Origin of the sequence: Pseudomonas sp. GZD-222 (assembly GCF_049310525.1) — a bacterium.
In the GTDB taxonomy this organism is placed as follows: domain Bacteria; phylum Pseudomonadota; class Gammaproteobacteria; order Pseudomonadales; family Pseudomonadaceae; genus Aquipseudomonas.
The window spans coordinates 1-55,775 of the sequence record NZ_JBMOWO010000043.1 but is presented as its reverse complement, the minus strand read 5'-3'; the positions used below and the strand labels follow the sequence as shown (position 1 = coordinate 55,775).

Sequence of the window (55,775 nt, the reverse complement as noted above, 5' to 3'; positions counted from 1 at the left end):
TTGGGTGGACGCCCCCCCCCCCCTGGGTTGGCCGGGGGGAGTGGTCCTTCCCCCGCGATGAATTACTGCGCTACGGCATTCTTGGCCAGGATCGCCTGAGCCAATTCCATATCGCTGACCTCAAGCCCCGGGTTGTCGGCCCGGACTTTCTGAATGGCCGATTCCAGGTACGGCCCGCGAATGGCGCCTTCGCTGGCGACAAAGCTGCCGGCATCATCCTGCGCTGCTACCACCAGCTTGTGATCCTTGGACGTCAAATAAGAGGAAGCAGTGGTCGCGCCGGAGGAAATGACATTGCGCCAGAACGTATCGGCCATGGCCGAACCGATTGGCAGGGAGAGCAGGGCAAGGGTCGCGACTGCAATTTTGAGACGCATCGAGGGGTGACTCCAACTGAGGTGAACTGCCAGCTTGGAGTGGTTCCCCCGCATCTAGTTCCCTGGCGCCACCCGGAGTATTTCAGCCGCCGTAGTCAGGCCCGATGCCACTTTTTGTGCACCGCTTTGTTGCAGGGTGAGCAGGCCTTCGTCGAGGGCTTGTCGACGCAGTATTGCCAGGTCGGTATCGCTGCGAATCTGCTTGATCAGTTTTTCGCTCATGCCTAGCAGTTCGTAAATGCCGGTGCGGCCGTGATAACCCGTTTGTCGGCATTCATGGCATCCCTTGGCCTGATAGCCACCTTCGCCTTCAGCCAACGGGACCTTGCAGGCAGTGCAGAGCGTGCGTACCAGGCGCTGGGCCATCACCCCGATCAGGCCGGCCTTGATCAAGTGCGGTGCAATACCCAGCTCCAGCAGGCGGCTGATGGCGCTGCAGGCGTCGTTGGTGTGCAGGGTGGAAAGCACCAGGTGACCGGTCAGCGCGGCCTGGAAGGCCACCTGGGCGGTCTCAAGGTTGCGGATCTCGCCGATCATGATGATGTCCGGATCCTGGCGCAGCAGAGCGCGCGCACCTTCGGCAAAACCCAGGTCTATCGCTGGATGGACCTGTAACTGGTTGAACCCGGGTTCGACCATTTCGATCGGGTCTTCGACCGTACACAGGTTGACCTGAGGTGTGGCCAGGTACTTGAGCGTGGCATACAGGGTGCTGGTCTTGCCCGAGCCGGTGGGACCTGTCACGAGGATCAGGCCGTGGCGTTGTCCGATCAACGCTTGCCAGCGCTGCAGGTCGTCGCCCTCCAGGCCAAGCTGGGGGAAATCCTGTTGCAGCAAAAGCGGGTCGAAGATGCGCAGCACCAGCTTTTCACCGAAGGTGGTGGGCAGGGTCGACAGGCGCAACTCGACTTCGTTGCCAGCGGGCAGGCGGGTTTTGATCCGACCGTCCTGGGGGCGCCGCTTTTCCGCGACATTCATGCCGGCAAGGGTTTTCAGGCGACTGATGACGGCCAGGGTGACCTCGGCCGGGAACTGATAGACCGGGTGCAGCAAGCCGTCGATGCGAAAGCGCAAATGACCCTGGTCGCGCCGCGGCTCCAGATGGATGTCGCTGGCGCGCTGATCGAACGCGTACTGCAGCAGCCAGTCGGCGATGGTGACGATATGAGCATCTTCGTCTTCGCGTTGCTGACCGCGCGCGCCCAATTCGAGCAGTTGTTCGAGATTGCCGGGTGCGAGCGGCGACAGGGGTTGGCGGCCGGCGCCATTGACCGAACGGGCCAGTTGAAAGAACGCCTGGCTGAACTGGCGAATCTGCACGGGGCTCGCCAGCACGTGCTTGATCGGGCGTCGCAGTACCTGGGCCAGATCCGTTTCCCAGGACCTGACATAGGGCTCGGCACTGGCCACGGTAATGCCCTGGGCGTCGGTCGCAACGGCCAGTATGCCGTGACGCTGGGCGAAGGCTGCAGACATCAGGCCGCTGGTTGCGGCGAGGTCGAGTTGCAGCGGATCAATATACAGGTATGGCACGGCGGCCCGTTGGGCCAGCCACTGACACAGGGTTTCAAGATCCAGACGCTGACCGGGTCGGCGTGGGTCAGGCAGGGCCTGGCGGGCGATGTATTCGAGAGGGTGTATATCGCTGGTCACGCGTTGGGTTCGCAGCGCCTGAACCGTGTCGGGATCGATGAGTTGCGCTTCGAACAGGTCGCTCAGCAGGCCGTCCAGGCTCAGCCTGCGATCCTCGCTGTCAGTCATTTGGCGTCCTTGCCTTTGTGCCTGAAGGGGTGGCAATCACAAGCGTAGTTGACTGGGAGAAATAGCAAGGCCGAGATGCGTTTCCAGGCATTGCCACATTCAGTCCGGACGCTGGGTACATTGCAGGCGGACCTCGTCGACACAGATCAGATTGCGCATTTTTTGCGCAATGAGCTCGGCTCGGTGCCAGCTCAAGCCAGCAATCTCGATGTCGACGTTGAGCAGATCGCCTTGTTGGCACATCTGCACCTTGTGCGGGGTGAGGAACTGCAGGGCGAACAGATTCAAGATACGGCACAGGCTGTCCGGTTCGGCTTCGACCTGTAATTGGTAGTGCACGCAGCTGTGCGCGCTGCCGCTGGCCCAGACATCGTCGCGCATCGGGGTGAGAGGGCTGTCGAAGCGTTCGAGTGCGCTCATGGGATTCTCCGGTTAAGTGCGAGAAATTTTCACATGCGCGGCGGGGTATTTTTTCTCTATGATTTGAGGAAATGGCGAATGTTCGACTTGTTCAATTCGCACAAATGCTCAATCTGGGGAAGTTTATGCACAGCGAATTGGACGCCTATGATCGCCGCATCCTGGCCCTGTTACAGGAGGACGCTTCGCTTTCCAGTGCGCAGATTGCCGAGCGCGTGGGGCTTTCTCAGTCACCCTGCTGGCGACGGATTCAGCGTTTGAAGGAGGAGGGGGTGATTCGCGGTCAGGTGACCTTGCTCGACCGCAAGAAAATCGGCCTGAACACGCAGATTTTCGCCGAGGTCAAACTCAACGCCCACGGACGCTCCAACTTCACCGAATTCACCGAGGCAATCCGCGGCTTCCCGGAAGTGCTGGAGTGTTATGTGCTGATGGGCGCAGTGGATTTTCTGCTGCGTATTGTCACCCCGGACATCGAAGCCTACGAACGGTTCTTCTTCGAGAAGCTGTCGATGGTGCCGGGGATCCAGGAGGTCAACTCGATCGTGGCCTTGTCTGAAATCAAGTCCACGACGAGTCTACCGGTGTTGCGCTGAACCTTACTTGCGCAGCAGGTGCTTCCAGCCACGGCTCTGGAACACGGCCATGGCCTGGTCGGCACGGGCTTCCAGGACCTGGGTGCGGACGTCGGCTTCCACTTCGTCGCTGATCGACTGGTTGGCCAGCTCGTGCAGCTTGTTCAGTTCACCGAACAGGCGGTCCAGGTCCGGGCTCTCCAGCACCTGACGGGCATGGTGCAGCCAGGCCAGCAGACGCTCGATACGCGGCAGCTGTTCGGCCAGGTCTTCCGGTTGGCGATGGTACAGCGGCAGGTTCAGGGCCTTGGCTTCGTCAGCCAGCAACACGTTCAGCCAGTTGGCCAGTTGTGCGGCACCCTGACGGTCGCCGCGCTTGTTGCGCTCGACGGTCCAGCCACGGGCCAGCAGCCAGCGCGAGGTTTCCAGGGAGAACTGACCCCAGCGGGTGTCCAGCAGCTCTTCGGCGAACTGCTCGGGTGCGGCACGGCGCACGTCTTCGTCGTCGTTGCCGGCCAGTACCAGCGGGCGCCAGTCTTCCAGCAGGGCATCGAGGCTGCTGCGCAGGGCGGCAGTGGTGGTACGCGGTGCGGCCTGACCCAGGCTGCTGGCCAGGGCGCGCAGTTCGGCCAGGGCCTGAACCCAGTCCTGCAGCAGGCGCCAGTGGCCATTGAAGCGGTACTGTTCGGCCAGGCGCTGGCTGGCGCCAAGCAGTTGCCAGGCGAGGGCGGCGAAGGCGTCGTCCAGCGGCATCTCGGCGCTCAGTTCGGCAGCCGGCAGGCTCAGCGCGTAGCTGGCCGGGTCGAGCAGGCGGTAGCCGCGTTCAGCCTTGCTGATGTCGCATGGGAACAGCGGCAGGGCGGCGGACAGCTCGGCAGCCAGTTCCAACAAAGCTTCTGGCTCACCTTCGCGCAGTTCCAGCTCCAGCTCGCAGATTTCTTCTTTCTGCTTGCCCGCAACCACGGTGCCCAGGTCCAGAGCGGCTTCGATGACCACTTTGGCCTTGCCACGGCCCCAGGCGATTTCCGCGTATTCACGGGTGAAATCGGTGGTGAACAGCGCTTTGATGGACTTTTTGTCGACTTCGGCGAGTTCTGCCGGCCAGCATTCGTCGTCGAGCTTCTTCAGGTCCAGCTTGGCCTTGGGCAGTTGCCACTCGTGTTCATTGCGCTGCGACAGACCGGCGACGCTCTGGCCACGGGTCTTGAGGGTCTGGATGACCACGTCGCCGTCGCGGCGCAGGCGCAGCGCGACCTTGGCGGCGGCCAGGTCACGCTCAGGGGTGTCGAAGTACTGATTCAGCAGCTCGCGCTGCTGCCAGCCAGACTTGTTACGCTTCTTCAGCAATGGGTGTTCGCGCAGGGCGGCGAGGGTCTCGCGGCTGACCCGCAGTTTGATTTCGGTTTCTTTGTGCATTGCTGAGTAATCCAGGCTCGGATGACAGGGAGCGTCTTGGCCGTGCAGTGTACAGGACTCGGCCGCTGACGGTTTATTCCAGGTGCCCGAAGGCCCTATGATGGGATTCGCCTCAAGGAGAACGCGCATGCCACTGCCATCGCTCAAAGACCAGTTCGCCGCACTGATTGCCACGCCTTCGGTCAGTTGCACCCAACCTGCGCTGGACCAGTCCAACCGCGCGGTGATCGACCTGCTGGCCGGCTGGTTGGGCGACCTGGGCTTTGCCTGCGACATCCAGCAGGTGATGCCGGGCAAGTTCAACCTGCTCGCCAGTTATGGCAGCGGCCCGGGCGGGCTGGTGTTGGCCGGGCACAGTGACACGGTGCCCTATGATCCTGAGTTGTGGCAGACCGATCCGTTAAAGCTGACTGAAGTCGACGGCCGTTGGGTCGGTCTTGGCAGCTGCGACATGAAAGGCTTCTTCGCCCTGATTATCGAGGCCGTGCAGCCATTGCTGACCAATGATTTCAAGCAGCCGCTGCTGATTCTCGCCACCTGCGATGAAGAAAGCTCCATGTCGGGTGCTCGCGCCCTGGCCGCAGCCGGTCGTCCTCTGGGCCGCGCGGCAGTGATTGGCGAGCCGACCGGGCTCAAGCCGATTCGCCTACACAAAGGGGTGATGATGGAGCGCATCGATATCCTCGGGCGCAGCGGCCATTCGTCGGATCCGCGCCTGGGCCACAGTGCATTGGAGGCCATGCATCAGGTCATGGGTGAGTTGATGAACTTGCGCCAGCAGTGGCAGAAAGAGTTCAACAACGCCCAGTTCAGCGTGCCGCAGCCAACCCTGAACTTCGGTTGCATTCATGGCGGTGACAATCCCAACCGGATCTGTGGCCAGTGTGCCCTGGAGTTCGACTTGCGGCCTTTGCCGGGCATGGACCCAGAGGCGTTGCGTGCGGCCATCCGGCAGAAACTGGCACCGTTGGCCGAGCAGCACCAGGTGAAAATCGACTATGCCCCGTTGTTCCCCGAAGTGCCGCCCTTTGAGCAGGCCGCCGATGCGGAGCTGGTACGGGTAGCCGAACGTCTTACCGGGCATCGCGCCGAAGCGGTAGCCTTTGGCACCGAAGCGCCTTATCTTCAGCGCCTGGGCTGTGAAACTCTGGTGCTGGGCCCGGGTGACATCGCCTGCGCCCACCAGCCGGGTGAGTACCTTGAAATGTCACGCTTACAGCCTACCGTGCGTCTATTGCGTGAGTTGATCGAACATTATTGCCTGAGCCCGGTAATTGCCCGCTGAGTTCAGCCGTATTCCCAAAGGAGATTGCGCGTGACGCCTAGCCTGTTCCGACGATAACCCTTCGAGCGCTGTGTGCTTTCCCGTTCTTGTCCCTTTTTCTACAGGCTCTGTGGTTATGCCCGATTACGTCAACTGGCTGCGTCATGCTTCGCCTTACATCAATGCCCACCGGGACTGCACCTTTGTGGTCATGCTGCCCGGTGACGGTGTCGAACACCCCAACTTCGGCAATATTGTCCACGACCTGGTCCTGCTGCACAGCCTCGGGGTTCGCCTGGTGCTGGTGCACGGTTCGCGTCCGCAAATCGAAACCCGCCTGGCCGATCGTGGCCTGACGCCGCACTACCATCGCGGCATGCGGATTACCGATGCGGCCACCCTGGATTGCGTGATCGACGCGGTCGGCCACCTGCGCATTGCCATCGAGGCGCGTCTGTCGATGGACATGGCGGCTTCACCGATGCAGGGTTCGCGCTTGCGCATCGCCGCGGGCAACCTAGTAACTGCGCGGCCGATTGGCGTGCTTGAAGGCGTGGATTATCACCACACCGGTGAAGTACGCCGGGTCGATTGCAAAGGTATCAACCGCCTGCTCGATGAGCGCTCCATCGTGCTGCTGTCGCCACTGGGCTACTCGCCGACCGGGGAAATCTTCAACCTGGCCTGCGAAGACGTGGCTACCCGTGCCGCCATTGAGCTGGGCGCCGACAAATTGCTGTTGTTCGGCGCCGAGCGCGGACTGCTCGACGAACAAGGGCGGCTGGTACGCGAACTGCGTCCGCAGCAGGTTCCGGCGCATTTGCAGCGCCTGGGCAGTGATTATCAGGGTGAGTTGCTCGATGCCGCCGCTGAGGCCTGCCGTGGTGGCGTGGCACGCAGTCATATCGTCAGCTATGCCGAAGACGGCGCTTTGCTCACTGAGCTGTTTACCCGTGATGGCGGCGGTACCCTGGTGGCCCAGGAGCAGTTCGAGAAGGTGCGCGAGGCGGCGATCGAAGATGTCGGCGGCTTGCTTGATCTGATCAGCCCGCTGGAAGAGCAGGGCATCCTCGTGCGTCGTTCGCGTGAAGTGCTGGAACGCGAGATCGAGCAGTTCAGTGTGGTCGAGCGCGAAGGCATGATCATCGCCTGTGCGGCGCTTTATCCGATTGCAGATTCCGAGGCCGGGGAGCTGGCGTGTCTGGCCGTGAATCCGGAGTATCGCCATGGCGGTCGTGGTGACGAGCTGCTGGAACGTATCGAGACGCGGGCGCGGGAGATGGGGCTCAATACCCTGTTTGTGCTGACGACGCGGACTGCGCACTGGTTCAGGGAGCGGGGCTTTGTGCCGAGCGGGGTCGAGCGGCTACCGGCGGCGCGGGCTTCGCTGTACAACTACCAGCGCAATTCGAAGATTTTCGAGAAGGCTTTGTAAAGCATCGCGGGGCAAGCCCGCTCCCACAGGTGGGAGCGGGCTTACCCCGCGATAAGGCCATCAAACGGTATGCAGATACCAGTTGTACTCGAGGTCGGAGATGGAGTGTTCGAACTCCTCCAGCTCACTCTCTTTACAGGCCACGAAGATATCGATGTATTTCGGATCGATGTACTTGGCCAGGATCTCGCTGTCGTCCAGCTCGCGCAGGGCATCACGCAGGTTGTTCGGCAGGCTCTGCTCGTTCTGCTCGTAGGAGTTGCCTTCGGTCGGTGCGCCCGGTTCGACCTTGTTGGTCAAGCCATGGTGAACACCGGCCAGTACGGCAGCCATCAGCAGGTACGGGTTGGCATCGGCACCGGCTACGCGGTGTTCGATGCGCACGGCGTCTGGTGAACCGGTCGGTACACGCAGGGCCACGGTACGGTTGTCCAGGCCCCAGCTTGGCGAGTTTGGCACGTAGAACTGGGCACCAAAGCGGCGGTACGAGTTGACGTTCGGGCAGAGGAACGCCATCGACGCCGGTAGGGTCTCGAGCACACCGCCGATCGCGTGACGCAGTGCGGCGTTCTGCTCGGGATCCTCGCTGGTGAAGATGTTCTTGCCATCTTTGTCCAGCACCGAGATATGGACATGCAGACCATTACCCGCCTGACCTGGATAGGGCTTGGCCATGAAGGTGGTGTCCATCTCATGGTCGTAGGCGATGTTCTTGATCAGGCGCTTGAGCAGTACCGCGTAGTCGCAGGCCTTCATCGGGTCGGCAACGTGGTGCAGGTTGACTTCGAACTGCGCCGGGGCGCTTTCCTTGACGATGGCGTCGGCAGGGATGCCCTGCTCCTTGGCGCCTTCGAGGATGTCCTGCAGGCAGTCGACGTATTCGTCGAGGTCATCGATCAGGTAGACCTGGGTCGACATCGGACGTTTGCCGGAAATCGGCGAGCGCGGCGGTTGTGGACGGCCGTTCACGTTCTCCTGGTCGATCAGGTAGAACTCAAGTTCAAACGCGGCGCAGATGGTCAGGCCCATCTCATCGAACTTGCTGACCACCTGGCGCAGGACTTCTCGCGGGTCGGCAAAGAACGGCTCGCCTTCGAGCTCGTGCATGGTCATCAGCAGTTGCGCGGTAGGGCGCTTCTGCCAAGGCTCGTTGGAAAGTGTGTCGGGGATTGGATAGCAGATGCGGTCGGCATCGCCGATGTCCAGGCCCAGACCGGTGCTTTCGACCGTCGAACCGTTGATATCCAATGCGAAGAGGGAGGCCGGCAGGTTGATGCCTTTCTCGTAAACCTTGTGGAGGCTGGTGCGCTCGATGCGCTTGCCACGCACCACACCATTCATATCTGCAATCAGAAGGTCAACGTAGAGAACCTCAGGATGTTCCTTAAGGAACGCGTTCGCTTCGTTAAGCTGAACGGCACGCGGGGGTACCGACATGATGCAACACCTTTGTTGTTAAAAATATCAATCAATGGGGGCTTGCAGCTCCAGTCAATCGGAAAGCCCTACTGAAGTCAAGCCAACCCCATGATGCCCTAAAATGGCCCTCGAGCGGCATTTTTGCTGCAATTGGGGGCGGGAACAACCGCTGCTTTCGTACGAGAAGCGCGATTATTCCGGGGGCCGTGTTCTATTTTTTACGGGGGTGTTGTGTAAAAAAATGAACAAGGCTAAGCTCGGTGGCAACCCATAACATCAATAATACCGGGGGTTACATGTCACGCCAGCCGACAACCGGCCTCACCGCCTGCCGCCCGCAGATCGGTCTGCACGCATTTTACGCGAGCGTCTATCGCTGCGCGTCACGCCTCAGTACCCCGGCTGAAATAATTGACGGCTCGGGCCGTCTGCCCATTGTCGCCGCACCTTCGAATACTCTCTGCCTTCACTATAGCGGCTCTCGTCGCGGCATGCCCCTGCGCGGCTTTTGCTTTACCCCCGCGCGGCATACAGAATGTCTGGGACGGCCCACTCCGGGTGTCCTGACGACTGTCCAGACATTTACCTCCTGAGGTATTTATGAGTAACAACCTCGACCAGCTCACCGATTGGTTGAAAGAACACAAGATCACCGAAGTGGAGTGCTTGATCAGCGACCTCACCGGTATCACCCGTGGCAAGATTTCTCCAACCAACAAGTTCATCGCCGAAAAAGGCATGCGCTTGCCCGAGAGTGTCCTGCTGCAAACCGTTACCGGCGACTACGTCGACGACGACATCTATTACGAATTGCTGGACCCGGCGGACATCGACATGATCTGCCGGCCTGACGAGAACGCGGTGTTTCTCGTGCCGTGGGCCATCGAGCCAACCGCTCAGGTGATCCACGATACCTATGACAAACAGGGCAATCCGGTTGAGCTGTCGCCGCGCAACGTGCTCAAGAAGGTATTGAAACTCTATGCCGACAAGGGCTGGCAGCCGATCGTGGCGCCGGAAATGGAGTTCTACCTGACCAAACGCTGCGAAGACCCGGACTTCCCGCTGCAGCCGCCGATCGGTCGCTCCGGCCGTCCGGAAACCGGCCGCCAGTCGTTCTCCATTGAAGCTGCCAACGAATTCGACCCGCTGTTCGAGGACGTCTACGACTGGTGCGAACTGCAGAACCTCGACCTGGACACGCTGATCCACGAAGACGGCACCGCGCAGATGGAAATCAACTTCCGTCACGGTAACGCCCTGGCCCTGGCCGACCAGATCCTGGTGTTCAAGCGGACCATGCGTGAAGCGGCGCTCAAGCACAACGTTGCCGCCACTTTCATGGCCAAACCGATGACCGGCGAGCCGGGCAGTGCCATGCACCTGCACCAGAGCATCATCGACGTGCATACCGGCAAGAACATCTTCTCTGATGAAGATGGACGCATGAGCGAACTGTTCCTCAACCACGTCGGTGGCCTGCAGAAGTTCATTCCCGTGGTGCTGCCGCTGTTCGCGCCGAACGTCAACTCGTTCCGCCGCTTCCTGCCCGACACCTCGGCGCCGGTGAACGTCGAGTGGGGCGAAGAAAACCGTACCGTCGGCCTGCGCGTACCGGATGCCGGCCCGCAGAACCGTCGCGTCGAAAACCGTCTGCCCGGCGCCGATGCCAACCCCTACCTGGCGATCGCCGCCAGTTTGCTGTGCGGCTATATCGGCATGGTCGAAGGCATCAAGCCAAGCGCTCCGGTGCAGGGTCGTGGCTACGAGCGACGCAACCTGCGCCTGCCGTTGACCATCGAAGATGCCTTGGAACGCATGGAAAACTGCAAGGCCCTGGAGCCGTACCTGGGCAAGAAATTCATTGCCGGCTACGTCGCAACCAAACGCGCCGAGCATGAAAACTTCAAACGCGTAATCAGCTCCTGGGAACGTGAGTTCCTGCTGTTTGCGGTCTGATCAACCCGGAGCCGCAGGACCGCGGCCGTCAGAAAACGGAGAAGCACATGAGTGTCAACAACCCGCAAACCCGCGAGTGGCAAGACCTGAGCCGTGATCATCACCTGGCGCCTTTCACTGACTATAAACAGCTGAAAGAGAAGGGCCCACGGATCATCACCAAGGCCGAGGGCGTGCACTTGTGGGACAGCGAGGGCAACAAGATCCTCGATGGCATGGCTGGTCTGTGGTGTGTGGCGGTCGGCTACGGTCGCGAAGAACTGGTTGAAGTGGCGGCCCGGCAAATGCGCGAGCTGCCGTACTACAACCTGTTTTTCCAGACCGCGCACCCTCCGGCGCTGGAACTGGCCAAGGCGGTCTCTGCCGTGGCGCCGAAAGGCATGACCCATGTGTTCTTCACCGGCTCCGGTTCTGAAGGTAACGACACCAACCTGCGCATGGTCCGCCACTACTGGGCGGTCAAGGGCAAACCGCAGAAGCAGGTGATCATCGGCCGCATCAACGGTTATCACGGTTCCACCGTGGCCGGTGCCGCGCTGGGTGGCATGAGCGGTATGCATGCGCAGAGCGGCACGCTACCGGGCATCGTGCATATCCCGCAGCCGTACTGGTTCGGTGAAGGCGGCGACATGACCCCGGATGAGTTCGGGGTGTGGGCAGCCGAGCAACTGGAAAAGAAAATCCTCGAAGTCGGCGAAGACAATGTCGCCGCCTTTATCGCCGAGCCGATCCAGGGCGCAGGCGGCGTGATCATTCCGCCGGAAACCTACTGGCCGAAGATCAAGGAGATCCTCGCCAAGTACGAGATTCTGTTCATTGCCGACGAAGTGATCTGTGGCTTCGGGCGTACCGGTGAGTGGTTCGGCTCCGACTACTACGACCTCAAGCCTGACCTGATGACCATCGCCAAGGGCCTGACCTCCGGTTACATCCCCATGGGTGGTGTGATCGTACGTGACGAAGTCGCCAAAGTGGTCAGCGAAGGTGGCGATTTCAACCACGGCTTCACCTACTCCGGTCACCCGGTTGCCGCTGCCGTGGGCCTGGAAAACCTGCGAATCCTGCGCGACGAGAAAATTATCGAGCGGGTCAAGGAAGAAACGGCACCGTACTTGCAAAAGCGTTTGCGCGAGCTCAACGATCACCCGTTGGTGGGCGAAGTGCGTGGCCTGGGCATGCTCGGTGCAATCGAGCTGGTCAAGGACAAGGCAACCCGCGCCCGTTACGAAGGTCAGGGCGCCGGCATGATTTGCCGCCAGCACTGCTTCGACAACGGTCTGATCATGCGCGCGGTAGGCGACACCATGATCATCGCACCACCGCTGGTCATCAGCCGTGAAGAGATCGACGAGCTGGTGGAAAAGGCGCGCAAATGCCTGGACTTGACGCTTGAGGCACTGAAATAAGCAAGTGCTAGGCTAGCGTAATGGCATCATCGTGTTTCGAGGCGCACTTTGGTTGAAAGTGCGCCTTGGAACTTGCCAGACTAGCGACTGTTTCAGTCGCCCTGTGCTTGCGCCGTAAAGAGCCGGCCACTGAACAGATGGCTAAATAAAAAATTCTGGAGCATTACGCATGAAGAAATTGGGCAAGACGTTGTTGGCTATGTCCCTTATGGGCGCCATGGCCAGTGCTGTTCAGGCGGATGACAAAGTGCTGCACGTCTATAACTGGTCCGATTACATCGCACCAGACACCGTCGCCAACTTCGAGAAGCAAACCGGCATCAAGGTCGTCTACGACGTCTTCGACAGCAACGAAACGCTCGAAGCCAAGTTGCTGGCAGGCAAGTCCGGTTACGACATCGTCGTACCGTCGAACAACTTCCTGGCCAAACAGATCAAGGCGGGCGTCTACCAAGAGCTGGATCGTTCCAAGCTGCCGAACTGGAAGAACCTCGACGAAGACCTGCTCAAGGCCGTTGGCGACGCCAGCGACCCGGGTAACAAATATGCGTTCCCCTACATGTGGGGCTCCATCGGTATCGGCTACAACCCGGAGAAGGTCAAGGCAGTGCTGGGCGTCGACAAGATCGATTCCTGGGACGTGGTGTTCAAGCCCGAGAACATCGAAAAGCTCAAGAGCTGCGGCGTAAGCTTCCTCGATGCCCCGACCGAGATGATCCCGGCGGCCCTGCATTACCTGGGCAAGCCGACCAACAGCACAGACAAAGCTGACCTGAAGGCAGCCGAAGATCTGTTCATGAAGATCCGTCCGTCGATCGGCTACTTCCACTCCTCCAAGTACATCTCCGACCTGGCCAACGGCAACATCTGCGTAGCCGTGGGTTACTCGGGTGACCTGGAGCAGTCCAAGGCCCGTGCTCACGAGGCCGGTGACAAGGTCAAGCTGGACTACATCATTCCGAAAGAAGGCGCCGGTACCTTCTACGACATGGTCGCCATCCCTAAAGATGCCGTCAATGTCGACGCCGCCTACAAGTTCATGGACTTCCTGATGCAGCCGGAAGTCATGGCCGGTATCACCAACGCCGTACGTTTCCCGAACGGCAACAAGGCGGCTACTCCGCTGGTGGACAAGGATATCTCGGGCGATCCGAGCATCTATCCGCCGGCTGATGTGAAGAAGCAGCTGTACGCCATTGCTGACCCAGGTGCGAAAGCTCAACGCGAGATCACTCGTAGCTGGACCAAGATCAAGTCGGGCAAATAAGCCCGATTGACCCTGGGTGTGGTGCAAATCACGCCCAGGATCACGAAAAGTGGCAAATAGTTTTTGCGACATGCGTGTATCGAAGGTAAGTTGCGCGCCGGTTTGCTTGTCCGGCAGGGATTTCTGCCGTTTGACTCGGGCACTTTTGTAGAGGACCTCCCACTTGTCTATTTCCATTTTTCGCAAGGCCATCCTGGCTGGAGCGGGTCTGACGCTGGCGATCAGCGTCCAAGCGGCGCCCACGGTGCACATTTACAACTGGTCGGACTACATCGGCCAGACGACACTCGCGGATTTTGAAAAAGCCACCGGGATCAAACCGGTGCAGGATGTCTTCGACTCCAATGAAACCCTGGAAGGCAAGCTGCTGGCCGGTCGTACCGGCTATGACGTAGTAGTGCCGTCCAACCATTTCCTCGGCAAGCAGATCAAGGCGGGCGCTTTCCAGAAGCTCGACAAGTCGCTGCTGCCGAACTATTCGAATCTCGACCCGGCGCTGATGAAGCGCCTGGAGAAGAACGATCCGGGCAACCAGTACGCGGTCCCCTACCTGTGGGGCACCAATGGCATCGGCTACAACGTCGAGAAGGTCAAGGCCGCGCTGGGTACCGACAAGATCGATTCCTGGGCCATGCTGTTCGAGCCGGAAAACATCAAGAAGCTCTCCAAGTGCGGCGTTGCTTTCCTCGACTCGGCTGACGAGATGCTTCCGGCGGTGCTGAACTACATGGGACGTGATCCCAACAGCACCAACCCCAAGGACTACGCCGATGCCGAGAAGAAGCTGCTGGCCGTGCGTCCTTACGTGACCTACTTCCACTCCTCCAAGTACATCTCGGACCTGGCCAACGGTGACATCTGCGTGGCCGCAGGATTCTCCGGCGATATATTCCAGGCCAAGTCCCGCGCCGAAGAAGCCGGCAAGGGGGTCAAAGTGGCCTATGTGATTCCCAAGGAAGGCGGCAACCTCTGGTTCGACATGCTGGCGATCCCCAAGGATTCCAAGAATGTCAAAGAGGCCCACGCTTTCATCAACTATTTGCTGCAGCCTGAGGTGATTGCCCAGGTCAGCGATTACGTCGGTTATGCCAACCCGAACCCCAAGGCTGGCGATCTGATGGACCAGAGCGTGCGAACCGACGCAGCGGTTTACCCACCGCAAGAAGTGCTGGACAAGTTGTACGTCAACTCGGAGCTACCTCCCAAGGTGCAACGTTTGATGACCCGTAGCTGGACCAAGATCAAGTCGGGCAAGTAAAAATCCAGAGTCCGTCACGGCAGGGGCGGACGCAAAAAATCTTGTTGGGAGTTTCACAAATGGCTGTTGCCTCCGGTGCCTATAAGAAAGCCCTCGAGGGCGACCAGCAACCTAAACAGGTGCTGGTCAAAATCGACCGGGTCACGAAAAAGTTCGACGAAACCATCGCCGTGGACGATGTGTCCCTGGAAATCAAGAAGGGTGAGATCTTCGCTCTGCTCGGTGGCTCCGGTTCGGGTAAATCCACCTTGCTGCGTATGCTGGCCGGTTTCGAACGGCCAACCGAAGGGCGGATCTTCCTCGATGGCGTAGACATCACCGACATGCCGCCCTACGAGCGGCCGATCAACATGATGTTCCAGTCCTATGCGCTGTTCCCGCACATGACCGTGGCGCAGAACATCGCCTTCGGCCTGCAGCAGGACCGTATGCCCAAGGCTGAAATCGACGCCCGTGTCGGCGAGATGCTCAAACTGGTGCACATGACCCAGTACGCCAAACGCAAGCCGCATCAGCTGTCCGGTGGTCAGCGTCAGCGTGTGGCCCTGGCCCGCTCCCTGGCCAAGCGTCCGAAGCTGCTGCTGCTCGATGAGCCGATGGGTGCGCTGGACAAGAAACTGCGTTCGCAGATGCAGCTGGAACTGGTAGAGATCATCGAGCGGGTCGGCGTGACCTGCGTCATGGTGACCCACGACCAGGAAGAGGCCATGACCATGGCCCAGCGCATCGCCATCATGCACCTGGGCTGGATCGCCCAGATCGGTAGCCCGATCGACATCTACGAGACCCCGACCAGCCGCCTGGTCTGCGAGTTTATCGGCAACGTCAACCTGTTCGAGGGTGAAGTGGTCGAGGATGCCGAAGGTCACGCGGTCATTGCCAGTCAGGAACTTGAGCGCAAGATCTACGTCGGCCACGGTGTGACCACCTCGGTAGAAGACAAGCGCATCACCTATGCACTGCGTCCGGAAAAACTGCTGGTGACCACTCAACAGCCGACCTGCGAGCACAACTGGTCGCGCGGCAAGGTCCACGACATCGCCTACCTCGGCGGCCACTCGGTGTTCTACGTCGAGCTGCCTGGCGGCAAGATCGTCCAGTCGTTCGTCGCCAACGCCGAGCGTCAAGGCACTCGTCCGACCTGGGATGACCAGGTCTACGTCTGGTGGGAAGACGACAGCGGCGTGGTACTGCGGTCATGAACATGCGCAAGCTCAAGCGAGCATTCAACCGAATAAAGCCTGAAGGGCGTCATGTGGTGATCGGCGTGCCGTTCATCTGGCTGTTCCTGTTCTTCATGCTGCCGTTCTTCATCGTCCTGAAGATCAGCTTCGCTGAAGCAGACGTGGCGATCCCGCCGTACACCGAAATCTACAGCTACGTCGAAGACAAGGTGCAGCTGGTGCTGAACATGGCCAACTATGGCCTGTTGACCCAGGATGAACTGTACATCTCGGCGTACCTGGGCTCGTTGAAGATGGCCTTCTTCAGCACACTGCTGTGTCTGCTGATCGGCTATCCGATGGCCTATGCCATCGCCAACGCACGCAAAGAGACCCAGACGGTCCTGTTGCTGCTGATCATGATGCCGACCTGGACGGCGATCCTGATTCGCGTGTATGCCTGGATGGGCATTCTCAGCAACAACGGCCTGCTCAACAGCTTCCTGATGTGGCTGGGCCTGATCGACCAACCGTTGCAGATCCTCAACACCAACCTGGCGGTGTACATCGGCGTGGTCTATTCGTACCTGCCGTTCATGATCCTGCCGCTCTACGCCAACCTGGTCAAACATGACCAGAGTCTGCTTGAAGCCGCGTCGGACCTGGGTTCGAGCACCTTCAACAGCTTCTGGAAGATCACCGTGCCGCTGTCGAAGAACGGCATCATCGCCGGCTGCATGCTGGTGTTCATTCCGGTGGTCGGTGAGTTCGTTATCCCGGAACTGCTCGGCGGTCCGGAAACCCTGATGATCGGTAAAGTGCTCTGGCAAGAGTTCTTTAACAACCGTGACTGGCCGGTGGCGTCCGCCCTGGCGGTGGTAATGCTGGCGATTCTGATCGTGCCGATTCTGCTCTTCAACCGTAGTCAGGCCAAAGAGATGGAGGGCAGGGCATGAAGCGTTTCAGTTTCTCCAAGCTGATGTTGATCGTGGGCTTGCTGTTCATCTACCTGCCTATGCTGATCCTGGTGATCTACTCGTTCAACGCCTCGAAGCTGGTGACGGTCTGGGGCGGCTGGTCGGTCAAATGGTACGTCGGCCTGCTCGACAACAGCCAGTTGATGGGCTCGGTGATGCGCTCTCTGGAAATCGCCTGCTACACCGCGATTGCCGCCGTGGCGCTGGGCACCCTGGCAGCCTTCGTGCTGACCCGGGTGACACGCTTCAAGGGCCGTACCCTGTTCGGTGGCCTGGTCACCGCGCCGCTGGTAATGCCTGAGGTAATCACCGGTCTGTCACTGTTGCTGCTGTTCGTGGCCATGGCGCAGATGATCGGCTGGCCGCAGGAGCGCGGTATCGTGACCATCTGGATCGCGCATACCACCTTCTGTGCTGCCTATGTGGCGGTGGTGGTGTCGGCACGTCTGCGTGAGCTGGATCTTTCCATCGAAGAAGCGGCCATGGACCTGGGTGCCAAGCCGTGGAAGGTGTTCTTCCTGATCACCATCCCGATGATCGCACCGTCGCTGGCGGCGGGCGGCATGATGTCCTTTGCCCTGTCGCTGGACGACCTGGTACTGGCCAGCTTCGTGTCCGGTCCGGGCTCGACCACCTTGCCGATGGAAGTCTTCTCTGCCGTGCGTCTGGGCGTGAAGCCGGAAATCAACGCCGTGGCCAGCCTGATCCTGCTGTCGGTGTCGCTGGTGACCTTCATGGTCTGGTACTTCAGCCGTCGTGCCGAAGAACGTCGCCGCCGGGCGATCCAGCAAGCGATCGAGGAAAGTGCTGCCGATTCGTGGAAACAACCGGACGTGGGGCGCGCCGCGACGCCGGTTTCGGCTTGACCTGAAAAACATCGCGGGGCAATCCCGCTCCCACCGGGATCATGCAGAACTGGTGGGAGCGGGCTTGCCCCGCGATGAGGTTCAATCCGGCCAATACCAGGCCGGCTCATCCAGCATCCCCTGACCCGCCACCCGGGTCTGTCCCAGTAGCTTCTCCAGCACAATCGAATTGCAGCTCGCATCCTGTTCCAGCGCTGCCACCAGCCGCCGTGGGTGCGACACCACCCATACCTGGCAGTGTTCGGTAGCGCGAATGATCAAGCGCGCCAGCGCCGGCAGCAGGTCCGGGTGCAGGCTGGTCTCCGGCTCATTGAGGACCATCATGGTCGGCGCTCTGGGGCTCAACAGGGCGGCCACTAGCAGCAGGTAACGCAAGGTCCCGTCCGACAGCTCGGCGGCAGACAGCGGTCGCAGCAAGCCTTCCTGGTGGAACTGCAGGCTGAACTGGCCGCCAGGTACCGCATCGATGGTCAGGTGTGAGCCAGGGAAAGCGTCGCCAATCGTATCCCACAGCGCCTGGGCATCGCCGATCTCGATAATGGTTTGCAGCGCTGCGGCCAGGTCGCGGCCATCGTGATGCAGCACCGGGGTGCGCGTACCCAGCTGTGGCCGTCGCGCCGGTGCATCGCGATCAGTACGAAAGTGATCGTAAAAGCGCCAGCCACGGATGCGTTCGCGCAGGTGCAGCACTTCAGGTGAAGAGCGCAGGTTACCGACCTGGTCGAAGAGACTGTCGAAGTCCGGAGTGTGCTGGGCCAGTACGTCCCATCGACGTTCCTCACGGGCGCGGACCATAGCGCCCTGGCGATCTACCAACAGGCTGGCCGGGCGATAGAGCGGACCCGCCCAGATGCATTCGCGCTTGATCTGCGGGTCCAGGGTGAAGCGCGAAGGGATTGGCGAGCCTTGCCCCGGGAGCATGAAGTGGCCGCTGGACGCGGGCAGGCCAAGGCCGATGGCATACCCGAAATCCTCGCTGGCAAAACCCAGGCGCAGACGCTTGGCTTCCTGGCGCGGCCCACCCTCGACGGCCACTTCACCGCGACTCATGCGCCGGCTGATGCGCTCGGGACCGGCCCAGAAGGTCGACTCCAGTCCGCCTTCACCGGCCAGGGCGTTGACGACGCCGCCCTGAGCGGTTTCAGCGAGAAGGCGCAAGGCTTTGTACAGGTTCGACTTGCCGCTGCCGTTGGGGCCGGTGATGACGTTCAGGCGCGCCAGGGGCAGCACCAGATGATTGATTGAACGGTAATTGGCGACGGCCAGGGTGGTCAGCATCTTGGCGTCCTTGCGCAGGCAGTGGGTGCGCAGTATCTCTTATTCACAAATCGTTGAAAGAATTGAGTTCGCTCAAGCGGCGCCGGAAAGCCTGATCTACGCTAACACTCGCATCTCTGTATCGATCTGACACTGCAAGGAGCCTGCATGACGGTGTTGCGTACGGTATCAATCGTCAGTCTGGGCTTGGTCCTCGTGCTAACTGGCTGCGACAAAAAGAACACTGACGAAATCGAGCTGCCCAGGGTAGCCGTACAACGTGTTCAACACAGCGACTTTGCGGCATCCGTGACCCTCACTGGCGATGTCCAGGCACGGGTGCAGGCGGATCAGTCGTTTCGCGTGGGTGGCAAGATCATTTCCCGCAGCGTTGATGTCGGCGATCACGTCAAGGCCAATCAGGTCCTGGCCCGTCTTGACCCCAAGGACCTGCAGGCCAATGTCGATTCGGCCAAGGCCGAAGTATTCGCCGAACAGGCGCGGGTCACCCAGACCGCCGCGGCGTTTGTCCGTCAGCAGAAGCTGTTGCCCAAGGGCTATACCAGCCAAAGTGAATACGACTCGGCCCAGGCTGCGTTGCGCAGCAGCCAGAGCGCCTTGAAAGCCGCCCAGGCGCAACTGGCCAATGCCCGTGACCAGCTGAGCTACACCGCACTTGTGTCTGATGCGGCCGGGGTCATAACCGAGCGCCAGGCCGAAGTAGGGCAGGTCGTGCAGGCCACGGCGCCGATCTTCAGCCTGGCCCACGATGGCGACCGCGATGCGGTGTTCAATGTCTACGAATCCCTGTTGGTCGCCCCGCCCAGTAGCGAAACAATCATCGTCAGTCTGGTGGATAACCCGAAAATCCAGGCCAAGGGTCATGTGCGGGAGATTACCCCGACGGTGTCGGCACAGAGCGGCACGGTGCAGGTCAAGGTGGCGCTGCGCGATGTACCGCCCGGCATGGAGCTGGGTTCGGCGGTCACCGCCACTGGCCAAACCCAGGGTAAGCCCAGTATCGAACTGCCTTGGTCAGCGTTGACCAAAGCCCTGCATGATCCGGCCGTGTGGGTGGTGGGTGAGGGCGATAAGGTCAGCCTGCAAGAGGTCAAAGTCAGTCGCTATCTCACCGGCAAGGTGGTGATCGGTGACGGCCTGAAAGGTGGAGAAACCGTGGTGGTAGCAGGTGGGCAGTTGCTCAACCCGGGCATGCAGGTGGAAATCGCGCCGCTCAAAGACATCGGGGTGGCCGAATGAAAGCACTCACACTTGGCCTGTGCAGCGTTGTGTTGCTGGCGGGTTGCGGTAAAGAGACAACGGAATCGGAGCCGATCCGCCCGGTGCTGTCGGTTGTCGTCCAGCCTCAGGTACAAGCCAACCTGGGACGATTCGCTGGCACCATCCAGGCCCGTTACGAGAGTACTCTGGGCTTTCGTGTGGCCGGTCGTATCGCCCGGCGTTGGGTCGATGTCGGCAGTGAGGTAAAGCCGGGCGATATTCTGGCCAGCCTTGATCCGGCCGATCAGCGCAATCAGCTGCGCGCAGCCGAAGGCGACCTGGCCAAGGTCCAGGCACAGTGGATCAATGCCCAGGCCGATGCGCGTCGCCAGCAACAGTTGTTCGACCGCGGTGTCGGTGCCCAGGCGCAACTGGACATCGCCCAGACCAACCTGAAAACCACCGGCGCTTCGCTGGAGCAAGCGCGAGCCGCGGTCAGCCAGGCTCGCGATCAGCTGGGTTACAGTGAACTGCACACCGACCATGGCGCAGTGGTTACCAACTGGCAGGCCGAAGCGGGTCAGACCGTCAGTGCCGGTCAGGCAGTGGTGACCCTGGCCCGACCGGATATCAAAGAGGCGGTCATCGACTTGCCGACCTACCTGGCGGAACAGTTGTCTACTGATTTCAGGTTTGTGGTGGCTTCGCAACTCGATCCGGATATCAACACCACCGCCACCTTGCGCGAGCTTGAGCCCCAGGCCGACGCGGCCACCCGAACCCGTCGCGCACGCCTGACCCTGGCCAACACCCCCGAGGCGTTCTACCTGGGTACGGCCATCAGTGTCACGTTGACCTCAGCGGTGTCGCCGCGCAGCGAGTTGCCCGCTTCAGCGCTGCTGGAAAGTGACGGCCAGACCCGGGTATGGGTGGTCGACCCGCAACAGAAAACTGTGGCCACCCGTGACGTGAAACTGCTTGAACGCACCCCTTCCAGCGTGGTGCTGAGTTCGGGCGTGCAGGCAGGGGAGCGTGTGGTAACAGCTGGTGTGAACAGCCTGAAACCAGGCCAGAAAGTCATAGTCGATGAGGAAGACCCACGATGAAAGGAAGCTTCAACCTGTCGGAGTGGGCGCTGAAGCACCAATCCTTTGTCTGGTACCTGATGTTCGTCAGCTTGCTGATGGGTGTGTTCTCCTACATGAATCTGGGGCGCGAGGAAGACCCTTCATTCACGATCAAAACCATGGTCATCCAGACCCGCTGGCCGGGAGCGACTCAGGATGAAACCCTGCTGCAGATCACCGACCGCATCGAGAAAAAGCTCGAAGAGCTGGATTCGCTCGACTATGTGAAAAGCTACACCCGACCGGGTGAGTCGACGGTCTATGTCAACTTGCTGGATACCACGCCGGCCAAGGACATTCCTGAAATCTGGTACCAGGTGCGCAAGAAGATCCAGGATATTCGCGGTCAGTTTCCCCAGGGTATCCAGGGGCCGGGATTCAACGACGAGTTCGGTGACGTCTACGGGTCGATCTACGCCTTTACAGCCGACGGTCTGAACATGCGGCAGCTGCGCGATTATGTCGAGCAGGTGCGTGCCGAGATCCGCGAAGTACCCAACCTGGGCAAGGTCGAGATGATCGGCGCCCAGGACGAGGTGTTGTACCTGAACTTCTCGACCCGCAAGCTGGCCTCGTTCGGCATCGATCAGCGCCAGGTGCTGCAAGCCTTGCAAACCCAGAACGCGGTGACGCCGGCCGGGGTGATCGAAGCCGGGCCCGAGCGGGTGTCGGTGCGCACTACCGGTCAGTTCGCCTCGGAGAAAGACCTGGAAACGGTCAACCTGCGGATCAATGACCGCTTCTTCCGCCTGGCGGACATCGCCGAGATCCAGCGCGGCTACGTCGACCCGCCTGCACCGATGTTCCGCTACAACGGACAGCCTGCGATCGGTCTGGGCATCGGCATGAAGGCCGGTGGCAACATCCAGGCGTTCGGCGCCGATTTGCACAAAATGATGGACCGGGTGATCAGTGAGCTACCGGTGGGTGTCGGGGTGCACACCGTGTCCGATCAGGCTGTGGTGGTGGAGGAAGCGGTCGGAGGCTTCACCAGCGCATTGTTCGAGGCCGTGGTCATCGTTCTGGTGGTGAGTTTCGTCAGCCTCGGGGTGCGCGCCGGTCTGGTGGTGGCCTGTTCGATTCCGCTGGTACTGGCCATGGTGTTCATTTTCATGGAGTACAGCGGCATCACCATGCAGCGGATCTCCCTGGGTGCCTTGATCATTGCCCTGGGCCTGTTGGTGGACGACGCGATGATTACCGTGGAGGTGATGGTCACGCGCCTGGAAATGGGCGAGACCAAGGAGCAGGCGGCGACTTTCGCCTACACCTCGACGGCATTCCCGATGCTCACCGGTACCCTGGTGACGGTGGCCGGGTTCATGCCGATCGGCCTCAATGCCAGTTCGGCGGGAGAATACACCTACACCTTGTTTGCGGTGATCGCCGCGGCATTACTGGTGTCCTGGGTGGTAGCCGTGGTGTTTGCCCCGGTGCTCGGCGTGCACATCCTCAATGCCAAGGTCAAAGCCCATGACGAAGAGACCGGCCGTGTCGGCAAGGCGTTCGAGCACAGCCTGTTGTGGTGCATGCGCCATCGCTGGCTGACCATTATCGGTACCATTTTGCTGTTTTTGCTGGCGTTGTTTTGCATGCGGTTCGTGCAGAACCAGTTCTTCCCCTCTTCGGACCGCCCGGAGATTCTTGTCGACCTCAACCTGCCACAGAACGCCTCGATCGAGGAAACCCGCAAAGCGGTGGATAAGCTTGAGGCAACCCTCAAGGGTGATCCTGACATCGAGCGCTGGAGCACCTATATCGGTCAGGGCGCTATTCGCTTCTATCTGCCACTGGACCAGCAATTGCAGAACCCTTACTACGCCCAGTTGGTGATCGTGAGTAAAGGTTTCGCGGAGCGCGAAGTGCTGATCAAACGCTTGAAGCAGCGTTTGCGCGAAGACTTCGTCGGTATCGGCAGCAACGTCCAGTCGCTGGAAATGGGGCCGCCGGTAGGCTTGCCGATCCAGTACCGGGTGATGGGCAAGGATATTGACGAGGTACGCAAATACACCGTTGGCCTGGCGACCTTGCTCGACAACAATGACCACATCGGCGAGATGATTTACGACTGGAACGAGCCGGGCAAAGTCCTGCGCGTCGAAATCGCCCAGGACAAGGCGCGACAGCTCGGCCTGTCGTCCGAGGACGTGGCCAATGTCATGAACAGCATTGTCAGCGGCACGCAGATCACCCAGGTGAACGACAATATCTACCTGATCAACGTTGTCGCCCGCGCCGTAGACACTGAGCGCAGCTCGCCGCAGACCCTGCAGAACCTGCAGATCGTCACCCCCAACGGCACCTCGATTCCGTTGCTGGCCTTTGCCACCGTACGCTACGAACTGGAGCAGCCGCTGGTCTGGCGCCGCGACCGCAAGCCAACCATCACCGTCAAAGCTGCAGTGCGTGGTGATATCCAGCCGACCGACCTGGTGCGTGAGCTCAAGCCACAGATCGACGAATACGCCAGCAAACTACCCTCGGGCTACAAGATCGAAACCGGCGGTACGGTAGAGGCCAGCGGCAAGGCCCAGGGCCCGATTGCCAAAGTGTTGCCGCTGATGCTGTTCCTGATGGGCACCTTCCTGATGATCCAGTTGCACAGTGTGCAGAAGCTGTTTCTGGTGGCCAGTGTGGCGCCGCTGGGCTTGATCGGTGTAGTCCTGGCGCTGGTGCCTACGGGCACGCCCATGGGCTTTGTGGCAATCCTCGGGATTCTCGCGCTGATCGGCATCATCATCCGCAACTCGGTGATCCTCGTGACCCAGATCGACGAGTATGAGGGGCAGGGGTTCTCGCCGTGGGCAGCAGTGCAGGAAGCCACCAACCACCGCCGACGGCCGATTCTATTGACGGCGGCAGCGGCCAGCCTGGGCATGATCCCCATCGCCCGTGAGGTGTTCTGGGGGCCGATGGCTTACGCGATGATCGGCGGGATTATCATCGCAACCCTGCTGACCTTGCTGTTCCTGCCGGCCCTGTATGTGGCCTGGTACAAGATCAAGGAGCCTCAGGCTAACGAGCGCGTATAAAAATAGATATCAATTGCGAATATGTCTCATCTTCTGCTAGCGTGCGCTCACCTTGAGATTCACTGCCAGGAAGTGCCGTGTCTTCGTGGAATTCGCAGATTGCCCGGTTGTTCGCCGAGCACAAAAAAGCCCTGGAGGCCTTTGTTGCTCGGCGCACCGGCAATACTCAGGTCGCAGCCGATTTGACCCAGGAGTCGTTCTTGCGCCTGGCGCGGCTGCCTGCCGACAAAAAAATCGATAATCTGCCCGCCTTTCTGTTCACGATTGCCAGCAACCTGATTCGCGACCATCAGCGCCAGATGATCCGCCGCGAGCATCGGGAAGTGGGCGAACCCAGTGATGAACTGCCCTGCGACTCGCCGGGGGCCGAAGAGCAACTGGCGGCCATGCAGGAGCAAGCTCTGATGCATGACGCCATCCAGGCCTTGCCCGAGGCGACTCGGCACATCTTCCTGCTTTACCATGTCGACGAATGTTCCTACCGGGAGATCGGCGAACGGCTGAAAGTCTCCCCGCGTAGTGTCGAATACCAATTGCGTCGTGCACTGATCGATTGCCGGGCCTTCATCAAGGCGCGACTGCTCAGTGACACGCAGGGGCCGCCTTTGTGAACCGGCCCTTCGCAGCTACGGATACGCCGATGATCGACCCGAATGTCACCGATGCTGACGACGACCTGTTCGCCGAGGCCAGTGGCTGGTACTACCGTTTGCAGGCTGAAGACCTCAGTGCTGACGAGCACGAAGCCTTCACGAGCTGGCTGGCGCAGGGACCGAGCCAGGTCCGGGCGTGGAATGAAGTGCTCGATTTGCTCGGTGCCTTGCGCGAGCCCGCCAGACAGCTTCGTCAGGCTCAGCGTGCCCGTTGGCGCGCACCGCGCTTGCGGGTCTGGGCCAGTGCCGCTGCGGTGTTGCTGATGATCGGTGTGCTGATTGCCAGCCCCTGGCCGGACCGCTGGCGTGCTGACTACGCGACGGTTACGGGTGAGTCGCGCACGCTGGCCCTGGCCGATGGATCACAGCTGCAACTCAATACCGACACCGCCGTGCAGGTCGAGTTGAGCGACGGGGAGCGGCGGGTGCGTCTGCTGCGGGGAGAGGCGTGGTTCGACGTCAGCCATGATCCGTCGCGGCCCTTTCTGATTCGCTCCGGTAACGGCTGGGTGAAGGTCGTCGGCACCCGCTTCAGTGTCGCCCAGCAGGGTAAGCAGACCCTGGTGCGAGTTGCCCAGGGCAGGGTTCAGGTCAGTGTCGACGAGGGTCAATCGGTGCTGCTCGATCCAGGGCACGGCGTCGAGTACAGCGGTTTGCAACTGGGTAGTGAGCACGGCTTTGATGTCGCCGCTGAGTTCGCCTGGCGCCAGCGCCAGCTGGTATTCCGCCAGCAACCGCTGGCTGAGGTGGTCGAAGCGCTGAACCGCTACTGGCCAGGGAAGACCCTGGTGCTTGGCGATGCCCTGCGTCAGCGCAAGGTGTCCGGGGTGTTTGAAATCGACAAGCCCGACGCCGTACTCAAAGCCTTGACCCACACTTTGGGTCTGCGTGCCGAGCAGTACACGCCCTATCTGCGTGTGCTGCGCGAAGGCTAGAGAAAATATTTAAAAAAGTTTCAGGGTTTCCCCGAAGCCTGACGTCCTTGATCTCGTAGGCGCAAATAATAAGCACTCTCAGACAGTGCGGCGCGATTAAACGACTTCGACGATTTGGGGGAGCTTCACTGATGGATAACACCACCGCCACCCGGCGCCTGCCTGGCCTGCCGACTCTACTGAGCCTGGCCATTGCCCTGGGCTGCAGCACACTGGCCATGCCGACGCTGGCTGCACCTGCTGCGCAAGCCCAGGCTTATCAGTTCCAGATTCCGGCGCAATCGCTGGACGGGGCGTTGGCGGCCTTCAGTGCGGTGACCCGGGTGCAGGTACTGGTCGGCGCCGAGATGACCCAAGGTCTGCGCTCCCCGGGCCTCAGTGGCAGTTATCCACAGAACCAGGCGCTGGCCCGACTGCTGGCCGGCACCGGCCTGAGCGCAACCTACATCGACAGTGACAGTGTCACCCTGGAAAAGCGCGAGTCAGGTGATGAGGCGTTGCAGCTGGGGGCAACGATGGTCGGTGGCAAGGTACTGGGAGCCACCACTGAAGGCAGCCAGTCCTATACCACGGGTGCGCTGACCATCGGTAAAGGCGAGCAGAAGCTCAAGGACATCCCGCAATCGGTGTCGGTCGTCACTCGCCAGCGTATGGACGACCAGAACATGAACAGCCTGCAGGACGCGATGCGCCAGGTCACTGGCGCGACCATCAAGAGCTATAACTCCGGCTCAAGCCTCAACGATGTTTACCTGCGTGGTTTCCTGGTCGATCAGGTGCAGGTCGATGGGGTTTCGCAAATGACCGGTCAGGGCGACCTGATGACCAGCTTCGACCTGGCGATGTTTGACCGGGTCGAGGTGTTGCGCGGGCCTTCCGGCCTGTACCAGAGCTCGGGCGAGCCGGGTGGCACCATCAACCTGGTGCGCAAGCGCGCTCTGGGTCAGTTTGCCCTCAGTGGCGAGCTGTCTGCCGGCTCCTACGATCACTATCACTCGACTGTGGATATCACCGGCCCGTTGAATAGCGACGGCAGCCTGCGCGGACGCTTTGTCACCGCCTATGAAGACAACAAGTCCTTCGTCGACTATGCCCAGAACGAACGGCCGATGGTCTACGGTCGACTGGAGTACGACGTCACGCCGGATACCACGTTGTCTCTGGGCGGCGCTTACCAGCACAACCACTCCACTCCGGCCTTCGGTCTGCCGGCCTATGCCAATGGCAAGCTGCTGGATGTCAGCCGCTCGACATTTGTCGATGCCAAGTGGAACGAACTGGACGAGCACGTCTGGGAAAGCTTCTTCGAGGTCGACCATGCCCTGGAAAACGGCGGTCAGTTCAAGACCTCGCTGACCTATCGCGATGCCGAAACTCCGACCCGTAACTTCACCTGGAGCGACGGTGCCGTAGACCCGGCTACCGGTGCCAGTTCGGCCGTGGCCTATTCCTACTACACCCATATCAAGAGCCTGGGCCTGGACAGCTTTGTCACCCTGCCGGTGGAAGCCTTTGGCCGTACCCACGAATTTACCGCGGGGGCCGAGTACCAACATCTGGACAAGGACTTCACCTACGGTGGTGGCGAATACTTCGACACCAACGTGTTTGATCCGGGCAGCATCAACATCCCCAAGCAAAAGTACGAGATGGATAACGGCAACTGGTCGAAATCCCACCAGTACGGCCTCTATGCCCGCAGCAAAATCAGCGCTACCGATTGGCTCGACGTGATCCTCGGCAGCCGCGTGACCTGGTTCGAAAGCGAGGCGCGCAACGCCAACGCCTTCTTCAATAACTTCAACAGCACCGAAACCAACATCGACCGCAAGTTCATCCCCTATGGTGCGTTGGTGGCCAAGCTGACCCCCGAACTGTCCGCTTACGCCAGCTACACCAGCGTGTTCAAACCGCAGACCGAGGTCGATGCCGATAGCCAGACCATCGCCCCGCGCAAGGGTAAGCAATACGAACTGGGGCTCAAGCGTGAGTTCTACGACGGTCGCCTGAACGGCAGCGTCGCGGTGTTCCGCATCTACGACGAGAACCGCGCGGAGCTGGTTGCCAACAACCAGTACAACGAGCCTCAGGGCAAGATCCGCAGCCAGGGCTGGGAAACCGAACTGAGCGGTAATCTGACTGACAACTGGAGTATCTCCACTGGCTACGCGTTCACCATGCTCAAGTCGCTGAGCGGCGAAGACACCAACCAGGGCACGACCATCACGCCGAAGCACAACTTCAACCTGTGGACGAACTACGAGTTTACCGATGGGCCACTGAAGGACTTCAACGTTGGCGGTGGGGTGCGTGCGGTCAGTGCCACCTACTACAAGCGTGACGTCGACTTTGTCCAGGGCGGCTATGCGATCACCACGGCCCAGGTCGGCTACAAGTTCAACGAGCACCTGTCGGCCAAGCTGACGGCCAACAACCTGTTCGACCGCACTTACTACGAGCGGGTGGACAGCTCCTGGGGTTCGAACTTCTATGGCGAGCCGCGCAACCTGACGCTGACCCTGCGCGCCAAATATTGAGCCGGAAGGCTTTGTAGCCATCGCGGGGCAAGCCCGCTCCCACAAGGCATCGACAACCTGTGGGAGCGGGCTTGCCCCGCGAATATCGCGTTACAGACCGTCGAGCATCGCCTTGTTACGAACAGCACCCTTGTCGGCACTGGTGGCCAGCAGGGCGTAGGCTTTCAGGGCGGTGGTCACTTTACGTGGGCGCACTTCCACCGGCTTCCAGCCTTTCTTGTCCTGTTCGACGCGGCGTGCCGCCAGCTCTTCATCGCTGACCAGCAGGTTGATCGAGCGGTTAGGGATGTCGATCAGTACCTTGTCGCCATCCTGCACCAGGCCGATGGCGCCGCCGGCAGCGGCTTCCGGAGAAGCGTGGCCGATGGACAGGCCCGAGGTACCGCCGGAGAAGCGGCCGTCGGTGAGCAGGGCGCAGGCTTTGCCCAGGCCTTTGGACTTCAGGTAGGAGGTCGGGTAGAGCATTTCCTGCATGCCCGGGCCGCCTTTCGGGCCTTCGTAGCGAATGATGACGATATCGCCTTCTTTCACTTCGTCGGCAAGGATGCCGCGCACGGCGCTGTCCTGGCTTTCGAAGATTTTCGCGTTGCCTTCGAAGACGTGGATCGACTCGTCGACACCGGCAGTCTTCACCACGCAACCGTCCAGGGCGATGTTGCCGTAGAGCACGGCCAGGCCGCCTTCTTGCGAGTAGGCGTGCTCAACGCTGCGGATGCAGCCGTTTTCACGGTCGTCATCCAGGGTCTCCCAACGGGTCGACTGGCTGAATGCAGTCTGGGTCGGAATACCGGCAGGGCCGGCCTTGAAGAAGTGATGCACCGCTGCGTCGTCGGTCTGGGTGATGTCCCACTTGGCGATGGCTTCTTCCATGCTCGGGCTGTGCACGGTCGGCAGGTCGGTGTGCAGCAGACCGCCACGGGCCAGCGAGCCGAGGATGCTGAAGATGCCGCCAGCGCGGTGGACGTCTTCCATGTGGTACTTCTGGATGTTCGGCGCAACTTTGCACAGCTGCGGCACTTTGCGCGACAGGCGATCGATATCGCGCAGGTCGAAATCGATCTCGGCTTCCTGGGCGGCGGCCAGCAGGTGGAGGATGGTGTTGGTTGAACCACCCATGGCGATGTCGAGCATCATGGCGTTCTCGAACGCCTTGAAGTTGGCGATGTTACGCGGCAGAACGCTCTGGTCGTTGTCGCCATAGTAGCGCTTGCACAGCTCGACGATGGTTCGCCCGGCCTGCAGGAACAGCTGTTCGCGGTCGCTGTGGGTGGCCAGGGTCGAACCGTTGCCCGGTAGGGCCAGGCCCAGTGCTTCGGTGAGGCAGTTCATCGAGTTGGCGGTGAACATGCCGGAGCACGAACCGCAAGTCGGGCAGGCGCTGCGCTCGTACTCGGCGACTTTTTCATCGGAGGCGGTCGAGTCGGCGGCGATGACCATGGCATCGACCAGGTCCAGGCCATGGCTGGCCAGTTTGGTTTTGCCGGCTTCCATCGGCCCGCCGGAGACGAAGATCACCGGGATGTTCAGGCGCAGGGCAGCCATCAGCATGCCGGGGGTGATCTTGTCGCAGTTGGAGATGCACACGATGGCGTCGGCGCAGTGCGCGTTAACCATGTACTCCACCGAGTCAGCGATGATCTCGCGGCTAGGCAGCGAATAGAGCATGCCGTCGTGGCCCATGGCGATGCCATCGTCGACCGCAATGGTGTTGAACTCTTTGGCCACGCCACCGGCGCGTTCGATCTCGCGGGCGACCAGTTGGCCCAGGTCCTTCAGGTGCACGTGGCCCGGGACGAACTGGGTGAACGAGTTGGCGATGGCGATGATCGGCTTTTTGAAGTCGTCGTCTTTCATCCCGGTGGCACGCCACAGAGCGCGTGCGCCGGCCATATTGCGGCCGTGGGTGGACGTTTTCGAGCGGTAATCAGGCATGAAGCACTCCTGGCGGCTAATCAGGTAACAAAAAGGGGAGTGAGCTTCTCTTGTCCTTTGTACCGAAGGCAGGTGGCCGCTGGTACGGATGAAGCCGAGATCGCCGCGGGATCGCCGTGCGCTCGGCCAGAGCTCATAAACCCGCCGGGGATGACTGGCGATGAATAGCCCGATTCTACACCGCTGGCGCTGTGAAGGAATGGCGTAATAGAGGGTTGGTGGCGAACGGCGGTGAGGATGCTCCGCGATTCGCGCGTAAGACACCTTGCTGGCCCGCTGTAAGACTGATCTGAAATACCTTGGAAACCCCTAAAAGCGGCTGTTTCCACCTGCCGGACTGGCTATTATCCCCGCGCCGCATGTGCGGCTCACGAGACGACACCCTTAATGGACCTTCCCAGTTTCAGTTCATCGCGAACTTACATTCTGGCACTGAACGCAGTGGCGTCAGGGCTGCCCGTTAGCTGAGCGACAATCATGCCGGTCGGCCTCCAGGCACCTGTGTCGCTGCCTGGAGATCGACATGACTACCTTTCACGAAGCAAACCTGGCCGGCTTGGCCTTGCCCCGCGAGCAAGCCCAGGCTCGTCGCGACGACCTGCTGCAGGCCGGTCGCTACCCGGAAGGCACCGCCGGGGCGCTGATGAGCAGCCACTACTCCTGCATCTGCAGCGGCCTGAGCGCCAGTCAGGCCATCGATATGCTGCGCCGCGAAGCCGCCGATGCCGAGACCATCTACCAGTCCTATGTGCTCGACGAGCAGGGCAATCTGCTCGGTACGTTGTCCTTGCGCGAGCTGATCCTGGCCACCCCGGAGCTGCCGGTAGAGCAATTGATGGTGCGTCCGGTGCTCAGTGTGAGCACCTTCACCTCCCAGGAAAAAGTCGCCAGGCTGATCAGTGAACACGATCTGCTGGCCTTGCCGGTTCTGGACAACGACGGGCGCCTGGTCGGCATCATCACCTGTGACGATGCCATGGATGTGGTGGTCGAGGAGGCCACCGAGGACTTTCACAAGGGCGCCCTGATAGGCACCCACCTGGGTAACCTGAAGACCGCGACGGTGGGTTTGCTCTACCGCAAGCGCGTGCTCTGGCTGGTGTTGCTGGTGTTTGGCAACTTGTTTTCCGGCGCCGGTATCGCTGCGTTCGAAGACACCATCGCCGCGCATATCGCCCTGGTGTTCTTTCTGCCGTTGCTGGTCGATAGCGGCGGTAATGCCGGCGCTCAGTCGGCAACCTTGATGGTGCGCGCGCTGGCCACGGGTGAAGTGGTCATGCGTGACTGGTTGAGTTTGCTCGGGCGTGAATGCGGCGTGGCGCTAGCCTTGGGTGGCACCATGGCGGTTGCGGTAGCTTCGTTGGGGGTATTGCGCGGTGGTCCGGATATCGCCCTGATCGTCGCCAGCAGCATGCTGGTGATTGTCCTGCTGGGCAGCTTGATCGGCATGAGTCTGCCGTTTCTACTCAGCCGCATGAATCTTGACCCGGCCACGGCCAGTGGGCCCTTGGTGACGTCGATTGCCGATGCTGCCGGGGTGCTGGTGTATTTCGGGATTGCTTCGCAGGTGCTGGAAATTTGAGTGCCCATCGCAGGGCAAGCCCGCTCCCACCGTGCCTCTGTGGGAGCGGGCTTGCCCCGCGATGTACTTTAGCTGTTAGGCAGCAGTCGGCAGGTGATGCTCTTGATGTAACGGGTTTCCGGGATCGCCGGGTGCACCGGGTGATCCGGACCCTGGCCGCCGCGTTCGAGCAACTGGATGTTGCGGTCCAGGTGACGGGCGCTGGTCAGCAGGATGTTCTGCAGGTCGTCCTCGGGCAAGTGCATCGAGCACGAAGCGCTGACCAGAATGCCGTCCTTGGTCAGCAGGCGCATGGCCTGTTCGTTCAGGCGACGGTAAGCGCCTTCACCGTTTTTCAGGTCTTTTTTACGCTTGATGAAGGCAGGCGGGTCGGCAACGATCACGTCGAAACGTTCTTCGGAAGCCTTCAGTTCCTTCAGTGCTTCGAACACGTCGCCTTCAATGCAGGTGAGTTTCTCGGCAATACCATTGAGCGCGGCGTTGCGCTCAACGCCATCGAGAGCAAAGCTCGAGGCATCGACGCAGAATACTTCGCTGGCACCGAAGGCACCGGCCTGCACGCCCCAGCCACCGATGTAGCTGAACAGGTCGAGGACGCGCTTGCCCTGGACGTACGGCGCCAGGCGCGCACGGTTCATGCGGTGGTCGTAGAACCAGCCGGTCTTCTGGCCTTCCATCACCGGGGCTTCGAACTTCACGCCGTTCTCTTCCAGGGCGACCCACTCCGGCACCAGACCGAACACGGTTTCGACGTAGCGGTTCAGGCCTTCGGCATCGCGGGCGGCCGAGTCGTTCTTGAACAGAATGCCGCTAGGCTTGAGCACCTGTACCAGGGCGGCGATGACGTCGTCCTTGTGCTGTTCCATGGTGGCCGATGCCAGCTGGACCACGAGGATGTCGCCGAAACGATCGACTACCAGGCCCGGCAGCAGGTCGGAATCGCCGTACACCAGGCGGTAGAACGGCTTGTCGAACAGGCGCTCACGCAGCGACAGGGCCACGTTGATGCGGTGCACCAGCAGCGATTTGTCCAGCGCAAGCTTCGCGTCACGCGACAGCAGGCGGGCACAGATCAGGTTGTTGGGGCTCATGGCAACGACGCCCAGGGCTTTGCCACCGGCGGTTTCCAGAATCGCCTGGTCACCGGCCTTGAAGCCATGCAGCGGGGTCGCGGCGACGTCGATTTCGTTGCTGTAAACCCACAGGTGGCCGGCGCGTAGGCGGCGGTCGGCATTGGCTTTGAGACGAAGGCTGGGCAGGGACATGACGTCGCTCCGGGAAAAAAGAGCGGGAGTATAACCCGATGCCCGCTGCGCCGATGGGAATAGCGACAAATTGCAACAGAGCAGTGGCCTTTCGCTTCACCGCTGGCCAGTACGATCGGGTTAGAATCGCCGCTCAGCCCCGAGTGTGTACATATGTCCCAGGAACTCTCCGCCGAACAGATCCAGCAAGCCTTGCAAGGCATCAGCGTGCCGCCACAGCCGCAGATCATGGTTGATCTCCAGTTCGAACAATACATGCCTGATCCCGACCTTGAGGTGATCGCCAAACTGATCTCCCAGGACCCAGGCTTGTCGGGCGCCTTGCTCAAGCTGGTGAACTCGCCGTACTACGGGTTGACCAACAAAATTGCCTCGATCCAGCGTGCGGTGAACCTGCTGGGCAGTCGCTCGATCATCAACCTGATCAACGCCCAGTCGATCAAGGGCGAGATGACCGACGACACCATCGTCACCCTCAACCGTTTCTGGGACACCGCCCAGGACGTGGCCATGACCTGCTTGACCCTGGCCAAGCGTATCGGCTCCCAGGCAGTGGACGAAGCCTATGCCCTGGGCCTGTTCCACGACTGCGGCGTGCCGCTGATGCTCAAGCGCTTCCCCGATTACATGGGTGTGCTCGAAGATGCCTACGCCAGTGCCGGCAGCGACAAGCGGGTTGTGGATACCGAGAACCAGGTGTTCAACACCAACCATGCCGTGGTCGGCTACTACACCGCCAAGTCCTGGCGCCTGCCCGAGCACCTGAGTAATGCCATCGCCAATCATCACAATGCCCTGGCGGTGTTCAGCGATGACTCGGCGCGTAACAGTCAGCTGAAAAACCTGCTGGCGATCCTGAAGATGGCCGAGCACATCTGCTCGTCGTACCGGGTACTGGGCAATCAGAGCGTCGACCACGAGTGGAATGCCGTTGGGCACCTGGTGCTCGACTATGTGGGGCTTTCCGAGTACGACTTTGAGAACCTCAAGCAGACTATTCGCGAATTGGGCGGTCACTGATTCATGCCGGAATTACCAGAAGTCGAGACTACCCGGCGCGGCATTGCGCCTTACCTGGAAGGCCAGCGCGTCAACCGGGTGATCGTGCGTGACCGGCGTTTGCGCTGGCCGATCCCCGAGGATCTCGATATTCGCCTGTCCGGGCAGCGCTTCGTCAAGATCGAGCGCCGCGCCAAGTACCTGCTGCTCAATGCCGAGGTCGGGACACTGATCAGTCACCTGGGTATGTCCGGCAACCTGCGCCTGGTCGAAATCGGTTTACCGGCAGCCAAGCATGAGCATGTGGATATCGAGCTGGAATCGGGCCTGGCCTTGCGCTATACCGATCCGCGCCGCTTCGGGGCGATGCTCTGGAGCCTCGATCCGCTCAACCACGAACTGCTGATCAAGCTTGGCCCGGAGCCGATGACCGACCTGTTCGACGGCGAGCGTCTGTTCAAGATGTCGCGGGGCAAGTCGATGGCGGTCAAGCCGTTCATCATGGACAACGCGGTGGTGGTCGGGGTCGGAAATATTTATGCGACCGAAGCGCTGTTTGCCGCGGGCATCGACCCGCGCCGCGAGGCCGGGAGTATTTCGAGGGCGCGTTACCTGAAGCTGGCCATCGAGATCAAACGCATCCTTGCCTGCGCGATCGAGCGCGGCGGTACCACCTTGCGCGACTTTGTCGGCGGTGATGGCCAGCCGGGCTATTTCCAGCAGGAACTGTTCGTCTACGGGCGGCGGGAAGAGCCCTGCAAGGTCTGCGGCAGCATTCTGCGTGAGGTCAAACTGGGGCAGCGCGCCAGCGTATTCTGCCCACGTTGCCAGAAGTAAGCGTGCTCAGCGCGGGCTGAGCACGTCGGCGGCACCCACGCCACGTGGGTCGCTGGCGGCTTCGAGGGTCTGCCTGGATTTATCCCAGTACAACACTTGTTGATTACCGTAGGTGCGGCCTAAATCCTTGAGCTGATAGCCGCGTGCCTGCAATTCGCGCTGCTGTTCGGTGCTGAACGCGCCGGGTTCGTGCTCGACCACATCGGGCAGGTACTGGTGGTGATAACGCGGCACTGCGGGCCAGCTGGCGACCGGCTTGCCTTCGAGAAAACCCAGCATCGACAGCAGCACCATGCTCGGAATACGGCTGCCGCCGGGTGTACCGAAGGCGGCGAACTGCGTCGGGCTCTCGATGAAACTCGGGCTCATGCTCGACAGCGGCCGTTTGCCGGCGGCCACGGCATTGGCCTGGCTGCCGGCCAGGCCGTAGCTGTTGCTGCCACGCGGGTCGGCGGCGAAGTCGTCCATCTCGTTGTTCAATACCACGCCAGTACCGGGTGCGCTGAAGGCTGCGCCGAAGGGCAGGTTGACCGAAAGCGTCGCGGCCACGGCATTGCCCTCGGCATCGATCACCGCGAAGTGGGTGGTGTGGTCGCCTTCGCGCCAGGCCGGAGCGGGTGGCAAGCTGCTGCTGGGCGTCGCCTGGCGCACATCGATGCTGTCGGCAAGACTGGTCAGGTAATTGCGTGCCAGCAGTTGTGGCAGTGGATTGCTCACGTAGTCCGGATCACCGAGCAGGCCACGGTCGCGGTAGGCCCGGCGCAGCACTTCCAGCACGTAATGGCTGCGCTGCACCGGCTCGGCGCTCTGCCAGGGCAGACGCTGGAGCATGGCCAGGCTCTGGGCCAGGGCTACACCGCCGGCTGAGGGCGGCGGGGCGCTGATCAGTTCGCGCTGATCGGCCAGCTGGTAGCGCAACGGTTCGCGTTTGGCCGTGCGGTAGTTGGCCAGGTCATCCAGGCTCCAGATACCGCCAGCGTCTTGTACACCTTGCACCATAGCCTGGGCGGTCGGGCCGCTGTAGAAGCCGTCGCGTCCCTGCTGGGCAATGCGCTCAAGGGTTACGGCCAGTTCCGGTTGGCGGATCTGTGCGCCAAGCGCGGGGACTTCACCGTTCTTGAGGAACAATCGGGCGCTTTCCGGATCGTCGCGCAGGGCGCTCAGGCGCATCTTGGCCCGGTCGCGATAGATACGGTCGACAGTGAAGCCCTGGTTGGCCAGACGAATGGCCGGCGCCAGAGTGTTCTTGAGCGGCAGTTTGCCGTAGTGCGCGGCGAGGTCGGCGAGCGCTGCCGGCAAGCCCGGAATCGCCGCCGCCAGCGGGCCATTGATGGACAGGCCAGGCTGGACCTTGCCGTCCTTCAGGTACATGGCTTCGCTGGCTTTGCCCGGCGCACGCTCGCGGGCGTCGATAAAGGCGTAGCGGGCGGGCGTGTCGCCTTCGCGCAGGAGGAAGAAACCACCGCCACCCAGCCCGGAGCCATAAGGCTCTACGACGGCCAGCGCAGCACTGACCGCAATAGCGGCATCGAAGGCGTTACCGCCCTGTTCGAGGATTTCCCGCGCCGCGGCGGTAGCTTCGGCATGCGGGCTGGCAATCGCGGCACGCCCCGGGCCTTGTGCCTGGGCACTGGCCGCCCCTAGCGCCAGAGCGGCGCCAAGAATGAACGGAGCGAGCCTGGCGACGAACGGCATCAGGCCTTGCCGGTGATTTTGCGGTACTTGGCCATCAGTTCTTCTTCGGTCTCCGGATGGGCTTCATCCAGCGGGATGCAGTCAACCGGGCAGACTTGCTGGCACTGTGGCTCGTCATAGTGGCCGACGCACTGGGTGCACAGGTTCGGGTCGATCACGTAGATCTCTTCGCCCTGGGAGATAGCGGCGTTCGGGCACTCGGGTTCGCAGACGTCGCAGTTGATGCAATCGTCGGTGATGATCAGGGACATGGGGACTCCGGCCAGGGCTCAGAACCCGGGCAATTTGTAAACCAATGGGCACAATTGTGCCGCATTAGCGCCCGCAGTGCACGCGGGCGCCGTGGTCAAATCACCGATGTCACTTCTTGAAGCGTTCGGTCAGGGCATCGGCCACTATCGGATGGACGAATTTGGTGATGTCGCCACCGAGCGCCGCGATTTCCCGGACCAGGGTCGAGGAAATGAACGAATAGCGCTCCGAAGGGGTGAGGAACAGGCTTTCGACGTCCGGTGCCAACTGGCGGTTCATGTTCGCCAGCTGGAACTCGTACTCGAAGTCGGAGACGGCCCGCAGGCCGCGCAGGAACACATTGGCCTGCTGTTCCTTGGCAAAGTGCGCCAACAAGGAGGAGAAGCCGATGACTTCGACATTGGGCAGGTGCTTGGTGACCTCACGAGCCAGTTCCACCCGTTGTTCCAGCGGGAACAGCGGGTTTTTCTTCGGGCTGGCAGCGACCGCAATGATCACCTGGTCGAACAGCCGCGAGGCACGCTCGACCAGATCGCCATGGCCCTTGGTAATAGGGTCGAAAGTACCTGGGTACAACACTCGGTTCATCGCGTCGTCCTGGCAGGAGTGCGTTGGGGAGTCGGATGGTATCGCAGCAGTGGCAGTCGGCCAAGTCGCCTGCGCACGCTGAAGGCACTATAGACAGTGTGCCCATTTGTTGTCATCTACTGGCAACCAGGCGTTCGATCAGGCCATCGGTGAGCCGTGCGGTGAGTCCGTACACCGACAATTGCGGGTTGGCGCCGATGCTGGTGGGGAACAGCGAACCGTCGTGAATCGACAGGTTGGCCAGCTGATGATGGCGTCCGAGACTGTCGCAGACGGCCTGGCGCGGGTCTTCACCCATGGCGCAACCGCCCATGACATGGGCGCTGCCCAGGCGTGTGCGGAACAGTTCCAGGCTCAGACCGTCGATCATCTGCCGGGCTTCGCCGAGGGATTTCACGTAGCGGCCGGCGCTGTGCAGAGGCAGTACCGCTTCGGCACCGGCGGCAAACTGGATCTCGGCCATGCTGTGAAAGGCACGGCGCACCCCTTCCCAAGCGTAGGGCGATACCGGGTAATCGAGCACCGGCGAGCCATCACTGCGCAGTTGCACTTCGCCGCCGACACTATCCGGATGGAAACCGTCACGCAGCAGGGCGAGCATCACATGGGTATTGGGCAGTTGCTCCATGCGCATTGCATTGTCGTGACCGAAGCTGCCGAGCAGGGTACTGGCCAGGGCCGGGTGCAGCGGCGGTACCTCAAGTTTGTAGCCGATAGGGCCGGTGACGCCGTTGCGCCACTGGAAGTGGTCGGAGTAAATCGATTGCGGCGCGCCGTAGAACGGGTTGACCTTGTCTTTGAACTGCCCGGCGCTGAAGTTGACCAGGTGCAAGAAGGTTCGCTTGCCCAGGCGTGCGTGCGGGTCGGGTGCGTCCGAGCGCAGCAGCAGGGCCGGGCTGTTGATACCGCCGCCGGCGAGGATGTAGTGCCGCGCCTTGACCTGAATCTGCCGCCCGGTGGGGTTTACGCAGCGCTCATCCATGGCCTGGCATTGCAGGCCGCTGATGCGCTCGCCATCGTGGATCAGGCGGTCGGCGCGGGCCAGGTAGAGGAGTTCGCCACCCTTGTCCAGGGTTGCGGGAATGCTGGTGACCAGCATCGATTGCTTGGCATTGACCGGGCAGCCCATGCCGCAAAAACCCAGGTTCCAGCAGCCGCGCACGTTGCGCGGGATCACCTTCCAGCTGTAATCAAGGGCCTCGCAGCCGCGTTTGAGCACCTCGTTGTTGGCATTCGGCGGCATCACCCAGGGGGCGATGCCCAGGCGCTGTTCCATGCGTTCGAACCAGGGCGCCAGTTCGGCGCTGCTCAGGCCTTTGACGCCGTGCTCGCTGGCCCAGTGCTGCAGGGTCGGCTCCGGCGTGCGAAAGCTCGAAGTCCAGTTGATCAGGGTGGTGCCGCCCACCGCACGGCCCTGAAGGATGGTGATGGCGCCATCCTTGCTCATGCGTCCGATGCCTTCCTGGTAGAGGCTGGCGTAGGCCTGGTCTTCAAGCATGTGGAAGTCGCTGCTGGTCTTGAGTGGACCTTCTTCGATCAACAGCACCTTGAAACCCGCGGCGCTGAGCAGTTCGGCGCTGGTGGCACCACCGGCACCGCTGCCGATGATGGCGATATCCGCTTCCAGGGTCAGGTCCTGGTCCAGGCGTGAGGCGTCACGGGTTTTCCAGCCGCGGGCAATGCCGTCGCGGAATAGGTCGGGTACGGGCATCTTCAGCCTCTTGTCGTTATAGGTTGATTCAGATCTTGGGTGGGCCGGGGTAGCCACAGTGCGCCCAGGACTCAGGCATTTCGTACCAGGCCATCTGCAGCAGCTGCAGCAGCGAGGCGTGGCCCATTTGCAGCAGATTCAGCGAACTGTTTTCCCAGCGCTGCAGAAACGCCTGGATGTGTTCAGCGCTGGCTTTATCCCAACCGCCCCAGATGCCGGTCAACGGTCCGCGGGTTACGGGTAGAGCAAGCACATCGAACAACTGCAGGGTCAGTTTGAGCATCGCCGGGGACAGGCTGGCGAGTTTGTTGTCCAGCCGATGCAGCACCGCTTCAAGGTTCTCGGCGGCGGTTGTGCCGGCAAGAACCACCGGAATCAGCGCCCGCAGAATCGGCAAATCACCCTGACGCAGGGTGATGAAAGCGCTGGCGGGCGTTTGCGCCGAGCAGCCGCTGAGGCTTGCGCCCAACCCGGCGGTAGCCAGGAAGGCACTGGCGCCAAGGCTGAACTTGAGCAGCCCACGGCGGCTCAAGGTGGGTGTAACAGGCAGGCTTGTGGTCATTGTTGTTAGGCCTGGTCGCAGTATTAGCGAATGAAGAGTTTGTACACCAGTTTGCTCAAAGCCTTGCCGTAGGGCGGGTAGATCAGCCGGGCGGCGTTGAAGCGCTGCTTGGCAAACACTGCCTTGGCCTTGCTGAACGTCAGGAAACCCTCGTGGCCGTGGTAATGGCCCATGCCTGAAGGGCCGACACCGCCGAAGGGCAGGTCATCCTGAGCTACATGCAACAAGGTGTCGTTGAGACAGGCGCCGCCGGAGTGGGTCTGTTCGAGTACCTTCTGTTGTTCGCCGCGGTCGTAGCCGAAGTAGTAAAGCGCCAGGGGGCGAGGGCGCTGGTTGATGTACGAAAGCGCTTGATCAAGATTGTCGTAAGGCACCAATGGCAACAGCGGGCCGAAGATTTCGTCCTGCATCACGCGCATCTCGTCGCTGACCTGCAGCAACAAGTGAGGCGGCAGGCGACGGCCCTGGCGCGGCTCCTGCGGGTACAGGTCAACGATCGTCGCGCCCTTGTCGCGGGCATCGCTGAGGTAGCTTTCCAGGCGCGCCAGGTGGCGCGGGTTGATGATCGCGCTGTAGTCCGGGTTGTCTGCTACGGTCGGATAGAAGCGATGAACGACGCTGCGATAAGCCGTGGCGAAGTCGTCCAGGCGCTCGCGAGGCACCAGCACGTAGTCCGGTGCTACACAGGTCTGGCCGGCATTCAGGGTCTTGCCGAAGGCGATGCGTTCAGCGGCGTCGGCCAGAGGTACGCTGGCAGAGACGATGGCCGGCGATTTACCGCCCAGCTCCAGGGTCACCGGCGTCAGGTTCTGAGCCGCCGCCAGCATCACATGGCGCCCGACGCTGGTGGCACCGGTGAACAGCAGATGGTCGAAGGGCAGGCGCGAGAAGGCTTCGCCGACATCCGCCTCGCCCAGCACCACGCTGATCAGGTCTTCAGGGAATGCCGATTCCAGTAGTCGCTTGAGCAGCAAGCCGGTCGCCGGTGTGGCTTCGCTGAGCTTGAGCATGACCCGGTTGCCGGCGGCCAGGGCGCAGGTCAACGGGCCCATGGCCAGGAACAGCGGGTAGTTCCACGGCACGATGACGCCGACTACACCCAACGGCTGATACACCACCTTGGCGCTGGCCGGCTGAAACGCCAGGCCGACTTTACGCCGCGAGGCTTTCATCCACTGCTTGAGGTGGCGCTCGGCATGGCGCACGCCCTGGACGCTGGGCATCAATTCGGCCAGCCGGGTTTCATCGGCGCTGCGGCCGCTGAAATCGTCGTTGATCGCAGCGATCAGTGCGTCCTGATGGCTGAGCAACATCTGCCGCAGGCTCTTCAGCCATTGCAGGCGCTGGGCTGCGGGTGGCATGGGGTTGCCAGCAAAGGCCTGACGCTGGACGCTGAACTGAACGGCGAGGTCATCAAGGGCGCTGGGACGTGAAAGAAGAGCAGCATCGGCGGTCATGCGAAACTCCACGGCGGTGTGTTTTTCTAGAGCTTATACTCTAACGATGTGTTTTTGCGACTAGATTTTGACCTCAAGCAGGTACATCCCGATTCGGATAAACCGTAAGATGGACCTATTCAATTAAAGCCCGGCATCTGGAGCTGGCCATGGCCCCGCGCATCAAGACCCGCGACCGCATCGTGCAGAACAGCCTGGAGCTGTTCAATCAGCAGGGTGAGCGTAGTGTCAGTACCAACCACATCGCAGCCCATATGGAGATCTCCCCGGGTAACCTGTACTACCACTTCTCCAACAAGCAGGAAATCATCGCCGTACTCTTCAGCCAGTACGAAGAACAGGTCGAGAGCTTTTTGCGGCCGCCGCAAGACCGGGTGGCAACGGTCGACGACAAGCGCTTCTACCTCAAGGAGCTGTTGGCGGCGATGTGGAACTACCGCTTTCTGCACCGCGACCTTGAGCACTTGCTCGACAGCGACAAGGAACTGGCCGCCCGCTACCGGCGCTTTTCCCAGCGCTGCCTGATACAGGGCCAGGCGATTTACCGTGGTTTCGTCGAGGCCGGGCTGGTGACGATGGATGCGGTGCAGATCGAGTCGCTGACCCTCAACGCCTGGATCGTGCTGACTTCCTGGGTACGCTTTCTCTGTACCACTCGGGAGAACTCGGCGCACTTGAGCGAAGATGCCTTCAAACGCGGTATCTATCAGGTACTGGTGCTGGAGCTCGGTTTTGTCACCGCACAGGCGCGCCCGGCAGTGGATGCCCTGTGTCAGGAATTCTACGTTTCGCTCAATCAGGCACTGGAGCAATAAAGCCCGGGCCCTATCCGTTCAATCGTTCAGGAGACTGTCATGCCTCTCGCGCAACTGATCACCGCCCAGCAATTGGCCGACCGCCTGGAGGCGCCGGCGCTGGTGATTCTCGATTGCCGTTTTGCCCTGGAAGACATTGACTATGGCCAGCGCAGTTATGCCGAGGGGCATATTGCCGGGGCGCATTTTGCCGACCTTGAGCGGGACCTGAGTGGCCCGATCATCAAGGGCGTGACCGGGCGCCATCCGTTACCGGATCCGCACCATCTGATCGAGCGGCTGCGGGCCTGGGGTGTCAACAACGACAGCGAGATCGTTCTTTATGACGACGGTCCGGGTGCTTTCGCTGCGCGTGCCTGGTGGCTGCTGGTCTGGCTCGGCAAACGCAGCGGTGTATCGATCCTCGATGGCGGCCTGAAGGCCTGGCACGCGGCAAAGTTGCCGTTGAGTCTCGACGCCCCGGAAAAACGTGTGGGTACCTTCAATGGCGAGCCTGATAAAGCGCTGGTAGTTGACGCCAAACAGCTGGGTGAGCGCCTGGGTCAGCCTGACCTGACCCTGATCGACGCCCGCGGCCTGCCACGCTTTCGCGGTGAGGTGGAGCCGATCGACCCGGTCGCCGGGCATATTCCGGGGGCGCAGTGTGCGGCCTTTACCGACAACCTGGGCGCTGACGGGCGGTTTCTACCCGCTGATCAGCTCAAGCAGCACTTTGCCGAGAAGCTGGGCAAGCGTTCGCCAGAGCAGTTGGTGGCTTACTGCGGGTCCGGGGTGACGGCGTGCCATAACCTGTTTGCTTTGGCGCTGGCCGGGTATCCGTTGGGCAAGCTCTATGCAGGCTCGTGGAGCGAATGGATTACCGACCCGCAGCGACAGGTCGCCAAGGGGGATTGAAAGTATCGCGGGGCAAGCCCGCTCTCACAGAGCTTGCCCTGCGATCGGACCTCAGACTTTGCCGAGCCACTGTGGAATCCGCCGCTCCAGGTAGTACCCCGGTTCACGCATGCTGCCGTCGACAAAGCCGACATGGCCCCCGCGTGAATGCAGTTCCAAGGTGGTCAGCGGCGCCAGTTCGTTGGCCGCAGGCAGGCTATGGCTGAACACGAAGGGGTCATCGCTGGAGTGGATGATCAGCGTCGGTGTTTTATTCTCGCCGAGAAAGTAGCGGCTTGATGCCCGGCGGTAATAGTCCTTGGCATCGGCAAAGCCATTAAGCGGTGCCGTGACCCGGCCATCGAAATCCCAGAACGTGCGCAAATTCTCCAGTGGCCCCAGGCGCTCCAGGGCGGCCAGGCCTTCATGGTGGCCGTGATGCTGGAAGTGGCGTTGTTTGTCCTTCACATAGGCAAGCATGGCGCGCATGAAATGCGCCTGGTAAACCCGGGAAAACCCCAGGCCGATGCGGTCGGCACACTGGTCCAGGCGAAACGGCACCGACACCGCCACGGCACCCTGCAGTTGACTTGCCGAGCCGACTTCACCGAGGTGCTTGAGCAGCACATTGCCGCCCAGCGAGTAACCGACTGCGAACAGAGGCGCCTGGGGACGTTGCGCCCGAAGGTGCGCGACGGCCTCGGCGAGGTCTTCGCTGGCGCCGGAATGGTAGCTGCGCGGGAGCAGGTTGGGCTCGCCTGAGCAACCTCGCCAGTTCAGCGCGACGCTGGCCCAGCCGCGACCGGCCAGGGCCTGTTGCAAGCCGACGACATAGGGTGAATCGGAGGAGCCTGTCAGGCCATGCAGCACCAATACCAAGGGTGCTGTCGCTTCATGGGGGCCGTGCCAGTCAAGGTCGAGAAAATCGCCGTCGGCCAGCCACAGGCGTTCACGTTGGCGGCTCAGGGCTGCAGATTTGCGCCACAGTGGCCCCCATAGCGTCTGCAGATGCGGATTGCCCAGCCCCAGGGCGGGTTTGAAGGAGCTGGGGGGGACAGAAGACATCGGAGTTTTCTCAAAAAGAAAGCGCAACGGATGCAGTGAAGTGTAATGCCCGTTGCGCGTTTGTGCCGTGAATCAGCCACGTTGCCAGAGTGCGTAGTACACCTGGCCGGCCTTTTTCTCCCGGTGCAGGCGCCAGTTGCCAGGCAGCTGCAGGGCGGAGGGCGGCGTTTCGCTCTCGGTGTAGATCCAGGCGTTGGCGGCCAGCCACTGACGTTCTTCAAGCAAGGCGCAGGTGGTCGGCAGCAGGTCCTGGTGGAACGGCGGGTCGAGGAACACCAGGTCGAAGGCCAGCTTCGGCTCGCCCTGCAGGTAACGCTGGGCATCGCTCTGGATCACCTGACCGCGAGGGCAGCGCAGGGTTTCCAGGTTTTGCCGCAGGCTGGCAATGGCTGCCGGGTTGCTGTCCAGCGCCACCGCTTCAGACGCGCCACGCGACAGCGCCTCCAGGTACAAGGCACCGCTACCGGCAAAGGCGTCAAGCACCTTGGCCCCTTCGATATGGGGCGCCAGCCAGTTGAACAGGGTTTCGCGCACCCGGTCCGGCGTCGGGCGCAGGCCGGGGGCGTCAGGGAAGCTCAGGCGGCGGCTGCGCCATTCGCCGGCAATGATGCGCAGCTGGCCCTGGCCGTTGTGTGGCTTGGCCGATTTTGCGGATGGACTGGCCATTAATGCTCCGGTACACCAAGCGGCTGCTCGGCGGGTTTGTCAGTAGGTGGCGGCAGAGGCTTCTGCGCCACGCTCGGGCCTGCCGTGACGATAACCATCTTGTCCGCGGCGAGGTGCTTGTTCAGGGCGGCCTTGACCTGTTCGGTGGTCAGTGCCTGGGATTGCTGCATGTAGTCTTCCAGCCAGGTCAGTGGCAGGTCGTAGAAGCCGATGGCACCCAGCTGGCCAACAATGCTGGCGTTGCTGGCGTTGGACAGCGGGAAGCTGCCGGCCAGTTCACGCTTGGCATCATCCAGCTCCTGCTGGCTCGGGCCGGTCTTGAGGTAGTCGGCAAGGATGTCCTGGACCAGCTTGAGGGTGCCTTCGCTGAGCTCGGCACGGGTCTGCAGATTGATCATGAACGGACCACGCACCTGCATCGGGCTGAACACCGAGTATACGCCGTAGGTCAGGCCACGCTTTTCACGCACTTCGCTCATCAGGCGGGTGCCGAAAGCACCGCCGCCGAGGATCTGGTTGCCCAGCGACAGTGCCGCATAGTCCGGGTCATCTCGGTCGATACCTAGCTGGGCGAGCATCAGGTGAGTCTGGTTGGACGGGAAGTCGATGTGCGTGGTGCCAGGCTTGGGTTCGACCGGCTGCGGCAGCTTGGCCAGGGCCGGACCTTTGGGCAGGGCTGCCGAGACCTGGGTGGCAATGGCTTCGGCTTCGCTGCGGCTCAGGTCACCGACCAGGGCGATGACGGTGTTGCCAGCAGCATAGGCCTTGGCGTGGAAGGCTCGCAGTTGCTCCAGGGTAATCGGCGGAATGCTCTTGGCCGTGCCATCGCTAGGATGGGCATACGGGTGACTGCCATACAGGTGCTCGAACAGCGCGATGCCGGCCAGCTTGCCCGGGTTCTGCTTCTGGTACTCGAAACCGGCCTGCAGCTGGTTCTTGATGCGCTCAAGGGCATCCTGCGGGAAGGTTGGCTTGCCGACTACCTCGGCAAACAGCTTCAGCGCCGGCTCGCGTTTATCTGCCGCGCTGAGGCTGCGTAGTGTGGCCACGGCCATGTCGCGGTAGGCACCGTTGCCAAAGTCCGCGCCGAGGCCTTCGAAACCTTCGGCAATGGCCGTGACGTCCTTGCCGGCCACGCCCTCGTTGAGCATGGCGTTGGTCAGGGTCGCCAGGCCCGGCGCGTCGCCATCCTGGCTACTGCCCGCGGCGAAGGTCAGGCGCAGGTCGAACATCGGCAGCTCGCGCGCTTCGACGAACAGGACCTTGGCGCCTTCAGCGGTGTTCCAGGTCTGGATGTTCAGTTGCCGGCGGCTCGGCGCCTTGCCGTCGAGCTCCGCCAGGGTCTGCAAGGTATTGGCTGGCTTGGCCGCGGTGCTGTTGGCAGGTTGCGCGGCGTTGTCCGACTGGGCCGGCTTGGCCAGGACAAACGCCAGCACGCCGACCAGCGCCAGGATGCCGAGGCCGATCAGGGTGTAACGGGGTGCGCTACGTTCACTCATGAGCGTTCTCCTCGGGCAATACATGGGCAACGCTCAGGCGTTCGCGGGTGAAATAGGTACGCGCAGCGTTCTGAATGTCGGCCGGGGTCACGCTTTTCAGTTCATCGAGTTCGCTGTCGATCAGCTTCCAGGACAGACCAACGGTCTCCAGCATGCCGATGGCGGTGGCCTGGCTGCTGATGGAGTCGCGATCGTAGACCAGCCCGGCGATCACCTGGGCGCGCACGCGCTCCAGTTCTTCAGGCGATGGCGGGGTGGTCTTGAGTTCGTCGAGCAGCTTCCAGATGCCGCTTTCCACCTCGGCCAGGGTCTTGTTCTTCTGCTGGTTCGGCGTCGCCGAGATCAGGAACAGGCTGTCACCGCGGGTGAACGGGTTGTAGTTGGACGAGGCCCCGGAGACCAGCTCCTGGCCGCGCTCCAGACGGCTCGGCAGGCGCGCGCTGTAGCCGCCGTCAAGCAGTGCCGAAATCAGACGCAGGGCATGCACGGTACGCGGGTCCTTGGCAGTGGCCAGGCCCGGGACGTTGAAGCCGTAGATCAGGTTTGGCAACTGGGTGCGCACGTGCAGGGTGGTTTCGCGCAAACCGGGCTCGGCCAGTTCCAGCGGCAGCTTGGCCGGTGGCACCGCACGCTTGGGAATGGCGCCGAAGAAGCGCTGGGCCAGGCCCTTTACCTCGTCGACGGTAACATCACCGACCACCACCAGGGTGGCGTTGTTCGGCGTGTACCAGGATTCGTACCAGTGGCGCAGCTCTTCGACCTTCATGCGGTCCAGGTCTGCCATCCAGCCAATGGTCGGGGTGCGGTAGCTACTGGCCGGGAAGGCCATGGCGCTGAACAGCTCGAATGCCTTGGCGTTGGGTTGATCGTCGGTGCGCAGGCGGCGCTCCTCCTTGATCACCTCGATCTCGCGGCTGAACTCGTCGGCCGGCAGGCGCAGGCTATTCATGCGATCAGCCTCCAGCTCCAGGGCCACTGGCAGACGGTCGCGGGCCAGCACCTGGTAATACGCGGTGTAGTCGTCGCTGGTGAAGGCATTCTCTTCGGCGCCCAGGTCACGCAGGATGCGCGAGGCTTCGCCGGGCCCGAGTTTCTCGCTGCCCTTGAACATCATGTGTTCCAGAGCGTGGGACAGGCCCGTCTGGCCTGGGGATTCATAGGTCGAACCCACCTTGTACCAGATCTGCGAGACCACCACCGGCGCACGGTGGTCCTCACGCACGACCACTTTCAGGCCGTTGTCGAGAATGAACTCATGGGTGGGTTGCGGATCGGCGGCAAAGGCCGCGAACGGCAGACAAACTGTGCTGAGCAACAGGCCAGCGGCGCGGCGGGCTAGAGCATTCATACGTTGTTTAACCTGTAGGACTGCCCGCGTGGTCTTAGCGTCAGCGGGCTAGGAGGTGCTAGGATACTGATCCGGTTGCCTGTCGACCATGCCTGTCGTGGATCTGACCTGCAGGCCACAAGACAAAATGCTGCGCATGAACGAGCCGGAATAAAAGTAGTCTGTTCTGCGTTAAAAGAATTTTCGAGGCGCCACAGTGGCGCATCGCTACCCTGAGATAGCCGTCTTCCATGTTTGGTTCCAACGACGACAAAAAGACGCCGGCCGCGGCTGGTGAAAAGAAAGGCCTGTTCGGCTGGTTGCGCAAAAAACCGCAGCAACCCGTTGCCGAACAGCCACAACCCCCTGCACCGATCGAGTCGGAGCAGCCTGCGACCCTGAATAATGCCGAGGCGCCGGCGGCCATTGCGCCGGTCGAGGTTGCTCCGGCCCCGGTTGTAGCACCTGAGCCTGCTTATGTTGCGCCAGTCGAAGCGCCGCCGGCACCGTCCGTCGGGTTGGTGCTACCGGTGCCTGAAGAGCCGGTCGCGCTGGTTGCTGATCTGGAGCCGCACGCGCCGCCACCGATTCCGGAGCGCCCGGCACCTGTGGTGGTGGTCCAGGCTGAACCTCAACCAGTGGTTGTCGAACCTGCTCCCGTTATTGTGGCGCCAGAGCCAGAGCCAGAGCCAGAGCCAGAGCCAGAGCCAGAGCCAGTTGCAGTCGCGGTCGTAACCCCCGAGCCTGCGCCTGTAGCGCCTGTAGCGCCTGTAGCGCCTGTAGCGCCTGTAGCGCCTGTAGCGCCTGTAGTTGCGGCCGCGGTGGTTGCCGAGCCTGCGCCTGTCGAAGAAGTCGCCCCGGTTCGTAGCGAAGAGAACAAAGCTGGCTTCTTTGCCCGCCTCAAGCAGGGCCTGTCGAAGACCAGCGCCAGCATCGGCGAAGGCATGGCCAGCCTGTTCCTGGGCAAGAAAGCCATCGACGATGATCTGCTTGACGAGATCGAGACCCGCCTGCTGACCGCCGACGTTGGCGTCGAGGCGACCTCGGTGATCGTCCAGAGCCTGACCCAGAAAGTCGCACGCAAGCAGTTGGCCGACGCCGATGCGCTGTACAAGTCCCTGCAAGGTGAACTGGCAGACCTGCTCAAGCCGGTCGAACAGCCACTGCGCATTCACGCCCAGAACAAGCCGTTCGTGATCCTGGTCGTCGGCGTCAATGGCGCCGGCAAGACCACCACCATCGGCAAACTGGCGAAAAAGCTCCAGCTGGAAGGCAAGAAAGTCATGCTTGCCGCCGGTGACACCTTCCGTGCCGCGGCAGTCGAGCAGTTGCAGGTGTGGGGCGAGCGCAACCAGATTCCAGTGATTGCCCAGCACACCGGTGCCGACTCCGCTTCGGTGATCTTCGACGCTGTCCAGGCTGCCAAAGCGCGTGGCATCGACGTGCTGATCGCCGATACCGCAGGTCGCCTGCACACCAAAGACAACCTGATGGAAGAGTTGAAGAAGGTCCGTCGGGTCATCGGCAAGCTCGATGCCGACGCACCGCATGAAGTCTTGCTGGTGCTGGACGCGGGTACCGGACAGAACGCGATCAACCAGGCCAAACACTTCAACCAGAGCGTTGAACTCACCGGCCTGGCCCTGACCAAGCTCGACGGCACCGCCAAAGGCGGGGTGATCTTCGCCCTGGCCAAGCAGTTCGGCCTGCCGATCCGCTATATTGGCGTGGGCGAAGGTATCGACGACCTGCGCAACTTCGAAGCCGAACCCTTCGTGAAAGCACTGTTTGCCGAGCGGGAGCATCCATGATTCGATTCGAACAGGTCGCCAAGCGCTACCCCAATGGCCACGTAGGCCTGCATGAGTTGAGTTTTCGGGTGCGTCGGGGCGAATTCCTGTTCGTCACCGGCCATTCCGGCGCGGGCAAAAGTACCTTGCTGCGCCTGCTGCTGGCGATGGAGCGACCCACCAGTGGCAAGCTGTTGCTGGCCGGGCAGGACCTGGGGCAGATCAGCAACGCGCAGATTCCCTTCCTGCGTCGGCAGATCGGCGTGGTGTTCCAGAATCACCAACTGCTGTTCGACCGGACCGTGTTCAACAACGTTGCCTTGCCGCTGCAGATTCTCGGCCTGTCCAAGGTCGAGGTGGCCAAGCGCGTCGACTCGGCGCTGGAGCGCGTAGCCCTGTCGGACAAGGCTGATCTGTTTCCTGGCGATCTCTCCACCGGCCAGCAACAGCGCGTCGGTATTGCCCGGGCCATCGTTCACCGCCCGGCCTTGCTGCTGGCGGACGAGCCCACCGGTAACCTCGACCCGCGCCTGGCTGCGGAGATCATGGGTGTTTTTGAAGATATCAACCGCCTGGGTACCAGCGTGCTGATCGCCAGTCACGACCTGGCACTGATTGCGCGTATGCGCCATCGCATGCTGACCCTGCAGCGCGGCCGCTTGATCGGCGACGGGGAGGCCGGGCAATGAGTGCAACACGCAGTCCCAAGGTTTCCGAGCGCGTTGCGCCGAAGGCCGCTGATCCGGCACCGGAAAAGAACAAACGCAGCAGTCATGACGACGATGGTCCGGATTTCCGCACCCTGTTGCATGCCTGGCTGGAAAGCCATCGCTCCAGCCTGCTCGACAGCTTGCGCCGCCTGGCCAAGCAGCCGATCGGCAGCTTTTTCACCTGTCTGGTGATGGCAGTGGCCCTGAGCCTGCCCATGGGCCTGTCGCTGTTGCTGAGCAACGTTGAGCGTCTGGGTGGTTCGTGGCAGCGTGCGGCGCAGATTTCTCTGTACCTCAAGCTCGACGCCAGTAGCCGAGACGGTGAAGCCCTGCGTGAGCAGATCAAGGGTTTGCCGGGTGTGGCCGAGGCCGAGTACGTCAGTCGCGAGAAGGCGCTGGAAGAATTCCAGCAGCAGTCCGGTCTGGGCGACGCGCTGCGCGAGTTGCCGGAAAACCCGCTGCCCGGTGTGGTCGTGGTAACCCCGGCAGAAGTCGACAAACCGGCCCTTGAAGCCTTGCGCCAGCGCCTTGCGGAGCTGCCCAAGGTGGAAGCGGCGCAGCTGGACCTGGTGTGGGTCGAGCGCTTGGCGGCGATTCTCAAACTAGGTGACCGATTTGTCTTCGGTCTGACCGTGCTGCTGGTCTCGGCGCTGCTTTTGGTAATTGGTAACACAATTCGCCTGCACATCGAAAACCGCCGTACCGAGATCGAAGTGATCAAGCTGGTAGGCGGCACCGACAGCTATGTGCGCCGGCCTTTCCTGTACATGGGCGCCTTGTACGGCCTGGGTGCGGGGGTATTGGCCTGGGGCGTACTGGCGTTTGGCCTGAACTGGCTGAACGACGCGGTAATCGGGCTCTCCGGGCTGTATGGCAGTGATTTCGCCTTGGCCGGGGTTCCACCTGCCGATGGTCTGTCGCTCTTGCTTGGTGCGGTACTGTTAGGGTATATCGGTGCTTGGATTGCGGTCGCCCGCCACTTGAGCGAGCTCGCACCGCGATAGTGTCTTTTTGCTGCTATTGATTCTTTTTATTTTTAGGGAACTTGTTTCGCGGTTCCCGGTCAATGTTGGCAGTGCCTACGGGCACGAGTTTAGTGAGTCGGAGGTTTTTTCGTATGACCACTTCGTTGCAACCTGCCTATGCCCTGGTTCCCGGCGCAAACCTGGAAGCCTATGTGCACACGGTCAACAGCATCCCTTTGCTGACGCCGGAGCAGGAGCGTGAACTGGCCGAGAGTCTCTACTATGAGCAGAATCTTGAGGCGGCTCGGCAGATGGTGCTCGCCCACCTGCGGTTTGTCGTACATATCGCTCGCAGCTATTCCGGCTACGGGCTGGCCCAGGCCGACCTGATTCAGGAAGGCAATGTTGGCCTGATGAAAGCGGTCAAACGGTTCAATCCGGAAATGGGTGTGCGCCTGGTGTCCTTTGCCGTGCACTGGATCAAGGCCGAAATTCACGAGTTCATCCTGCGTAACTGGCGCATTGTCAAAGTCGCTACCACCAAGGCCCAGCGCAAGCTGTTCTTCAACCTGCGCAGCCAGAAGAAACGTCTGGCCTGGCTGAACAACGATGAAGTGCATCGTGTAGCCGAAAGCCTGGGTGTAGAGCCACGTGAAGTGCGCGAGATGGAGAGCCGCCTGACCGGTCAGGACATGGCCTTCGATCCAGCGTCCGAAGCTGACGACGACAGTGCGTTCCAGTCGCCGGCCAACTATCTGGAAGATCATCGTTACGACCCGGCCCTTCAACTTGAAGATGCTGACTGGAGCGACAACTCCACCAGCAACCTGCACGAAGCCCTGCAGGGTCTGGACGACCGCAGCCGTGACATTCTTTACCAGCGCTGGCTGGCCGAGGAAAAGGCCACGCTGCATGACCTCGCTGAGAAATACAGCGTGTCTGCCGAGCGGATCCGTCAGCTGGAGAAGAATGCGATGAACAAGGTGAAAGCCCTAATCGCAATCTTATGCTGAAACTATCACGGTACAACCCCTCTCCCACCGGGCTTCTCGGTGGGAGCGGGCTTGCCCCGCGATTTTTTATGGTGCCTGCAGCGCAGGTCTATAATCGCGCCACGTTGGCCCCGCCACTTTTTCCGTCACCCCTGTCGAGACTGTTATGACCATTTCCTTGTATGCCGCTTCTGTTCCTGTTTTCAAGCAAATGCTCAACGCCTTGAGTGAGGTTCTGAACAAGGCCGAAGCGCACGCCACGGCGAAAAACATTGATCCGAGCGTGTTCCTGCAGGCTCGCCTGTATCCGGATATGTTCCCATTGGTTCGCCAGGTGCAGATCGCTGTTGATTTCGCCAAAGGTGTATCGGCGCGTCTGGCTGAGGTCGAGTTGCCGAAATACGATGACAACGAAACCACCTTTGCTGAACTGCAAGCGCTGATCACTAAGGTGCTGGCTTTCCTCGACGGCTTTGCGCCGGCGCAGATCGATGGCAAGGAAGGCATCGAGATCGTGACCCGTCCGGGCACGCCGAAAGAGAAGCGCTTCAGTGGCCAGGCCTATCTGCTGACCTACGGTCTGCCGCAGTTCTTCTTCCACGTCACCACCACCTACGCAATCCTGCGTCACAATGGTGTGGAAGTGGGCAAGCGCGACTACATGGGCGCGTTCTAAGGCGATTACCCAGTAAGCAGCACACAATAAAAACCCGGCAAAGTATGCGCTTTGCCGGGTTTTTTATTGGTTCCAGGGCGCCTTGCGCGGGCTGTCCAGCTGCGCAAGGTAGCCACTGCCACCCAACTGGCGCATTTGCGTCCGGATCCAGCCGGCACGCCGCGCCACGTAACTGCTGGGGCGACTGGCACTCCAGTTCAGCGGGCTGGGCAGCACGGCGGCCAACAGGCTGGCCTGCTGACGGCTCAGGCGACTGGCATCGACACCGAAATGATGCTGGGCAGCGGCTTGGGCACCGAAAACGCCTTCGCCCCATTCGGCGCTGTTGAGGTACACCTCAAGTATCCGCTCCTTGGACCAGAGCAGCTCGATCAGGGCGGTAAACCAGGCTTCCAGGCCCTTGCGCAGCCAGCTGCGGCCCGACCACAGAAACTGATTCTTGGCCACCTGCTGACTCAGGGTGCTGGCGCCGCGAATGCTGCCACCGCGTTCGTTATGGGCCAGGGCAGCCTGGATGGCAATGAAGTCGAAGCCCCAGTGATTGGCGAACTTCTGGTCTTCACCAGCAATGACTGCCACCTTGAGCTCATCGGAGATCCGCTCCCAGGGCTCCCAGTCGCGCTGCAGGTCAATCGGCTGGCCGTTGAACCAGGATTCGACCTTGCGTTCGACCATCAGCGCCGTGCCCGGTGGCGGTACCCAGCGCAGCACCAGCACCAGCAAAGCGCTGCCAGCGGCGAACCAGAGCAGGGCGCGGACAAGACGGCGGATAATGGACGACAACATAGAGATGGCTTGGCCGAACCGAATGAGCGGGCCATTATACAGACCCTGTGATGACTAGGAGTCGCCTCATGTTGCGTAGTTTTCTCTTGCTCGCTGCCTTTTTCGGATTCACCGGGGTCGCCCTGGGCGCCTTTGCCGCGCATGGCCTGAAGGGCAAACTGACACCTGAATACCTGGCGATCTTCCATACCGGTGTGACCTATCAGTTGGTGCATGCCCTGGCCTTGCTTGGCGTTGCCGTGCTGGCCACGCAGTTGCCCGGCCGCCTGATTGGATGGGCCGGTGGTCTGTTCGCCCTGGGCATCGTGCTGTTCTCTGGCAGTCTGTATCTGTTGACCCTCAGCGGCATCGGTAAACTGGGTATGATCACCCCGATCGGCGGTCTGGCTTTCCTCGGTGGCTGGCTGTGCCTGGGGCTTGCGGCCTGGCGCCTGGGTTGACTCGGCGGTCCGAATCGAGACGAATGGCGATGCTTGGCCTTGGTCGCAGCACCTGATCAGGGCTAGAATGCGGGCCCCTAAAAATAATGGTGGCCGTGCGCATGCGCATCAAATTGAACGGTGAACCCTTCGAGTTGCCCGATGGCGAAAGCGTCGAGGCCCTGCTGACCCGCCTGGACCTTGTCGGGCGCCGTGTCGCGGTAGAGCTCAACCTGGATATCGTGCCACGTAGCCAGCACGCAGCGACCGCGCTGCGTGAAGGCGATCAGGTCGAAGTCGTGCATGCCATCGGCGGCGGCTAGAGCCCCAGGAACACCTTGCAAGTCCCTCAACCTTTCAGAGGATTTCCGATGAGCAACCTTCGCAGCGACAAGCCCTTTACCCTGGCCGGCCGTACCTTCCAGTCGCGCCTGCTGGTCGGCACCGGCAAATACCGTGACCTTGAAGAAACCCGCCTGGCCATCGAAGCCTCGGGTGCCGAGATCGTCACCGTAGCCGTGCGTCGCACCAACATCGGCCAGAACCCGGGCGAGCCGAACCTGCTCGATGTGCTGCCGCCGGATCGTTACACCATCCTGCCGAACACCGCAGGCTGTTATGACGCGGTCGAAGCCGTGCGTACCTGCCGCCTGGCCCGTGAGCTGCTCGATGGCCACAACCTGGTCAAGCTGGAAGTACTGGCCGACCAGAAAACCCTGTTCCCCAACGTGATCGAAACCCTCAAGGCCGCCGAAGTGCTGGTCAAGGACGGTTTTGACGTGATGGTCTACACCAGCGATGACCCGATCATCGCCCGTCAGCTGGCCGAAGCCGGCTGCATCGCGGTCATGCCACTGGCTGGCCTGATTGGCACTGGCCTGGGTATCTGCAATCCGTACAACCTGCAGATCATTCTCGAAGAATCGAAAGTGCCGGTGCTGGTCGATGCCGGTGTCGGTACTGCTTCGGACGCCACCATCGCCATGGAAATGGGTTGTGAAGCGGTGCTGATGAACTCGGCGATTGCCAATGCCCAGCAGCCGATCATGATGGCTGAAGCCATGAAACACGCCATTGTCGCCGGTCGTCTGGCTTACCTCGCCGGGCGTATGCCGAAAAAACTCTATGCCAGCGCCTCGTCGCCGCTGGATGGTCTGATCAAGTAAGAGCCCCTGATGACTGAATCGCAAGAAACGCCGATCTCCACCGACGGCGAAGAGCGTCAACACCGCCGCATCAAGAGTTTCGTGATGCGCGCCGGGCGTATGACCGAAGGCCAGCAACGTGGTCTGGAGCAGGGTGGGCCGCTGTTCATCCTGCCGCTGGCCGAGAGCCCGGTGGACTACGACCAGGTCTTTGGCCGTTCGGCGCCGCGCACCCTGGAAATCGGTTTCGGCATGGGCCATTCCCTGCTGGAGATGGCCGCTGCCGCGCCGGAGCAGGACTTCATCGGTGTCGAAGTGCACCGTCCGGGTGTCGGCGCGCTGCTCAACGGCGTACTGACTCAGGGCCTGAAGAACCTGCGGGTCTACGACTGCGATGCGATCGAAGTGCTGAACAAGTGCGTGGCTGACAACAGCCTCGACCGCTTGATGCTGTTCTTCCCCGATCCGTGGCACAAGAGTCGTCACCACAAGCGTCGTATCGTCCAGCCGGAATTCGCCGAACTGGTGCGCAGCAAGCTCAAGGTCGGTGGTGTGTTCCATATGGCTACCGACTGGGAGCCCTATGCCGAATACATGCTGGAAGTGATGAATGTCGCCCCGGGTTATCGCAACCTGGCAGCTGACGGCAAGTGCGTAGAGCGTCCGGCCGAGCGCCCGATCACCAAGTTCGAACGCCGTGGCGAGCGACTTGGGCATGGGGTGTGGGATCTGAAGTTCGAAAAACTGGCTTAAGACCTATCGCGGGGCAAGCCCGCTCCCACCGGTGGGAGCGGGCTTGCCCCGCGATGCTTTTAGCGGCGGTTCTTAAATGGAATAAACAA

General features: G+C 61.4%; 48 protein-coding genes and 1 pseudogene. 30 read left to right on the top strand and 19 right to left on the bottom strand.

Going from position 1 to position 55,775, the window contains the following annotated elements; genetic code table 11:
* Nucleotides 1-62: 62 nt before the first annotated feature.
* From ACO6VD_RS07655 to ACO6VD_RS07645, 3 genes are all read right to left on the bottom strand, one after another.
* The gene (locus ACO6VD_RS07655) at nt 63-377 is read right to left on the bottom strand and encodes a DUF2388 domain-containing protein (protein ID WP_422418082.1); all 315 of its coding nucleotides are present in this window, start codon (nt 375-377) and stop codon (nt 63-65) included.
* Nucleotides 378-431: 54 nt separating this feature from the next.
* Nucleotides 432-2,138 (bottom strand): GspE/PulE family protein, encoded by a 1,707-nt coding sequence (locus tag ACO6VD_RS07650; protein ID WP_422418080.1) that lies wholly within the window; start codon nt 2,136-2,138, stop codon nt 432-434.
* Nucleotides 2,139-2,237: 99 nt separating this feature from the next.
* A complete protein-coding gene (locus ACO6VD_RS07645) occupies nt 2,238-2,558 on the bottom strand; it encodes a hypothetical protein (RefSeq protein ID WP_422418078.1) in 321 nt (106 codons plus the stop codon).
* 125 nt (nt 2,559-2,683) lie between these two features.
* On the opposite strand from ACO6VD_RS07645, the gene ACO6VD_RS07640 reads away from it, so the two are divergent.
* Nucleotides 2,684-3,154, top strand: a complete 471-nt coding sequence (locus ACO6VD_RS07640; protein WP_403042039.1) for an Lrp/AsnC family transcriptional regulator — start codon at nt 2,684-2,686, stop codon at nt 3,152-3,154.
* Between the two features lie 3 nt (nt 3,155-3,157).
* On the opposite strand, the gene ACO6VD_RS07635 is transcribed toward ACO6VD_RS07640, so the two are convergent.
* Nucleotides 3,158-4,549 carry an inorganic triphosphatase gene (locus ACO6VD_RS07635; protein ID WP_422418076.1) on the bottom strand — a complete coding sequence of 464 codons (1,392 nt, stop codon included), beginning with the start codon at nt 4,547-4,549 and terminating at the stop codon, nt 3,158-3,160.
* Between the two features lie 127 nt (nt 4,550-4,676).
* Here ACO6VD_RS07635 and argE point away from each other — a divergent pair, with 127 nt between their 5' ends.
* Together argE and argA are read left to right on the top strand one after the other, a co-directional pair.
* Entirely contained in the window at nt 4,677-5,834 is a 1,158-nt protein-coding gene (gene argE / locus ACO6VD_RS07630; RefSeq protein WP_422418074.1) for an acetylornithine deacetylase, read from the top strand.
* A 115-nt stretch (nt 5,835-5,949) separates the two neighbouring features.
* Complete coding sequence (gene argA, locus ACO6VD_RS07625) at nt 5,950-7,248, top strand: amino-acid N-acetyltransferase (RefSeq protein ID WP_422418071.1); 1,299 nt, start codon at nt 5,950-5,952, stop codon at nt 7,246-7,248.
* Nucleotides 7,249-7,308: 60 nt separating this feature from the next.
* Here argA and ACO6VD_RS07620 read toward each other — a convergent pair whose 3' ends face one another.
* A complete protein-coding gene (locus ACO6VD_RS07620; RefSeq protein WP_045181598.1) occupies nt 7,309-8,685 on the bottom strand; it encodes a glutamine synthetase family protein in 1,377 nt (458 codons plus the stop codon).
* A gap of 582 nt (nt 8,686-9,267) precedes the next feature.
* On the opposite strand from ACO6VD_RS07620, the gene ACO6VD_RS07615 reads away from it, so the two are divergent.
* From ACO6VD_RS07615 to ACO6VD_RS07585, 7 genes are all read left to right on the top strand, one after another.
* A complete protein-coding gene (locus ACO6VD_RS07615) occupies nt 9,268-10,626 on the top strand; it encodes a glutamine synthetase family protein (protein WP_400171268.1) in 1,359 nt (452 codons plus the stop codon).
* Nucleotides 10,627-10,673: 47 nt separating this feature from the next.
* Complete coding sequence (locus tag ACO6VD_RS07610; RefSeq protein WP_422418068.1) at nt 10,674-12,032, top strand: aspartate aminotransferase family protein; 1,359 nt, start codon at nt 10,674-10,676, stop codon at nt 12,030-12,032.
* A gap of 169 nt (nt 12,033-12,201) precedes the next feature.
* Nucleotides 12,202-13,299: an extracellular solute-binding protein gene (locus ACO6VD_RS07605; RefSeq protein ID WP_422418066.1), complete on the top strand. Its 1,098-nt coding sequence runs from the start codon at nt 12,202-12,204 to the stop codon at nt 13,297-13,299.
* Nucleotides 13,300-13,462: 163 nt separating this feature from the next.
* Nucleotides 13,463-14,557 carry a polyamine ABC transporter substrate-binding protein gene (locus ACO6VD_RS07600; RefSeq protein ID WP_422418064.1) on the top strand — a complete coding sequence of 365 codons (1,095 nt, stop codon included), beginning with the start codon at nt 13,463-13,465 and terminating at the stop codon, nt 14,555-14,557.
* Between the two features lie 59 nt (nt 14,558-14,616).
* A complete protein-coding gene (gene potA, locus ACO6VD_RS07595; RefSeq protein WP_274296205.1) occupies nt 14,617-15,759 on the top strand; it encodes a polyamine ABC transporter ATP-binding protein in 1,143 nt (380 codons plus the stop codon).
* Nucleotides 15,756-16,676: an ABC transporter permease subunit gene (locus ACO6VD_RS07590; protein ID WP_422418061.1), complete on the top strand. Its 921-nt coding sequence runs from the start codon at nt 15,756-15,758 to the stop codon at nt 16,674-16,676. The genes potA and ACO6VD_RS07590 overlap by 4 nt, the downstream gene beginning before the upstream one ends.
* Nucleotides 16,673-17,563 carry an ABC transporter permease subunit gene (locus ACO6VD_RS07585; protein WP_422418059.1) on the top strand — a complete coding sequence of 297 codons (891 nt, stop codon included), beginning with the start codon at nt 16,673-16,675 and terminating at the stop codon, nt 17,561-17,563. The genes ACO6VD_RS07590 and ACO6VD_RS07585 overlap by 4 nt, the downstream gene beginning before the upstream one ends.
* Nucleotides 17,564-17,644: 81 nt before the next feature.
* On the opposite strand, the gene ACO6VD_RS07580 is transcribed toward ACO6VD_RS07585, so the two are convergent.
* Nucleotides 17,645-18,841 (bottom strand): AAA family ATPase, encoded by a 1,197-nt coding sequence (locus tag ACO6VD_RS07580; RefSeq protein WP_422418057.1) that lies wholly within the window; start codon nt 18,839-18,841, stop codon nt 17,645-17,647.
* Between the two features lie 147 nt (nt 18,842-18,988).
* On the opposite strand from ACO6VD_RS07580, the gene ACO6VD_RS07575 reads away from it, so the two are divergent.
* The 6 genes from ACO6VD_RS07575 to ACO6VD_RS07550 all read left to right on the top strand — a co-directional run bounded on the left by ACO6VD_RS07575 (nt 18,989) and on the right by ACO6VD_RS07550 (nt 28,325).
* Complete coding sequence (locus tag ACO6VD_RS07575; protein WP_422418055.1) at nt 18,989-20,080, top strand: efflux RND transporter periplasmic adaptor subunit; 1,092 nt, start codon at nt 18,989-18,991, stop codon at nt 20,078-20,080.
* The gene (locus tag ACO6VD_RS07570) at nt 20,077-21,147 is read left to right on the top strand and encodes an efflux RND transporter periplasmic adaptor subunit (RefSeq protein WP_422418054.1); all 1,071 of its coding nucleotides are present in this window, start codon (nt 20,077-20,079) and stop codon (nt 21,145-21,147) included. The genes ACO6VD_RS07575 and ACO6VD_RS07570 overlap by 4 nt, the downstream gene beginning before the upstream one ends.
* Nucleotides 21,144-24,200: an efflux RND transporter permease subunit gene (locus ACO6VD_RS07565; RefSeq protein WP_422418053.1), complete on the top strand. Its 3,057-nt coding sequence runs from the start codon at nt 21,144-21,146 to the stop codon at nt 24,198-24,200. The genes ACO6VD_RS07570 and ACO6VD_RS07565 overlap by 4 nt, the downstream gene beginning before the upstream one ends.
* Nucleotides 24,201-24,277: 77 nt before the next feature.
* Nucleotides 24,278-24,811: an RNA polymerase sigma factor gene (locus tag ACO6VD_RS07560; RefSeq protein ID WP_400171259.1), complete on the top strand. Its 534-nt coding sequence runs from the start codon at nt 24,278-24,280 to the stop codon at nt 24,809-24,811.
* A 29-nt stretch (nt 24,812-24,840) separates the two neighbouring features.
* Nucleotides 24,841-25,788, top strand: coding sequence for a FecR family protein (locus tag ACO6VD_RS07555; RefSeq protein WP_422418051.1), 948 nt, complete (start codon nt 24,841-24,843; stop codon nt 25,786-25,788).
* 131 nt (nt 25,789-25,919) lie between these two features.
* On the top strand, nt 25,920-28,325 hold the full coding sequence (locus ACO6VD_RS07550) for a TonB-dependent siderophore receptor (RefSeq protein ID WP_422418048.1): 2,406 nt from the start codon (nt 25,920-25,922) through the stop codon (nt 28,323-28,325).
* 90 nt (nt 28,326-28,415) lie between these two features.
* Here ACO6VD_RS07550 and ilvD read toward each other — a convergent pair whose 3' ends face one another.
* Nucleotides 28,416-30,257, bottom strand: a complete 1,842-nt coding sequence (gene ilvD / locus ACO6VD_RS07545) for a dihydroxy-acid dehydratase (RefSeq protein ID WP_400171256.1) — start codon at nt 30,255-30,257, stop codon at nt 28,416-28,418.
* Between the two features lie 523 nt (nt 30,258-30,780).
* Between ilvD and mgtE the strand changes: the two genes are divergently transcribed.
* Nucleotides 30,781-31,839: a magnesium transporter gene (gene mgtE / locus ACO6VD_RS07540; RefSeq protein WP_422418046.1), complete on the top strand. Its 1,059-nt coding sequence runs from the start codon at nt 30,781-30,783 to the stop codon at nt 31,837-31,839.
* 68 nt (nt 31,840-31,907) lie between these two features.
* Here the strand turns inward: mgtE and ACO6VD_RS07535 are convergent, their stop codons facing one another.
* On the bottom strand, nt 31,908-33,104 hold the full coding sequence (locus tag ACO6VD_RS07535) for a class I SAM-dependent rRNA methyltransferase (protein ID WP_400171254.1): 1,197 nt from the start codon (nt 33,102-33,104) through the stop codon (nt 31,908-31,910).
* A 207-nt stretch (nt 33,105-33,311) separates the two neighbouring features.
* On the opposite strand from ACO6VD_RS07535, the gene ACO6VD_RS07530 reads away from it, so the two are divergent.
* Together ACO6VD_RS07530 and mutM are read left to right on the top strand one after the other, a co-directional pair.
* On the top strand, nt 33,312-34,124 hold the full coding sequence (locus tag ACO6VD_RS07530; RefSeq protein ID WP_422418084.1) for an HDOD domain-containing protein: 813 nt from the start codon (nt 33,312-33,314) through the stop codon (nt 34,122-34,124).
* 3 nt (nt 34,125-34,127) lie between these two features.
* The gene (gene mutM, locus ACO6VD_RS07525) at nt 34,128-34,940 is read left to right on the top strand and encodes a bifunctional DNA-formamidopyrimidine glycosylase/DNA-(apurinic or apyrimidinic site) lyase (protein ID WP_422418044.1); all 813 of its coding nucleotides are present in this window, start codon (nt 34,128-34,130) and stop codon (nt 34,938-34,940) included.
* 6 nt (nt 34,941-34,946) lie between these two features.
* Here mutM and ggt read toward each other — a convergent pair whose 3' ends face one another.
* The 6 genes from ggt to ACO6VD_RS07495 all read right to left on the bottom strand — a co-directional run bounded on the left by ggt (nt 34,947) and on the right by ACO6VD_RS07495 (nt 41,205).
* Nucleotides 34,947-36,635 carry a gamma-glutamyltransferase gene (gene ggt / locus ACO6VD_RS07520; RefSeq protein WP_422418042.1) on the bottom strand — a complete coding sequence of 563 codons (1,689 nt, stop codon included), beginning with the start codon at nt 36,633-36,635 and terminating at the stop codon, nt 34,947-34,949.
* Entirely contained in the window at nt 36,635-36,886 is a 252-nt protein-coding gene (locus tag ACO6VD_RS07515; protein ID WP_007921257.1) for a YfhL family 4Fe-4S dicluster ferredoxin, read from the bottom strand. Before ACO6VD_RS07515 ends, ggt begins: the two co-directional genes overlap by 1 nt.
* A 109-nt stretch (nt 36,887-36,995) precedes the next feature.
* Nucleotides 36,996-37,475, bottom strand: coding sequence for a pantetheine-phosphate adenylyltransferase (coaD, locus tag ACO6VD_RS07510; protein WP_028943888.1), 480 nt, complete (start codon nt 37,473-37,475; stop codon nt 36,996-36,998).
* Nucleotides 37,476-37,587: 112 nt separating this feature from the next.
* The gene (locus tag ACO6VD_RS07505; RefSeq protein ID WP_422418041.1) at nt 37,588-39,186 is read right to left on the bottom strand and encodes a GMC family oxidoreductase N-terminal domain-containing protein; all 1,599 of its coding nucleotides are present in this window, start codon (nt 39,184-39,186) and stop codon (nt 37,588-37,590) included.
* A gap of 28 nt (nt 39,187-39,214) precedes the next feature.
* Nucleotides 39,215-39,748, bottom strand: coding sequence for a twin-arginine translocation pathway signal protein (locus ACO6VD_RS07500; RefSeq protein WP_422418039.1), 534 nt, complete (start codon nt 39,746-39,748; stop codon nt 39,215-39,217).
* A gap of 23 nt (nt 39,749-39,771) precedes the next feature.
* On the bottom strand, nt 39,772-41,205 hold the full coding sequence (locus tag ACO6VD_RS07495) for a coniferyl aldehyde dehydrogenase (RefSeq protein WP_422418037.1): 1,434 nt from the start codon (nt 41,203-41,205) through the stop codon (nt 39,772-39,774).
* A gap of 149 nt (nt 41,206-41,354) precedes the next feature.
* Here ACO6VD_RS07495 and ACO6VD_RS07490 point away from each other — a divergent pair, with 149 nt between their 5' ends.
* Nucleotides 41,355-42,020 carry a TetR/AcrR family transcriptional regulator gene (locus ACO6VD_RS07490; RefSeq protein WP_422418036.1) on the top strand — a complete coding sequence of 222 codons (666 nt, stop codon included), beginning with the start codon at nt 41,355-41,357 and terminating at the stop codon, nt 42,018-42,020.
* A 39-nt stretch (nt 42,021-42,059) separates the two neighbouring features.
* On the top strand, nt 42,060-42,914 hold the full coding sequence (locus ACO6VD_RS07485) for a sulfurtransferase (protein WP_422418034.1): 855 nt from the start codon (nt 42,060-42,062) through the stop codon (nt 42,912-42,914).
* Nucleotides 42,915-42,965: 51 nt separating this feature from the next.
* Here ACO6VD_RS07485 and ACO6VD_RS07480 read toward each other — a convergent pair whose 3' ends face one another.
* From ACO6VD_RS07480 to ACO6VD_RS07465, 4 genes are all read right to left on the bottom strand, one after another.
* Nucleotides 42,966-43,958: a hydrolase gene (locus tag ACO6VD_RS07480; RefSeq protein WP_422418033.1), complete on the bottom strand. Its 993-nt coding sequence runs from the start codon at nt 43,956-43,958 to the stop codon at nt 42,966-42,968.
* Between the two features lie 72 nt (nt 43,959-44,030).
* Entirely contained in the window at nt 44,031-44,624 is a 594-nt protein-coding gene (rsmD, locus tag ACO6VD_RS07475) for a 16S rRNA (guanine(966)-N(2))-methyltransferase RsmD (RefSeq protein ID WP_400173700.1), read from the bottom strand.
* Nucleotides 44,624-46,123, bottom strand: coding sequence for a M16 family metallopeptidase (locus ACO6VD_RS07470; protein WP_400173702.1), 1,500 nt, complete (start codon nt 46,121-46,123; stop codon nt 44,624-44,626). Before ACO6VD_RS07470 ends, rsmD begins: the two co-directional genes overlap by 1 nt.
* A complete protein-coding gene (locus ACO6VD_RS07465; RefSeq protein ID WP_422418031.1) occupies nt 46,116-47,471 on the bottom strand; it encodes a M16 family metallopeptidase in 1,356 nt (451 codons plus the stop codon). The genes ACO6VD_RS07470 and ACO6VD_RS07465 overlap by 8 nt, the downstream gene beginning before the upstream one ends.
* Nucleotides 47,472-47,701: 230 nt before the next feature.
* Between ACO6VD_RS07465 and ftsY the strand changes: the two genes are divergently transcribed.
* The 5 genes from ftsY (at nt 47,702) to ACO6VD_RS07440 (ending at nt 52,583) form a co-directional block, all read left to right on the top strand.
* The gene (gene ftsY / locus ACO6VD_RS07460; RefSeq protein WP_422418030.1) at nt 47,702-49,261 is read left to right on the top strand and encodes a signal recognition particle-docking protein FtsY; all 1,560 of its coding nucleotides are present in this window, start codon (nt 47,702-47,704) and stop codon (nt 49,259-49,261) included.
* Nucleotides 49,258-49,929 carry a cell division ATP-binding protein FtsE gene (gene ftsE, locus ACO6VD_RS07455; protein WP_422418028.1) on the top strand — a complete coding sequence of 224 codons (672 nt, stop codon included), beginning with the start codon at nt 49,258-49,260 and terminating at the stop codon, nt 49,927-49,929. Before ftsY ends, ftsE begins: the two co-directional genes overlap by 4 nt.
* The gene (ftsX, locus tag ACO6VD_RS07450; protein ID WP_400173706.1) at nt 49,926-50,954 is read left to right on the top strand and encodes a permease-like cell division protein FtsX; all 1,029 of its coding nucleotides are present in this window, start codon (nt 49,926-49,928) and stop codon (nt 50,952-50,954) included. Before ftsE ends, ftsX begins: the two co-directional genes overlap by 4 nt.
* A 113-nt stretch (nt 50,955-51,067) precedes the next feature.
* On the top strand, nt 51,068-51,928 hold the full coding sequence (rpoH, locus tag ACO6VD_RS07445; protein WP_422418026.1) for an RNA polymerase sigma factor RpoH: 861 nt from the start codon (nt 51,068-51,070) through the stop codon (nt 51,926-51,928).
* A 145-nt stretch (nt 51,929-52,073) separates the two neighbouring features.
* Nucleotides 52,074-52,583 (top strand): DUF1993 domain-containing protein, encoded by a 510-nt coding sequence (locus ACO6VD_RS07440; RefSeq protein ID WP_422418024.1) that lies wholly within the window; start codon nt 52,074-52,076, stop codon nt 52,581-52,583.
* 63 nt (nt 52,584-52,646) lie between these two features.
* Here ACO6VD_RS07440 and mtgA read toward each other — a convergent pair.
* Nucleotides 52,647-53,404: pseudogene (mtgA, locus tag ACO6VD_RS07435) on the bottom strand (monofunctional biosynthetic peptidoglycan transglycosylase).
* A 33-nt stretch (nt 53,405-53,437) separates the two neighbouring features.
* Here mtgA and ACO6VD_RS07430 point away from each other — a divergent pair.
* From ACO6VD_RS07430 to trmB, 4 genes are all read left to right on the top strand, one after another.
* Complete coding sequence (locus ACO6VD_RS07430) at nt 53,438-53,809, top strand: DUF423 domain-containing protein (protein ID WP_422418022.1); 372 nt, start codon at nt 53,438-53,440, stop codon at nt 53,807-53,809.
* Nucleotides 53,810-53,910: 101 nt separating this feature from the next.
* Complete coding sequence (gene thiS, locus ACO6VD_RS07425; RefSeq protein ID WP_400173710.1) at nt 53,911-54,111, top strand: sulfur carrier protein ThiS; 201 nt, start codon at nt 53,911-53,913, stop codon at nt 54,109-54,111.
* 48 nt (nt 54,112-54,159) lie between these two features.
* On the top strand, nt 54,160-54,954 hold the full coding sequence (locus ACO6VD_RS07420) for a thiazole synthase (protein WP_038615579.1): 795 nt from the start codon (nt 54,160-54,162) through the stop codon (nt 54,952-54,954).
* A gap of 9 nt (nt 54,955-54,963) precedes the next feature.
* Nucleotides 54,964-55,686, top strand: coding sequence for a tRNA (guanosine(46)-N7)-methyltransferase TrmB (gene trmB / locus ACO6VD_RS07415; RefSeq protein WP_400173711.1), 723 nt, complete (start codon nt 54,964-54,966; stop codon nt 55,684-55,686).
* Nucleotides 55,687-55,775: the final 89 nt, after the last annotated feature.

Excerpts from the sequence above, each read along its gene's own strand:
- ACO6VD_RS07655 (WP_422418082.1), bottom strand. The coding sequence starts at position 377 with ATGCGTCTCAAAATTGCAGTCGCGACCCTTGCCCTGCTCTCCCTGCCA.
- ACO6VD_RS07650 (WP_422418080.1), bottom strand. The coding sequence starts at position 2,138 with ATGACTGACAGCGAGGATCGCAGGCTGAGCCTGGACGGCCTGCTGAGC.
- ACO6VD_RS07645 (WP_422418078.1), bottom strand. The coding sequence starts at position 2,558 with ATGAGCGCACTCGAACGCTTCGACAGCCCTCTCACCCCGATGCGCGAC.
- ACO6VD_RS07640 (WP_403042039.1), top strand. The coding sequence starts at position 2,684 with ATGCACAGCGAATTGGACGCCTATGATCGCCGCATCCTGGCCCTGTTA.
- ACO6VD_RS07635 (WP_422418076.1), bottom strand. The coding sequence starts at position 4,549 with ATGCACAAAGAAACCGAAATCAAACTGCGGGTCAGCCGCGAGACCCTC.
- argE (WP_422418074.1), top strand. The coding sequence starts at position 4,677 with ATGCCACTGCCATCGCTCAAAGACCAGTTCGCCGCACTGATTGCCACG.
- argA (WP_422418071.1), top strand. The coding sequence starts at position 5,950 with ATGCCCGATTACGTCAACTGGCTGCGTCATGCTTCGCCTTACATCAAT.
- ACO6VD_RS07620 (WP_045181598.1), bottom strand. The coding sequence starts at position 8,685 with ATGTCGGTACCCCCGCGTGCCGTTCAGCTTAACGAAGCGAACGCGTTC.
- ACO6VD_RS07615 (WP_400171268.1), top strand. The coding sequence starts at position 9,268 with ATGAGTAACAACCTCGACCAGCTCACCGATTGGTTGAAAGAACACAAG.
- ACO6VD_RS07610 (WP_422418068.1), top strand. The coding sequence starts at position 10,674 with ATGAGTGTCAACAACCCGCAAACCCGCGAGTGGCAAGACCTGAGCCGT.
- ACO6VD_RS07605 (WP_422418066.1), top strand. The coding sequence starts at position 12,202 with ATGAAGAAATTGGGCAAGACGTTGTTGGCTATGTCCCTTATGGGCGCC.
- potA (WP_274296205.1), top strand. The coding sequence starts at position 14,617 with ATGGCTGTTGCCTCCGGTGCCTATAAGAAAGCCCTCGAGGGCGACCAG.
- ACO6VD_RS07590 (WP_422418061.1), top strand. The coding sequence starts at position 15,756 with ATGAACATGCGCAAGCTCAAGCGAGCATTCAACCGAATAAAGCCTGAA.
- ACO6VD_RS07585 (WP_422418059.1), top strand. The coding sequence starts at position 16,673 with ATGAAGCGTTTCAGTTTCTCCAAGCTGATGTTGATCGTGGGCTTGCTG.
- ACO6VD_RS07580 (WP_422418057.1), bottom strand. The coding sequence starts at position 18,841 with ATGCTGACCACCCTGGCCGTCGCCAATTACCGTTCAATCAATCATCTG.
- ACO6VD_RS07575 (WP_422418055.1), top strand. The coding sequence starts at position 18,989 with ATGACGGTGTTGCGTACGGTATCAATCGTCAGTCTGGGCTTGGTCCTC.
- ACO6VD_RS07570 (WP_422418054.1), top strand. The coding sequence starts at position 20,077 with ATGAAAGCACTCACACTTGGCCTGTGCAGCGTTGTGTTGCTGGCGGGT.
- ACO6VD_RS07565 (WP_422418053.1), top strand. The coding sequence starts at position 21,144 with ATGAAAGGAAGCTTCAACCTGTCGGAGTGGGCGCTGAAGCACCAATCC.
- ACO6VD_RS07555 (WP_422418051.1), top strand. The coding sequence starts at position 24,841 with ATGATCGACCCGAATGTCACCGATGCTGACGACGACCTGTTCGCCGAG.
- ACO6VD_RS07550 (WP_422418048.1), top strand. The coding sequence starts at position 25,920 with ATGGATAACACCACCGCCACCCGGCGCCTGCCTGGCCTGCCGACTCTA.
- ilvD (WP_400171256.1), bottom strand. The coding sequence starts at position 30,257 with ATGCCTGATTACCGCTCGAAAACGTCCACCCACGGCCGCAATATGGCC.
- mgtE (WP_422418046.1), top strand. The coding sequence starts at position 30,781 with ATGACTACCTTTCACGAAGCAAACCTGGCCGGCTTGGCCTTGCCCCGC.
- ACO6VD_RS07535 (WP_400171254.1), bottom strand. The coding sequence starts at position 33,104 with ATGTCCCTGCCCAGCCTTCGTCTCAAAGCCAATGCCGACCGCCGCCTA.
- mutM (WP_422418044.1), top strand. The coding sequence starts at position 34,128 with ATGCCGGAATTACCAGAAGTCGAGACTACCCGGCGCGGCATTGCGCCT.
- ggt (WP_422418042.1), bottom strand. The coding sequence starts at position 36,635 with ATGCCGTTCGTCGCCAGGCTCGCTCCGTTCATTCTTGGCGCCGCTCTG.
- ACO6VD_RS07515 (WP_007921257.1), bottom strand. The coding sequence starts at position 36,886 with ATGTCCCTGATCATCACCGACGATTGCATCAACTGCGACGTCTGCGAA.
- coaD (WP_028943888.1), bottom strand. The coding sequence starts at position 37,475 with ATGAACCGAGTGTTGTACCCAGGTACTTTCGACCCTATTACCAAGGGC.
- ACO6VD_RS07505 (WP_422418041.1), bottom strand. The coding sequence starts at position 39,186 with ATGCCCGTACCCGACCTATTCCGCGACGGCATTGCCCGCGGCTGGAAA.
- ACO6VD_RS07500 (WP_422418039.1), bottom strand. The coding sequence starts at position 39,748 with ATGACCACAAGCCTGCCTGTTACACCCACCTTGAGCCGCCGTGGGCTG.
- ACO6VD_RS07495 (WP_422418037.1), bottom strand. The coding sequence starts at position 41,205 with ATGACCGCCGATGCTGCTCTTCTTTCACGTCCCAGCGCCCTTGATGAC.
- ACO6VD_RS07490 (WP_422418036.1), top strand. The coding sequence starts at position 41,355 with ATGGCCCCGCGCATCAAGACCCGCGACCGCATCGTGCAGAACAGCCTG.
- ACO6VD_RS07485 (WP_422418034.1), top strand. The coding sequence starts at position 42,060 with ATGCCTCTCGCGCAACTGATCACCGCCCAGCAATTGGCCGACCGCCTG.
- ACO6VD_RS07480 (WP_422418033.1), bottom strand. The coding sequence starts at position 43,958 with ATGTCTTCTGTCCCCCCCAGCTCCTTCAAACCCGCCCTGGGGCTGGGC.
- rsmD (WP_400173700.1), bottom strand. The coding sequence starts at position 44,624 with ATGGCCAGTCCATCCGCAAAATCGGCCAAGCCACACAACGGCCAGGGC.
- ACO6VD_RS07470 (WP_400173702.1), bottom strand. The coding sequence starts at position 46,123 with ATGAGTGAACGTAGCGCACCCCGTTACACCCTGATCGGCCTCGGCATC.
- ACO6VD_RS07465 (WP_422418031.1), bottom strand. The coding sequence starts at position 47,471 with ATGAATGCTCTAGCCCGCCGCGCCGCTGGCCTGTTGCTCAGCACAGTT.
- ftsY (WP_422418030.1), top strand. The coding sequence starts at position 47,702 with ATGTTTGGTTCCAACGACGACAAAAAGACGCCGGCCGCGGCTGGTGAA.
- ftsE (WP_422418028.1), top strand. The coding sequence starts at position 49,258 with ATGATTCGATTCGAACAGGTCGCCAAGCGCTACCCCAATGGCCACGTA.
- ftsX (WP_400173706.1), top strand. The coding sequence starts at position 49,926 with ATGAGTGCAACACGCAGTCCCAAGGTTTCCGAGCGCGTTGCGCCGAAG.
- rpoH (WP_422418026.1), top strand. The coding sequence starts at position 51,068 with ATGACCACTTCGTTGCAACCTGCCTATGCCCTGGTTCCCGGCGCAAAC.
- ACO6VD_RS07440 (WP_422418024.1), top strand. The coding sequence starts at position 52,074 with ATGACCATTTCCTTGTATGCCGCTTCTGTTCCTGTTTTCAAGCAAATG.
- ACO6VD_RS07430 (WP_422418022.1), top strand. The coding sequence starts at position 53,438 with ATGTTGCGTAGTTTTCTCTTGCTCGCTGCCTTTTTCGGATTCACCGGG.
- thiS (WP_400173710.1), top strand. The coding sequence starts at position 53,911 with ATGCGCATCAAATTGAACGGTGAACCCTTCGAGTTGCCCGATGGCGAA.
- ACO6VD_RS07420 (WP_038615579.1), top strand. The coding sequence starts at position 54,160 with ATGAGCAACCTTCGCAGCGACAAGCCCTTTACCCTGGCCGGCCGTACC.
- trmB (WP_400173711.1), top strand. The coding sequence starts at position 54,964 with ATGACTGAATCGCAAGAAACGCCGATCTCCACCGACGGCGAAGAGCGT.